Below are 57,671 nucleotides of genomic sequence, written 5' to 3' on the forward strand. Positions count from 1 at the left end.
CGTATGCTCCCGCTATGACGTGAGTTGGCTTGATCGTCATCATTTGGTGATGGAGGAAACAATGGGGCGAAAGTTCATCGACTGCCGTCAATTCCCGAGTGAAATGAACTGCACAATTGCTATCAGCGCCGACACAGAGGCGGAGCTGTTAGACGCCGCCGTACAACATGCAGTGGCCGTACACCGCCATCAGGATACACCTGAATTGCGCGATCAGATCAAGAGTGCGATCAAGGAAGGAACACCTCCCTAGGCATCTGGGCGGACCTTTGCGGATAGGTCGCAGGTTGGGTCGTGTGCCACGGCGTCTATTGAAGGAAGCATATCATGACTGCATTTAATGCGGTGCGTTTCCGAGTGAGGCCCGGACAGGATCAAAAATTTACCGACGCGCACAAGAACATCAGCTGGCCCGGCCTCAGGCACGCTTACATGATAAAGACCAGCGACCACACCTATTGCATCATCGCCGAATGGCCGGACATGGAAACGCTCGCGAACGCACGTCCGAATATGATCGCGACGCTAGACTCGTTCCGAGACACACTAGAAGACCTTGGCGGCGGTCTGGGTGACCGACCCAGTTTCAGGTCCGCTTGTCCTGACGTTTAAATAGCAGATGCGCTGTGTCCGCATAAGGCGTGATCACGGCAGTGGGGTGGCCAAGCGCGTCGCCCCATCTCCACCCGATCCTGCTTCTCGCGCCCACACAATTAGGCGTGAAGGCTTCGACACGCGCAATTGCGGGCGAAGATGGTGCTCAACCCTTTAGAAATGGCGGCGCTTGCTGGTGTTGTGGCGACTTCCGGATTTGGCACTTTTGCGACATGCCGCCCCTTACGATCAATGTCGGCTTTCGGGGTGTAAAGCGGCTAATGCGGACATTGCCAAACCATCGTTGGCGGTTACCAACGGAAATATCTGCACGTTCCCGCGACGCATCCTCAATTGACAACGATAGTCCAGATCGGATTACCTTAAAGGAGCGGCAACCAACAACGCGCAAGGGAGTACTCATGCCCCCTGTCTCGGCCTATGCTCCCCATGGTGTCATTCCTGCGGTGTTGCTGCCGTTCGATAACGACCTCTCCATTGACGAAACAAGCTTTCGCAAGCACCTGCGCGATGTCAGCGCTACGCCAGGCATTTCTGCCATCACTGTCAATGCGCATTCGACGGAGGTGGCCTCCTGCACATTCGACGAACAACGCCGCGTGCTCGACATTGCCCGAGACGAAGTTGGTGAACGCATCCGGATTGTCAACGGCATATGGGCCGATGGTAGTCTGGAAGCTGCGCGCATCGCTCGCATGGCCACGCAAGGCGGGGCGTCGGCGCTACTGGTGTTTCCTCCTGGCCCTTTCACCCTTGGCCAATCTCAGGAGATGGCGCTAGCGCACTTTAGACGCATTGCAGACGCCACCGATCTGCCGCTGATCGTGTTTCAATATCCGCTGGCGACCGGACAAGGTTATCCGAAGGACACGCTGCTGCGCCTGTGTCATGAGGTGCCGTCGATACGCGCCATCAAGGACTGGATCGGCGATGTGCCTCACCATGAATGGCACATTCGCACGTTACAGAATTTGCCGCGGCCCGTGAACGTGCTGACGACGCACAGTTCGTGGCTGTTTGCATCACTGACGCTCGGCTGCAACGGGCTGCTGTCCGGGAGCGGCAGCGTCATCCCCGATCTGCACGCGCAGTTATTCCACGCCGTCCAAACCGACAATCTTGCGGAAGCCAGGCGGCTGAACGATCGCATCGAACCGCTGGCCCGCTGTTTCTACGCAGACCCGTGGATAGACATGCACAACCGCATGAAGGAGGCGCTGGTGCTGCTTGGCAGGCTGCCGCGCGCCGTCGTGCGTCCACCGCTGGTCAAGCTTGGCAACGCTGAGATCGCGCTCGTGCGGCAGGCACTGGCGGAGTCCGGCCTGCTCGAAGAGAGGGCCAACAGCAGCGCCGCCTAGCGGGTGCCACGTCGCGTAAAATCTGGAATTCGGGACTGATACCAAAAAAGCACGATACGGGCTCGCATAGGGAGGAGCGACAATGTTGAATCGAGGAAGCTCGCTTGGGGGCGTGCTGGGGACGCTTTGGGTACTGGTTTCATTGCTTGAAGTTGCCATCCCTCCCGCACAGGCGCAGAACGCCGCTCCAGCGGCTGCGCCGGTAAAGCTCGGCATCGTTAGCTTTTTGACCGGCCCCGCCGCAGCACCGTTCGGCATTCCCGGACGTAACGGCGCGGAGATCATGATCGAGGCCATGAACGCCGGAAAGGTGCCGGCACCTTTCAACAAGGTCGGGTTCGGCGGCAGTAACATCGAAGCAAAGTATATCGATGAGGCGGGTTCCGCTGCCAACGTTGTCACTGAATTCCGCAACCTCGTGCAGCGCGACCAGGTGGATGCCGTGGTCGGCTACGTCTCTTCGGGCAGCTGCCTCGCGGTGACGCCAGTCGCCGAGGAACTAAAAGCACTCACCGTGTTCTACGATTGCGGAACGCCGCGCATCTTCGAGGAAAAGTCGCGCGCCTACGTGTTCCGCGTCAGCCCACATGCGACGATGGATAGCGTCGCCGCGGCGCGCTATCTGCTTGCCAAGAAGCAGGATGTCACGAGCTATTCCGGCATCAACCAGAACTACGCCTGGGGCCAGGACTCCTGGCGGGACTTCGCCGGCGCGATGCAAGTGCTTGCCCCGAAAGTGACCGCGGACAAGGCGCTTTTTCCAAAGCTGTTCGCGGGAGAATATGGCGCCGAGATCTCGACGCTTCTGACGTCAAAATCGCAGATACTTCACACCAGCTTCTATGACGGCGATCTCGAAGCGTTTGTCTATCAGGAACAGGCGCGCGCGCTCGACAAGCGCATGACGATCCTCGCCACCACAGGCGAAGCCGCGATGTGGCGTCTGCGCGACAAGATGCCGAACGGCACCATGATCGGCGGGCGTGGTCCGCACGGCCCGCTCGCGCCCGATAGCGACTTGAACCGCTGGTTCCAGAAGATCTACACAGATCGCTACAGCATCCCGCCGACCTATCCCGCATATCAAATGGCGATGTCGCTGCTCGGGCTGAAACTGGCCTACGAGAAGGCAAGGAAAGGCGACGCCAAGCCGACCACCGACGAAGTGGCGGCTGCGTTCAAGGGCATCGAGTTCGATGGCCCCTCAGGCAAGGTCAAGCTCGCCATCGGCGATGGCCACCAGGGCATCTCGGAGACGGCCTACGGCACCTATCGCTTCAACAAGGAAAAGAACGAGCCCGAGATCGTCGACATCATCCGCTTCCCGGCCGAGTGCGTGAATCCGCCGGCCGGCATCAATGCTGACGACTGGATCAAGGACGGCATGAAAGGTGCCAAGTGCTGAGCAAAACCCGATCAGCCTGTCGTCCGGGGCATGGCAAATTTGCGGCTTCGGCCGATTTCCTCGTCAGGAAGGTTCGGTGCTGACCGCCTTCGCCATTCTGATCGATGGGCTGGTCTACGCAGCCTACCTGTTCATCGTTGCCATCGGGCTGACGCTGATCTTCGGGGTCATGAAGATCCTGAACGTCGCGCACGGTTCGTTTTACACATTCGGCGCCTACGGTGCCGCGACCGCCGTCGCCATCTATTTCGATCGCGGCCTGCCGGATGCCGGCGGATTTCTGCTGATGGTGCTTTTCGCCATGATTCTCGGGCTCGCGCTCGGGCTCATTCTCGAGCGCGGCGTCATGCGACTGGTATATGGCAGGGATGAAGTGGTGATGGTGCTGGTGACCTACGCCGCTTTCTTGGTCCTCGAAGACATCGTCATATTGGTCTGGGGACCGGGCTCCTACGCGACCTATCAGCCGCTGCTCGCCGCCGGCAATATAGAAGTCGGCGAACTCATCCTGTCGAATTACGATCTCGGTCTGATCGTAGTCGCGGCATTACTCGCCGCGGTATCCTATTGGGCGCTGAAATTCACCCGCTACGGGATGCTGCTGACCGCCGTGATTTTTGATCGCGAAACCGCTGCAGCGTTCGGCATTAATGTCCGCGTGGTTTATACCGTAACGTTCGTGATCGGCGCGATGCTCGGAGCGCTCGGGGGGGCGATCATGGCCCCGAAGATCGCCGTGACACTCGGCATTGGCGTCGAAGTGATCGTGCTCGCGTTCGCCGTGGTAGCGATCGGCGGCATGGGGTCGATCGAAGGCGCGCTTGTCGGCGCACTGATCGTCGGGATATGCCGTGCTGCTGCGGTGCACCTCGTCCCGCAGGTCGAATTGTTCGTCATTTACGGGGTCATGGCGCTCGTGCTCATGATCCGGCCTTACGGCCTGTTCGTGCGCGCCCAACCGAGAAAAATTTGAGATGGCACATGGCGGCCGGATCGCAGCGATTTCGGCCCTGCTGGCGGCCACCGCCGCAGCCTTCGTGCTGCCGGACTGGATCATCTCGCTCGCCACCATCGCCTTTGCAAACGGCTTAGTAGTACTGGGCTTGATCGTGATGTGGCGCGCTGGGCTCGTCTCGTTTGGACAAGCAATGTATTACTGCATCGGCGCCTATGCCGTGGCGCTCATCGGCCGCTGGACCGGCGTGACCGATGCCGTCGCTCTGGTGCTGATTGGCGGCGCTTGCGCCGGACTGGTATCCTTCGTGGTCGGTTTCCTGCTGGCGCGTTACCGCGAGATATTCTTCGCGATGCTCAGCCTGGCATTTTCCATGATCCTGTACGGGGTGCTTGTGAAAACCGAGTCGCTCGGTTCGACCGACGGCTTCAGCGTGATCGTGCCGACCTTTTTAGGCTACGCACCGCACCGGGAAAAGCTCCTGGTCGCGCTTTACTGGCTGGTGCTCGCCGTCTGCGCGAGCGCCGCTGTCCTAGTCGATATTTATTTCCGCTCGCTGGCTGGCGCGCTGGCGATACCGGTGCGCGACAATGAAATACGCGTGGAATTTCTTGGCATGGCGGTGTCGCGGCTGATACATACCAAGCTGGTGATCAGCGGCCTGCTCGGCGGCATGGGTGGTGCGCTCGCCGCGCTCGCGGTCGGCCATGTCGATCCCAACATGTCCTATTGGACGACCTCAGGCGAGTTCGTATTCATCACCATCCTGGCGGGCGCCGGATCGGTCGCCCCGGCGTTTGTCGGATCGCTGGTATTCGAGTCGGTGCGCTCGTTCGCGTTCGCCGTGCTTCCGCAGCTTTGGCAAATGCTGCTCGGCTCGGTACTGCTGCTCACAATTCTTTTCCTGCCACAGGGATTGGGCTCATTGATCACGCGGCTGCGCTGGCGCCGCAATGTGGAGGCGCCATGAGCGCGCCTATCCTCTCCGTCCGGGATCTCGGCAAGCGTTTCGGCTCGATGATCGCCGCGCGCGATATCACCGTCAGCGTGCCGGCGCAGCAGACCGTCGGCGTGATCGGCTCCAACGGCGCCGGCAAGACCACCTTCATCAATATGATAACCGGTCATCTGCGGCCGACCACGGGGACGGTTCACTTTGAGGAGCGCGACATCACAGGCCTGCCCTCTCGCAGGATCACGGCAATGGGAATCTCGCGGTCGTTCCAGGTGGCGCAGATATTTCCCTCGCTCACGGTATTCGAGAACACGTGCGCGGCGGCTGCGATCGGCCGCGCTCCGAACAATTTTATGGGCCATGTGCTCACACCCCTGCGTTCGCGGGAGTCAATCGAAGAGGCTGAAACATTGCTCGAACTGTTCGAGATCGCGCGTTACCGCAATAGGCTCGCGGCCACATTGCCGCAGGGCGTGCGCAAGCTGCTTGATATCGGCATGGCTGTCGCGGGCTCCCCGCGCTTGCTACTACTCGACGAGCCGACCAGCGGCGTCTCGATCGAGGAGAAATTCAAACTGATGCAAGTCGTCATGTCGGCATTGCGTAACCGGAAGATCACCGTGCTTTTCGTGGAGCACGACATGGAGATCGTCGAGCGCTTCGCCGAGCGTGTGCTGGCATTTTACGACGGCACTGTGATAGCCGACGGCACGCCGGCCGCAACGCTGGCTGATGCCCGCGTTCAGGCGTTGATTAGCGGTCCCAAGGTGAAAGGCGCCGTTACTCATGTTTAGGGTATCCAACCTCAAGGTGTCGATCGGGTCCATCCCGGTCATCCGCGACGCCTCATTCGCGCTCGAAGAAGGCGAAATGTGCGGGCTTATCGGCCGCAACGGTTCGGGAAAAACCACGTTGTTCCGCGCCATCATGGGCGCCATTCCGGCGAGCGGCATAGCCGAACTCGGTCCAATCAACCTGTTGACGTTGCCGCCGCATCTGCGCGTCGCGCACGGCGTCGGCTATATGCCGGAAGATCGCCGACTGGTGCCCGAATTTACGGTCGAGGAAAATGTCCGCCTGCCCGCATTGTCGCTCAAGATGAGTGGCGCCGATCGGCGTCTCAACTGGATTTTCGGGCTTATACCGGAGGTTGCCCATTTCCGGGCCCGACCGTCGCTTGAATTGTCGGGCGGCCAGCAGAAGATGGTCGCACTAGCGCGAGCACTTATGGCGGGAACCCGAATGCTCCTCCTCGACGAGCCATTCGAGGGATTGGCTCCCGCGCTAGCGCGGCGGCTGGGTGAACTGCTGGCCAACCTAAAGACCGAGGGGGTTTCCATCCTCATCGCGGAATCCAACGAGGTGCATGTAGTCGATTTGCTGTCGCGCGCCTTTCGAATCGAGCGCGGATCCGTGAATCCAGCCTAACAGCTTGTTGGGAGGCGTTCGCCCCTGCGGCGCGTTACTGCTAATACCGCACTTCGATTGAGTTTGTATTTTGGTAACAGTCCGGAGTTCTGGATGAACTTACAAACCCACTACGACTTGAAGATTGCAAGACGAAATCTTGATGCGCAAAAGACATCAAGCGCATCATGGATGAACGCGCAGCCTAAGGCCGCTCGAAGAGGGCGTCTCCAACTTTGTTGAAGCCACTCTTGTGATCGATGAAGCCGCGCAAATTGCAAATGCGCCAATCTTCGAGATCTTTTGCGCGATCCTAATGGATCGATCTCTCGAAGAATTCGAAACCGGTCGGCAACGGCCTGGCTTGTCCAATGCGGGGTAGAGATTTCCTTCCGGCGAGCAGCTCACCTCTGGTGAGATGAACCTGTCGATTAATCTCAGAAACGGGCCGGCATTTTCAACAATTGTCGATAAGCCGCTTCGCATTCCTCCGGTGTCATATCGTCCCTGATCTCGGGAAGGGGAGGCGGGTCTCGGTCCGCAATGTCGCGAGCTCGCGGCGGTTTGCCATAACCGAGATTTAGCAGCATGTTGATCGCCGACACGCGCAGCCTGTCGCTTTTGCAGCTGTGTATGATCCTAACCAGTCCAGAGATAGCAACCGCGCCGTGCTGCCGTACCAATGAAGACAATGCCGCTTCTTCGACTTCCGGGTCTTCTGCCGCCCTTCCTTCGTTCATGGTCGACCTTTTCCGAGGCCCCGGTCATGTGACCGCCTCTGCGTCGTATCCAAGCCAAGCATCAGGTCCAAACTATAAGAAGTTCGCGATGACTCAAGATGCTCTCGATAAATTCGAAGCGCCGATTAGTGCGATGATTTGTGAGGTGCTCCCGGTCGGTCCCACGTTGATCCGCTTGCCTCGATAGCGGAACGCCAAGCCCTGTTGAAGGCGCGGACAGTCACCCCGAATAGTTGCTTCGCTTCCTTCTGCCATTCGAGCTTCGCTTTAATACGCCGGGTTGGATTGGCGAGCATGGCCTCCAAAAGCCAGGCCCGGCACTTGGCTTCGTCAGCAGCGGGTCGGCGACTTTTCTCGGCGGCCAGCCATCGCCGAATTGAATCAGTTCTTGCCAATGGGATCCGGCCGCGGTGTTTCTCGATGCTTTCACAGGCAGAGGCCCGGATGATGCCACCACGAATCGTTTCTTCACGAAACGCTGCGCCACGCCAATCCCCCGAATCGAGTCTGAAGAGCGCGCCGGATGCGGGGTCTTGAGCGTAAGTTTCGACATCGCCTTTGACTATCGCCGACTGAAATCCAAAGACGGCCAACTCCCGCTGCGACCAGCTGGCGCTGCCCTGCTTATTGGATTTTGCGAACGGATCACGACTGTTCTCGCTCGGCTCAGGCAAGAAAAAGCCCATGGCTTCGTATTTGTCACGCAATGACTGGCGGCCTCGCGCAAGGTCGATGTCGGCGATAGCAGCGACAACCAGCCTTAGCGCTTCTGGCAGCGTTACTAGTTCCACGGGATCGATCATCTGACTAAAACCTCAGCTGAATTGTTGAACGGCTTCCTTGCCGTTGGAAATCTGGCCCGAAAACACACTGCAAAATCGTGCTCAGGCTCGCACGGCCGCTCCCTGGAGTAAAACAAAATTAATCGAGTCAAAAACCGGAACGCTATTTTTTTTGGTGTGGGCTATTCGGTCCGATCATGCGCGCATAGAAACGCGTCGAGCCTAGCCCTGTGGTCGGTCACTTTGGACCAAATCTTGGAGCAACATCATGAAACGAAATTCCAAAACATCGGGCGACAAGCGCAATAAATGTTTGAACAGCGACAAACCCTCTTTGCCGGCGCAGGCACGGCAGCATGCTCCCGCGGCAGTTGCCGAGCTCGTCAGGATCATCGAAAACACCAAGAGCGACGGGGCTCGTCTGGCAGCGATCAGCATTTTGTTTGATCGCGGTTTGGGCAAAGCGCCTGAGTCTCTTGATATTGCGGTCAAGGACCGTGTCAAACCCGCGCCGCCACCCAGCCAAGAAGAGCGAGAGCGGTGGGCTGCGGCTTATCGGCGGTCTCGAGTGACAGGGCATTGGTCGATAGATGATCTCGACGACGCCGACTTGGAAGCCGCCGGCATCCCCCACACACCCGAAGGAGAAAGCTAATGTCTCAGTCATCGGCAGGTAGAGCACTGGAACTGATCTCCAGGCCAGGCTTAACCATCACCGAATCCGCAGGCGACTACGATAGTCTGGTTAAGTCACTTCAGCAGGAGATCAGCCCACGCGGCTTTATCGAGCACATGTATGTTGCTGACATGAGTGCAATCGTTTGGGAGAGTTTGCGTCTGCGTCGCTGTGCGGCGGCGATCATCAATATGGCCTTCCGCGCCGCATTGAAGAATCTGCTTGTTCAGTTCTGGAAGAACCCTGACGAGCCGGCTCCATACCAAGAGTCTGAAGTTCTCGCTTTTGAATGGTTTACCGATCCGAATGCCAAGCAGCGCGTCGCAGAAATTCTCAACAAATTTCATCTCGACGAAACGGCCATAGAGGCCGAAGCCATCAGGAGTGTCGCTGCGGATCTCGAGTTGCTCGACCGAATGTTGATGTCACTGGAAGCTCGCCGCAACCGAGCGCTACGCAGCATCGCGGACTATCGGGCGAGCTTTGCGGAAAAAGTGCAACAAGTTTCAGACCGGATTATCAACGCGGAACCACTCCTTCGGATTCGGCAGCCGGCAGGCGGAGCATCGGCCTGACCCATGGCGACCGAACGGCAGATCGCGGCGAATCGGCGCAACGCTGGCAAAAGCGCCGGTCCCCGTTCGCGCGCCGGAAAAAGGCGCGCGCGCAGCAACGCCTACCGACATGGCCTGACCACTGCCATCATGCCAGGTGCCACGCTTGCCCGTCAGGTCGAGAAACTCGCGCGTAAGATCGCCGGCAATGCCAGGGATGAAATCGTCCTCGAACTCGCCAGGGATGCTGCATACGCTGAGATTGAGCTTGCGCGGGTGAGGCGGGTCAAGGTCGCCCTGATTGAACGCGCTGCCGCGCTCGCAGCGCTGGGAACTCCACGCCTGTTCAACTCAGCGCAGGAGGCTATTCGGTTCTTGAACTCAGTCGTCCAGGGTAAAACACCAGCCATGCCTAACCCAGTCGATCCCTCTGCGACGATGCCAACTGAGGAGGTCGAACGAACCGCCGAGGCCATCCGGCGTGCGCTACCCGAACTAGTCAAACTTGATCGATATGAATCCCGGGCTGCCGCGCGGCGCGACAAGGCGGTTCGGCAAATTATCAAAAGTAGAATATCGAAGAAAATCAATCTTTAGATGTTGACGCCCGCCTTTTCGCCAAACGAACCCAATTTTTTGTCGCTATTACAATGCCTTGTTTGGACGGGATTTCGCGAGGGGCGTCGAGTTCATCGACGAGAACGGTAGCGGACCCGGTGTACGCCTTCGGGAGCCGCCAAAGTAGAAGCGGTGACGGGTCTCATGGCAGTCACACAAGCCCGTTCTTCTCCCCTTCGATTGATCTGGATCAAGCCGGAAGTGCTGCACAAAACCAAAGTAATCGACTCTAAATGCGCTCCGTTGCGCCTGATTTGATCTCCGGGGGAACAACGCCATGACCAACACTGCCTTTCTGCCTCAGAGGTCGAGCGTGTGGTGGATCTTTCTCCTGCAAGGTTTTGCGGGAATTATTCTCGGTCTGATGCTGGTGACGGAGCCCGCCGCGACCGTCCTCACGCTCACGACATTTCTCGGCTTCTACTGGCTCATTCTCGGCATGTTGGCGCTGGTGCAGGTCTTTGTCGATCGCGACACTCCCTGGTTCTGGTCGCTGCTCAGCGGCCTGGTCGGCATTCTGGCCGGCGTGCTGGTCTTAAGACATCCGCTGCTCGCGGCAATAACGGTCCCCACACTGATTGTCCTGATCCTTGGCATTCAGGGCTTGGCCATGGGCGTGCTCGAAATCATCGCCGCCTTCTCGGGCGGAGGCGTGGGGCCGTTCATTCTCGGTGCGATCAATGTCGTGGTCGGCATATTGCTGATCAGCTCGCCAGTAGCGGCGGCGTTGGCGGTGCCGATCGTGTTCGGCGTGCTGTTGCTGATTCAGGGCGTCGGACTGATCATCCTGGCGTTTCGGGTCCGCGCCTGAAAATCCTTCCCTGGAAGGCGCGCGTGGCGTCGTATTTATGAGATTCCTATAACTTCGCCTCTGCGGTCGCCTCGAAAACATATGGCCACGGTGGCACTTCAGGGCCACTGCTGACGGCCGGAATTGAACCACCGAGCGACGGCGCTCTCCGCCCTGCGCCCACCGTGCGCGTCAGGCAGGTGCGACTGGGAGAATTCCATGCTGGACATCGTCATGCTGGCCCTCGGCTTGGGCTTCTTCGTGGCCGCCGTCGGCTACACCTATGCGTGCGAGCGACTCTGATTTCGAACGGGTTTTCCCAAGCCGCGATCGCTCGAAAGCGTGAAGGAGCACCAGCCATGATCTTCGACTATTCACTTGCCGGCCTCGTCTCGGTGGGTCTGCTGATTTACCTCACCTACGCGCTGCTGCGGCCGGAGCGGTTCTGAGGCCGCACCTCGTCAACAATCGCCCCTCATTGCAAATTCAGGGCATACCAACATGACCTCAATCGGCTGGATTCAAATTTTCGTCTACTGCGCGATCATCGTTGCGCTGGTCAAGCCGCTGGGCTGGTACATGACGCGCGTGTTCAACGGCGAGCGCACGTTGCTCTGGCCGGCCTTGAGGCCGGTCGAGGCCGCGCTTTACTGGATGGGCGGGGTCGACGAGAAGCGCGAGCAGCATTGGGTGACCTATGCCGTTGCTATGCTGTTCTTTCATATCGGCGGCTTTTTGATCCTTTATGCGGTGATGCGCCTGCAGGCCGTGCTCCCGTTCAATCCGGCGGAGCAGTCGGCGGTGGCCGAAGACCTGTCCTTCAACACCGCGATCAGCTTCATCACCAACACCAATTGGCAGAACTACGGCGGTGAAAGCACGATGTCATACCTCGTGCAGATGCTGGGCCTGACGCACCAGAACTTCCTTTCCGCCGCCACCGGCATTGCGCTTGCGGTGGCGCTGATTCGCGGCTTTGCCCGTTCCTCGATGCGCACCATCGGCAATTTCTGGGTCGATGTGACACGCTGTACGCTTTATGTCCTGCTGCCGATCTGCATCCTCTACACGCTGTTTCTGGTCTGGCAGGGCATGCCGCAGACGCTTGGCGCCTACGTCGAGGCCACGACGCTGGAAGGCGCGAAACAGACGATCGCGGTTGGTCCGGTGGCGTCCCAGGTCGCCATCAAGATGCTCGGCACCAATGGCGGCGGCTTCTTCAACGCCAACGCCGCCCATCCCTTCGAGAATCCGACCGCGCTTTCCAATTTCGTCCAGATGCTCTCGATCTTCGCCATCGGCGCGGCGCTGACCAATGTGTTCGGCCGCATGGTCGGCAATCAGCGTCAGGGCTGGGCGATCCTTGCCGTCATGGGCGTGCTGTTCATTTCCGGTGTTGCGGTTACCTATTGGGCCGAGGCCAACGGCACCACCGCGTTCGAAGCGCTCGGGCTGACCGGTGGCAATATGGAAGGCAAGGAAGTCCGCTTCGGCATCGCTGCGTCGAGCCTTTTTGCGGTCATCACAACGGCGGCGTCTTGCGGTGCCGTCAATGCCATGCATGACAGCTTCACCGCGCTTGGCGGCATGATCCCGCTGATCAACATGCAGCTCGGCGAAATCATCGTCGGTGGCGTCGGCGCTGGCCTCTACGGCATGCTCTTGTTCGTCGTGTTGTCCATCTTTGTGGCGGGCCTGATGGTCGGCCGCACGCCGGAATACGTCGGCAAGAAGATCGAAGCGCGCGAGGTCAAGATGGCGATGCTCGCCATTCTCGTGCTGCCTTTGATGTATCTGGGCTGGACAGCGGTTGCCGTGGTATTGCCGCCGGCCGCCGCCGCGATGGGCAATGCCGGACCGCACGGCTTCACCGAGGTGCTCTATGCTTACACTTCCGCGACCGGCAATAATGGATCGGCCTTCGCAGGCCTGTCCGGCAACTCTTTCTTCTACAATCTGACGCTCGCAAGCTCGATGTTCGTCGGCCGCTTCTTCATGATCATTCCGGCCATGGCGATCGCCGGCTCGCTGGCCGGCAAGAAGTCGATTCCGCCGTCAGCCGGCACTTTCCCGACCACGGGTGGCCTGTTCGTCGGCCTCGTCGTCGGTGTGATCCTCATCATCGGCGGTCTCACCTTCTTCCCGGCGCTCGCACTTGGCCCGATCGTCGAGCATCTGGCGATGAACGCCAACACCCTGTTCTGATCGGTCATTTGGAGTTTCACCATGGAAACCGTCCAAAAAATGAACAAGCGGACACCGGCCGCCACGATGCTCGATCCGAAGATCGTGATGCCCGCGATCGGGTCGGCCTTCCGCAAGCTCGATCCGCGGATCATGGTCAAAAGTCCGGTGATGTTCGTGGTGGAGGTCGTTGCCGCGCTGACGACCGTCATCTTCATTCGCGACCTCGCGACCGGCGGCGCAAATTCCGGCTTCACCTTCCAGATCATCCTCTGGCTGTGGTTCACCGTATTGTTCGCCAATTTCGCGGAGGCCGTCGCCGAAGGCCGCGGCAAGGCGCAAGCCGAATCGTTGCGAAAAACCCGTACCGAAAGCCAGGCCAAGCTGTTGGCCGGATCGGACACGACTTACCGCCTGGTGCCTGGCGCGAGCCTGAAGGTCGGCGACATCGTGCTGGTCGAGGCCGGTGATAACATCCCATCCGACGGTGAAGTGATCGAGGGCATCGCGTCGGTGAACGAAGCCGCGATCACCGGCGAATCGGCACCCGTGATCCGGGAGTCCGGCGGCGACCGCTCGGCCGTGACCGGCGGCACGCAGGTATTGTCGGACTGGATTCGCGTTCGCATCACCGCTTCGCAGGGATCGACCTTCATCGACCGCATGATCAAGCTGGTCGAAGGCGCCGAACGCCAGAAGACCCCGAACGAGATCGCGCTCAATATCCTGCTCGCGGGCCTCACCATCATTTTCGTGTTTGCGACCGTGACTATCCCGAGCTATGCGGCTTACGCCGGCGGCCGGATCTCGGTCGTCATCCTGGTCGCGCTGTTCGTCACGCTGATTCCGACCACCATCGGCGCGCTGTTGTCGGCGATCGGTATCGCCGGCATGGACCGTCTGGTGCGCTTCAACGTGCTTGCGATGTCGGGCCGCGCGGTGGAGGCCGCCGGCGACGTCGATACGCTCTTGCTCGACAAGACTGGCACCATCACGCTCGGCAACCGCCAGGCGACGGCGTTCCGCCCGATCCGCGGCGTCACTGAACAGGACCTGGCGGATGCAGCCCAGCTCGCTTCGCTCGCCGACGAAACACCCGAGGGGCGTTCGATCGTGGTGCTTGCCAAGGAAAAATACGGCATCCGGGGCCGCGATATGGCGGAATTGAAGGCGACGTTTGTTCCCTTCACCGCACAGACGCGCATGAGCGGCGTCGATGCCGGATCCTCCTCGGTGCGCAAGGGTGCGGTCGACGCCATCCTCAACTACGTCAGCGGCGGCAGCGTGGCACTGGCGGCGGCCTCGGGCGGGACGGTGCGGGCACTTCATCCGGCCGTCAGCCAGGAAGCCGAACGCGAGATTCGATCGATCGCCGACGAGATCGCCAAGACGGGCGGAACGCCGCTGGCGGTTGCCAAGGATAACCGTCTGCTCGGCATCGTGCAGCTCAAGGACATCGTCAAGGGAGGCATCCGCGACCGCTTCGCCGAGCTGCGCCGCATGGGCATTCGTACCATCATGATCACCGGCGACAACCCGATGACGGCGGCCGCGATCGCCGCGGAAGCGGGCGTCGATGATTTTTTGGCCCAGGCTACCCCCGAAGACAAGTTGAAACTCATCCGAGACGAGCAGGCCAAGGGCAAGTTGGTTGCGATGTGCGGCGACGGCACCAATGACGCGCCGGCGCTTGCGCAAGCCGATGTCGGCGTTGCCATGAATACCGGCACGCAAGCCGCGCGCGAAGCCGGCAACATGGTCGATCTCGACTCCAATCCGACCAAGCTGATCGAGGTGGTCGAAATCGGCAAGCAGCTGCTGATGACCCGAGGCGCGCTGACGACGTTCTCGATTGCCAACGACGTCGCCAAATATTTCGCGATCATTCCGGCGATGTTCCTGGCCTTCTATCCGCAGCTTGCCGTGCTCAACGTCATGCATCTGGCAAGCCCGCAAAGCGCCATCCTGTCGGCGATCATCTTCAACGCGCTGATCATCGTCGCGCTGATTCCGCTGGCCCTGAAGGGCGTGGCCTATCGCGCCGTCGGCGCCGGTGCGCTGCTGCGGCGTAACCTCATGGTCTACGGCGTGGGCGGCATCATCATTCCCTTTATCGGCATCAAGGCGATCGACCTCGTCGTCGCCGCCTTGCATCTGGCCTAGCTGTCATTGCGAGCGGAGCGAAGCAATTCATGCCCCGGCAATCACAAACTGGATTGCTTCGTCGCTTTGCTCCTCGCAATGACGGAGTTTACGGAGACTGAAAATGCTCAGAGAAATCCGCCCCGCCATCATCATTCTGGTCATGCTGACGCTGATCACGGGCCTTGCCTATCCGCTCGCCATGACGGAGGTCGCCGGCGCGATCTTTCCGAAACAGGCGCAGGGAAGCCTGGTCGAACGCGACGGCAAGGTGATCGGCTCGGCCCTGATCGGCCAGCAATTCAAGGACGACAAATATTTCCATGGCCGCCCTTCGGCGACCACGGCGCCGGACCCCGCCGATTCCACCAAGACGGTACCTGCGCCCTACAATGCGGCGAATTCCGGCGGGTCCAACCTCGGCCCGACCAGCAAGGCGCTCAACGACCGGATGAAGGAAGACGTCGAGAAACTAAGAGCGGAAAATCCTTCCGCGCGTATTCCCGTCGATCTCGTCACCACCTCGGCAAGCGGGCTCGACCCGGACATCTCGCCGGATGCCGCGCTGTTTCAGGTGCCGCGGGTCGCCAAGGCGCGCAACATGCCAGACGACCGCGTGCGCCAATTGGTGACGGAGAATACCTCCGGACGCCTTGTGGGGCTGTTCGGCGAGCCCAGGGTTAACGTGTTGGCGCTCAATCTGGCGCTGGATGCCGCCGCCAAATGATAGGATGGTCTTAGGGCCGTCTATGCCCGACTGAGCCTAAGGAATATATTGCCCCGATGGCCCAGCAGCAGCGCCGCGATTTCGAACAACGCCCTTCGCCGGAAGCCTTGCTGGAAGCGGCACGGCGCGAGAGCAGCTCCGCCGGGCGTCTGAAGATCTTCGTCGGCGCCGCGCCCGGCGTCGGCAAGACCTACGAGATGCTTCAGAGCGCGCACGCCCGGCGCAAAGCCGGTGTCGACGTCGTGGTTGGCATGGTCGAGACCCACGGACGGGCCGAGACGGACGCGTTGCTGCAAGGGCTCGAAGTCATCCCCCGCAAACGCATCCTTTATCGCGACCAGATGCTCGAGGAGATGGACCTCGATGCGCTGATCGCGCGGCATCCGCGGCTTGCGCTGGTCGATGAACTCGCCCACACCAACGCCCCCGGCGGCCGGCATCCGAAGCGCTATCTCGACGTCGAGGAGCTGCTTTCCCGCGGCATCGACGTCTATACCGCGGTCAATATCCAGCACATCGAGAGCCTCAACGATGTGGTGGCGCAGATCACGCATGTGCGGGTGCGTGAGACCGTGCCGGATTCGGTTTTCGATCGCGCCGACGCCATCGAACTGATCGATCTTACCCCTGACGACCTCATTCAGCGGCTGAAGGAAGGCAAGGTCTACGTCCCGAAACAGGCCGAGCGCGCGCTCGAGCATTACTTCTCGCCGGGCAATCTGACGGCGCTGCGCGAACTCGCGCTGCGGCGGACCGCCGAGCGGGTCGACGAGCAGCTGCTCACCCATATGCAGGCCAATGCGATCGCCGGGCCCTGGGCCGCCGGCGAGCGCATTCTGGTTTGCATCAGCGAGGACCCGCGCGCCGCGGGACTCGTGCGTTACACCAAGCGGCTTGCGGACCGGCTGCACGCGCCGTGGACCGCGCTCAGCATCGAGACGCGGCGCTCCTTGCGTTTAAGCGACGAAGAAACTGACCGGCTGGTCGACACTTTGCGTCTCGCCGAGGCGCTCGGCGGGGAGGCGCTGACCATTCCGGCCGTCGGACGGCGTATCGCCGACGACATTGTCGGTTTCGCGCAAGCCAACAATGTGACCCAGATCATCATCGGCAAGTCGACGCGAAGCTTTTGGTTCGAGCTCACGCGCGGCTCGGTGGTCCATGATCTGGTCCGCCGCGCAGGCAATATCAGCGTCAATGTGATTGCCGGCGAGGAGCTTGCCGCAGACCCGGTTCCGAAGAAGACCGTGCGCACCGCGGAACGCCATGAGCCGTTTCATCCCTGGCCGCACCTGATGGCGCTCCTGATCGTCGCCATCGGGCTTGGCGCAGCCGAACTGATCCAGCCGCTGTTCGGAATCGAGAATGTCGACCTGGTATTCCTCACCGCCGTGGTAGCGGTCGCGGTTCGCTACGGCCTGTGGCCGTCGCTACTGGCGAGCGTCGCGGCTTCACTTTCCTATAATTTCTTCTTCCTGCCGCCGATCTACACCTTCACGATCACCGAACCGACCAATGTCGCGGCATTTTTCTTCTTCATGCTGATCGCGGTTCTGGTCTCCAACGTCGCGGCAAGGGTACGAGCGCAGGCCGACACCGCGATCGGCCGGGTGCGGACGACGGAACTGCTTTACGCTTTCAGCCGCAAGCTCGCAGGCACCGCGACTCTCGACGACGTGTTGTGGGCGACCGCCTATCAGACCGCCTTGATGCTGAAAGTTCGCGTGGTCCTGCTCTTGCCGGAAGACGGTGTCCTGACCGTGAAGGCCGGCTATCCGCCGGAGGACCAGCTCGACAAGGCGGACCTTGCCGCCGCCAACTGGGCCTGGGACAACGATCGCTCCGCCGGGCGCGGCTCCGATACGCTGCCGGGCGCCAAGCGCCTGTTCCTGCCGATGCGGACGGGACGGGGGTTAATCGGCGTCATCGGGATCGACAACGACAAGACCGGCCCGCTGCTGACGCCGGACCAGCGCCGCCTGCTCGATGCGCTGGTCGATCAGGGCGCGCTGGCGATCGAACGCGTGCTGCTCGTGGAAGACATGGATCGTGTCAAGCGCACGATCGAGTCCGACCGCCTGCGCTCGGCGCTTCTGACCTCGATCTCGCACGACCTCAAGACCCCGCTGGCGTCGGTGCTGGGCGCGGCCTCCACGATGCGCGATCTTTCAAGCGGGCTGAGCGATACCCAAAAACGCGACCTGCTCGCGACCGTGATCGACGAATCCGAGCGGCTCAACCGTTTCATCGCCAATCTGCTCGATATGACCAGGCTCGAATCCGGCGCCGTCATGCCAAAGACCGCGCCTCACGACGTTGGTGAAATCATTGGCAGCGCGTTGCACCGCGCCAGCAAGATTCTCGTGCACCACAAGGTATCGCTCGAGCTCGACGCCGATTTGCCGATGCTTCAACTCGACGCGGTGCTGTTCGAACAGGCGCTGTTCAACCTGCTCGACAACGCCGCCAAATATGCGCCGCCCGACACCATGATCTCGATCAGGGGATGGCAGGACAAGAACTTCGTCACGCTGCAGATCGTCGACGAAGGCGAGGGTATTCCCCGCGCCGAACTGGAGAATGTGTTCGACAAGTTCTACCGCGCGCAGAAGGGCGACCACGTTCGCCCTGGCACCGGCCTTGGACTGGCGATTTCCCGCGGCTTCATCGAGGCGATGCACGGCACGATTTCCGCCGGCAACCGCGCTGACCGCAGTGGCGCGGCGCTGACGATCCGACTGCCCATCCCGGCGGCGTCAAATGCACTGGATACGGCCGCATGAGCGCCGCGCCCATCAAGGTCCTCGTCATCGACGATGAGCCGCCGATCCGAAAGTTGCTGCGCATGGGGCTGACCACGCAGGGCTACGAGATACTGGAAGCTCAAAATGGCAAGGTGGCGCTCGAATTGATGAATGAAGGCCCGGCGCTGATCATCCTCGACCTCGGACTGCCGGACATTCGGGGCCACGAGTTGCTGCGCATGATCCGCGGCCGCAACGACAGCGTTCCGATCGTGGTGCTGTCAAGCCGCGGCGACGAGGCAGGCAAGGTTCAAGCGCTCGATCTCGGCGCCGATGACTACCTGACAAAACCCTTCGGCATGGACGAACTGCTCGCCCGCATGCGCGCGGCGCTGCGCCACCAACTACAGGCGCATGGCGAGCGGCCGGTGTTTCGCTCCGGCGACCTGTCTGTCGACCTGGTACGCCGCATCGTCAAGGTCGGAGAGCGCGAGGTGAAGCTTTCGCCCAAGGAGTACGATCTGCTGCGCGTGCTGGTGCAGCACGCCGGCAAGGTGCTGACCCACCGGTTTCTGCTCAGGGAGCTGTGGGACGAAATGACCGACGCACAATATTTGCGGGTTTATGTGCGGCAGCTCAGGCAGAAGATCGAGACCGATCCGGAGCGCCCGCAATTCGTATTGACCGAAACCGGGATCGGATATCGGCTCAAGGCGCAGGATTAGAGTTTGATCCCGTCAGACCGGTGAAGCCTTAATTGCGTCGGCGGCAACATCAACCCGCAAGGCCAGCTAAATGCTTTGAACTTACTTCCGCTTGACCCGAAGCGGACCTCTGTTTCGCAATCCGAAGGCACGCGATTGCGGCGCGCCCCATCAACCACTCGCTAGGCCCGCCATAACCTGCAGCAGCGGCTGAGGCCCGACCGAGACCTGCCCTATAAACGGTTCGTCATGAGCCAGTATCAGTAGGATAGATGCGGCGATGCCGGTCGCAAAGGCTCCCATGCTGATTGTCGAAGCAAGCCGGTTGTCGCTGTGAACGACCGCGATCGCGAGCAGCGCGCAAGCGGCCTGCAGGAGAAGACAAGCCCATTTCGTCAGATTAACGTGAGATCGGCTAACCAGAATGCGCTGGCGGCGCGCTTCCAATGCATTTTCAAGCGACGTGGCGATCTCGCGCTGTGCAATTTGCTGACCTGGATTGTTGGGCGATAAGGCAAGGGTTTGCTGGAGGGCTTCGGTGAGTGGTGCAGGGCTGATGCTCAGTGTAGCCGCATGCCGAACCATCATCGGCCACTCCGTGTTGGCGGTGTCTTCAATGTAACGCCGAACGAGGCTTCGCAGTTGCGCCTCTGGCTCTCCTGGAAAGGCAGCGGCAAGAATCAAAACCGATTTCAGGGCGCTGGCCTCGCGATTCACTGCAGCACTTGCATGATCGTTGTCACTCCAGACCTGCGCAGCTGTAAACGCCACAAAGAGGCCGAAAATGATGCCCAGCGGCGAGAGCATTCCCGGCGAGACAGCCTTGAACGCGCGTACACGTTCGCCGGTCGCGAGCATCCCGATAACAGTTTGTACCAGGATCGCAAAGAGATAGGTGGCGCTGAAGACAACGATTGCCATCCATATCAATGGAAGATTGTGAAGCCAGTTGCTCATAGTCTGTCTCCTGCCCGCATTGAAGGCGCCCATGGACGATCCTTGGTTTCCTCTATCATGTTAGATCAGCGCGAGAATAGATCAGAAAAAGCTCTGCTTTGCGCTTGGCCCGATTTGAAATTTTTCAGCGAACGTGTGCCGTTTCGTGGAAGGGAAACTAGTCGGCATTTGGCCCTTCGCGTCACTTCGGTGCGGTGCGGAATTTGGTCGCAATCGGGGCATAGCGGACATCATCAAACCGCGCCGATCAAACTCGGTTTATAAGTCCCGATCCAACAACCGGGACGCATTGGCGGCCTGGCGGAATAAGCGCTGCAATTCTCCGGCCACCTTTAACCAATCCATGCTTGAGTTTCAGAATATTTCCAAATGCGGCGGAACGTCGGTCCACGCCGTATGTTGCCTTGACGGCGACGGAATCTTCGCGAGGAGCGGGACAGTCACCATCGCGACCAAGGCGGCGTAACGCCCGCCTAGTCGCGGTTCAGTCTCATCCTCCATCGCGAGCGAAACACAATGAACAAGCGCAAGCCCAACTATTTTCGTAATTCGCTGGATTTGAGGGATAAAGTGCAGGTCAAGGTCCTGCGCAAGCGCCTCAAGCTATCGGAGGAACAGTTCGCCAGCGTAGTTCGGAAGTCCGGGAATTCGATTTCGGCCATCACCAAGGAGGCCACGACTTCAAGCTCTCACGAACTGCCAGCCGCTGCCGCTGTTGTTACTGTCTAGTGTCCTGATTCCGAAGCTCGCATCATTTTGCGGTGATCTTGTTTGCGAACTTCGGAATCGAAAGAAACTCGCAGTAGCAATGATGCGGACTTCTGAACCGCCACACTGGCGTGGCACAAACCTGGATTCCCTTCACCAATTGAACCGCGGTTCCTGCCGTCAGCACCTCTGGGCAGGCCCGACATTGCTCGGCGCCTATCTCGATTGCTGCTCATGTCTGGGGACCGGATCTTCGTTGTCGAGAGCTAATGACCCTGGCGCATCTCGAAAACGAATCTCGTCTCTTCGAGGTTCGAAGACGCCTTCAGCGTGCCACCATGCGCTTGAGCAATCTGTGACGCGATATAGAGGCCAAGCCCCAGGCCTTGCTGGGAAGGGCGGTCGCCGCGCGTGTATGGCTTGAACAGATTGTCCATTGCCTTGTCAGATATTGGAACGCCATAGTTTGTGACCGCTAATTCGAACACTCCATTGATCGTTCTCGCGGAGACGCGAACGGGCCTGCCTTGATCACCATACATGATGGCATTGCCCAGGAGATTGGAGAACAGTTGCCCTATCTTGCCTCGATCGCAGTTGACCGGTTCTTGGATGTCGATTTCGGCTTCAACTGTGACGCCGGGCCACGCGGATTTGAGCTCAGCAATCACTTGCTCAAGAACGGGCGCCAAGGGCTCCTTGGCTTCGCGCTTGACGGTCAGGCCGCCGCCCAGGCGTCCCCTGGCAAAGTCCATGATGTTATCGACAAGGCCTGCCATGCGCAGGACGGACTTCCGAATCGCTAAAATGATCTCTTGTGCTTTCTGAGTGTCTGGATTCTTGAGTAGGACACGCATTCCGGCCTCGACGGATGCAAGGGGGTTGCGAAGATCGTGCCCTAGAACGCCAATGAATTGTTCTCGAAGCTCGGATGTCCTTCTTTCATCGAGTAAGTCGGCTTGACTCATCCGCAGGTCGGCCTGACTTTGCTCCAAGCGTTGGTTGAGCTCCAGTTGCGCCGCAATGAGTTCGCTCAATAACTGAAACGGGCCGAGAATTTCGGGCTTGCCGAGTTCTCGCGGCTTCGGGTCAATGGCACAGAGCGTCCCCCATATCGTTCCGTCGCTGAGAATGATTGGGGCAGAAATATAGCTTCTAAAGCCATACCTAGCCGGCGTTGGGTGATTGCAGAAGGCGCCGTCGGTCTGTGCGTCATTTATGACGACGGTCTTGCCATGCTGTTGTATTTCATTGCAGATCGTAGTTTCGACTTGCAGTTCGCCGCCTTCTCTCAAGCCAAAGTTTATCTTGTCACGAACGGCGCAGCACACCCATTGCCGGGAAGTTACGCGGGCGATGGCAACGAAGCCCATGCCTGTCATCCTGCCGACAACGTCGAGGATTTTCGGAACAGCGCCAATTTGCTGGACGGCGTCTACTTCCGCTTCAATGTCAATCGCCATCATAAATCGCACTGCCCCTGGGCCTTCACGTCAACGCATAGGAACAACGAATGTTCTTGGAACGAATGGGCTGCCGATAAGTTACCCACTGTTATGCCGGAGCAAAAGTGGCCCAATTTGCAAAACCCAGGGATCTGGTCTTGGTAGTTGAGGACGAAGCCCTGGTCCGCATGAATTCGGCCGACGTGATCCGCAATCTGGGCTTCGATGTTATGAGGCGGAAGATGCCGATCACGCGGTTTCTCTTCTCGAATCGGTTCCGGGGATAACGGTTTTGTTCACAGACGTTCAGATGCCCGGATCAATGGACGGCCTCTTGCTTGCCGCTGTCGTGAGAGACCGTTGGCCGCCGATTGGCCTCCTGATCACCTCCGGTAAGCTAGACCATCCAACGGCTGACGTGCCGACGGGAGCGGGGTTTATTTCCAAACCGTATTCACCGTTGGAGCTCAAGGATCAGCTTTATTCGCTCACGGGACGGTGCTGACCTTCGAGGAAGCTCGCAGCCGGTCGTTTGCCACGGATCAGCTATTACCGCGATCTCGACACCCCGCGCTCAAGAGCTGTAGGATGTCTGGTCCGCTTCGGGGACGGCGTATACGGGAGGCTCCGGCTCCCGCTTCCAAATCACTTAAGCGATTGAACATAGACGACTTTTGGTCGTGATGCTCGCTGGTGGACGAAGCAGTCAAAGATGAAAGAGCAATCGGTCCGGTCAAACGCGACTTCGGCACGCCCGGAGCCCATGACAGATTTGCTTGCACTGTCCTACGAGCCAATCCTGACGTGGCGGCTTGACGGAGGCATCGAGAGCTGGAACGCGGGAGCTGAACGACTTTATGGATTTAGTCCAGAAGAGGCGTTGGGTCGCGTCAGCCACGCGCTTCTACAAACCAAGTTTCCAATAGAACTCGCAGACCTGATTTCCCAGCTTGTGAATGGCCGTTACTGGTCGGGCGAGCTGCGTCACACTTGCAAAGATGGTCGCGAAGTCGTCGTCGACAGCCGGATGCAATTGCTGGACGATGGCGCCGTGCTTGAGGTCAATCGCGACGCTACAGAGATCAAGGCGCTGGCGGCCCGACAAGCCACACTAATGCGGGAGCTTTCGGCCGCCGCAGCCAAATTCGAGGCGCTATTCAACCAATCGGGCATTTTTGCCGGGATCATGGACTTGCAGGGTTACTTGCGTGAAGCGAACAATTTGTCGCTCGAATGGTGCGGTTACACGCGAGAGCAAGTTCTGGACAAGCCTTTCTGGGAAACGCCATGGTGGAGGGGCTCGGAGGGGGTTAAAGCGAGGATTCGCTTTGCCACGGATCAGGCGGCAGCTGGCCTCGTCTTTCGCGAAGAGCTTGCATACTGGTTGGGCGATGGCCGCGAGCGGATCGTGGATTTTGCCATGCACCCCATTCGCGATCAGTCGGGGTCGGTGATGTTCCTGCATCCGTCCGGAATCGACATCACCGAACGCAAGCAAGCCGACACGGCGCTTCGCGAAGGTGAACAACGATTGCGTTGGATCGGCTCCGTCGTGGAGTCGAGTGATGATGCGATTGTAAGCAAGAACCTGGACGGCATCATCACCAGCTGGAATAGGGGTGCGGAACGCCTCTTCGACTACACGGCGGAAGAAGCGATTGGCCAGCCCATCACCTTGATTATTCCACAAGACCGACTTGACGAAGAACGCTTGATTCTGACTCGTATCAGGCGAGGAGAGCGGATCGATCATTATGAGACAATTCGGCAGCGCAAGCATGGCGACCTTGTCAGCATTTCGTTGTCCGTTTCTCCCGTGAAAGATGCTGATGGAAAAATTGTTGGCGCATCAAAGATTGCAAGAGATATTACCGAGCAGAAACGAAATCAGGAGCACATCAGCGTTCTGGCTCACGAAGCGGAGCATCGAAGCAAGAACATCCTCTCGAACGTACAGGCAATCATCAATCTTTCTCGGTCTGACACTTCCGATGGCCTAAAGGACGTGATCAGCGGGCGGATCCAGGCGATGGCAAATGTTCACTCGCTGTTTGTTGAAACGCGGTGGATAGGCGCGGAAGTCTCGGCGATCGCCAAGCATGAACTTGCTCCGTATCTCGACGAGCACGACGTGCGGGTTCGCATGGAGGGTCCGGAAACCGTGTTGAAGCCGAGCGCTGCACAGGCGGTTGCCGTGAGCCTGCATGAGTTAGCAACCAACGCTTCCAAGTATGGAGCGCTGTCTGATGCGAAAGGTCAGATTAGACTGACGTGGTCGTGCAACGAGGATGGACAGCTGGCGCTTCGCTGGACCGAATTGGGTGGGCCGAAGGTAAAAGCGCCGGAACGCCTGGGCTTTGGTAGTCGTCTCATCGAGGGAACGATCAGAGCACTAGGCGGCAAAACACACTTTGACTGGCGCCTGGAAGGGCTTGTTTGCGAAATCACCGTTCAGGCGTGAAATCCCGCGCGTTGTTTCCAGCCATCAATCTCAAGTCCGTGGTGGCTCGCGCCGCGCGCTTAATTTTGCTTCTCATCCCGGTCAATTTGCGACCTCTCCTGCAAGACCGCATTCAACAGCGAACGGTGGACCTCTATGTTGCCGTTGTAACTGATGAAGCCCAATTTCCGGAATTTGTTCATGAAGGAACTGACGCGAGATCGCGTCGTGCCGATCATTTCCGCCAGCGTACCCTGATCGAAACTCGCATCGATGGGTTCCGGGCTGCCCTCCTTGCCGAAATTGGCGAGCAGTAGAAGCAAGCGCGCAAGTCGCTTCTCGCTGGAATTGAACAGCTGATCGATCAAATCCGCTTCAACCCGGTTGTTCCGAGTTAATAGATGCGCCACGAACATCTCGGAAAACTTCGGCTCACTGTGAAGGACCGCCAGCATGGCTTTTTTCGTTATCGAAGTGATCAGGCATTCTTCCATCGTCGAAGCCGTCGCGATGCGCACCGATTGGCCGTTGAGACAACCTTCGCCGAAAAACTGATCGGGTCCGATAACTCCGACAACCGCTTCCTTGCCCTGATCGGAGGTGACGACGATTTTGACCTTGCCTTCTTGAAGGTAGAAGATCGTATCCGCGCTATCGCCTTGGGCGAAAATGATTTGATCCTTGCGGAATTTCGATATGTTTTTCCCGGTCCCTACCTTGCCGAGAAACACTTTGGGATTGAACCCGTTCTTGGCTGCTTTTCCCATAAGACCCCTCCTTCGGTCCGACGGAAATTGTGAAATAAAAAATTGATCGGTGTGTTCAATAGGGAACAGCACCCGCAATTTTATTGTGGAAGAGTGATTTTTTTCGGTCGGCGGTGGCTGTTCCCGGAGTGTGCAGTGCACCACCCGCCTGAGGCGGTAAGGCGTGCCATGCCGGAGATTCAAGCTTCAAAATCTGGTGATCCGCTCAGCTCCATTGAGTGCCCGCGCTGTCCGCGCTGCCAGGCCCGAATGACGCTGACGACCATTTCACCTGCTCCATCGGGTTACGATCTGCGCATATTCGAATGCGCCAAGTGTAGCCGTTTTTCGTCACGACTGGCACCCCGCGACCCGATGATGACCGGCGCCGCGCTGCGATGGCTCAATGGAGAGCTTAAGCCCCCAAAATCAGCTCATGACAGACGCATGGGAGATTAAGCAGTTGGTTGATGCACACGATGCCCTTCGACAGGTTGGTATTCTGCTTGATGGCGAAGCGACCAGCGTACCGTCCGACGAGCCACGAACCTTCCGGCGCAAATCTCTGGGAACCTCCCTCAAGGTGGTCGCTGTCGCCTTGGGTTTGCGTGACGAGGAACAGGCCTTCGAGCTGCCCGCGCGGCTGTTCGAACAAGTGCCATTTGCCGTTTATGTTTGCGACCGGGACGGTCTCGTTCTTCGATACAACCAGCGGGCTGCCGAACCTATGGGGCCGGTCGCCTAAACTCGGCGATCCTGATGAACGGTTTTGCGGATCGTATCGAATGTTCCGTCCCGACGGCAGTCGGCTCCTGCCCCATGAATGCCCCATGGCCGACGTGCTGCGCACCGGTGTTTCCGTGCGCGAACAGGAAGTCCACATTGAGCGACCGGACGGCTCGTGTGGCATCGCGCTCGTCGACATCGAAGCAGTCAAGGATGGCGATGGGAACATTGTCGGCGCGGTCAACTGCTTCCAGGATATAACGGAACGCAAACGGATCGAAGCGCAAATCGTCAACCTCGCGCGCGAGGCAGAGCATCGGACAAAGAACATCTTGTCCACTGTGCTTGCGACGGTGCGTCTTTCTCATTCCGATACGGTTGATGATCTCAAGCAACTGATCGAAGGGCGCATCGATGCCCTCGCAAAGGTGCATGCGCTGTTCGTGCAATCGCGCTGGGCGGGAGCCGAGCTTCGCAATCTGGTCTCGCAGGAGCTTTCAGCTTACAGCGACGAGACGGAGGCGCGTGTACGAATTGACGGCCCAGCCGTAATGCTGGAACCGTATTCGGCTCAGGCAATTGCAATCACGTTGCATGAGCTCGCGACCAACGCGGCAAAATACGGATCGCTGTCGGCGGCGGCAGGTCGTGTTGAAATCGCCTGGTCGCACACGGCAGACGGACGGCTGAGTTTGCGCTGGATCGAGTTGGGCGGGCCGACAGTCACGCCGCCCACGCACCGCGGATTCGGCACGCGCATTATGGAGAACATACTCGCAGGCCAACTCAAGGGCGAGGTGCGTTGATTGGCGCGACCAAGGGCTCACCTGCGAGATCATTCTGCTTGCGTAAGGCCTTGCCGCCACTTGCGGCGCGACGGCAGAGGTGCTCGGAGCCAACGGTTCCACGGCTAGCCGAGGCGACCAGCAATCCGGGAAATAATCCGCTGCGTTGCATAGCCGCAATTGGCACTTTTCAGACATGGCGTCCGTGACGAACGATGTCCGTTCACAGGGGCAAAGCAGACATCTTGAAGCGCCAGCATTTCCGCTTATGACTCCTTAGGCGACTGGCGGCCGCTCGGCGCTCAAGGTCGATCGGGTGCTATAAAAAAAGCTCAATCCTTCAAGTCTGAGCTTGTTCCCAAGCGCCGCAAGAGTCTTCTTCTGGGATCAGCGCTGGACGGTCGCAGCAATTTCACGAATTATCCCATGAGCCATCGCCCACTGTGGATATCGAACTTCACCAAGCCTTCGTCTCGCATTTTCAACAGGAGGGATTGGCAAGCTTCTTCATTCACGACATTGGCGCGTTTCATGACCTCGCGCACTTTTAGCGGTTTCTCGCGGAGCGCACTCAGGATATTTTCTCGATCATTCAGCAATACTGGAATCCTATCGTCATCAAGTGTGATAAATCACTGAGAATACGAAAGCTGATCTTCCGTAACGACTCGCTCGATATTTTCAGACTTGCTCCTGATGCGGTATCTGAGACGTCCATCTGCCTCGATCGGCATAAGTTGAACGATGGTGTAAATCGTTGGTGGATCAATTGCGGCACGCCCTTGTGGGCCTTGGGGCCGGTGGCGAACGTCTTCATTCACCTTGTAGGCATATGACATGTGTCCACCTCTTAAGCTGCCGCTGCACTAGCGCAGACCGTCAAGTGATGCAATGCGTTCCATTGCCCTTCTTGATTGCTGCGACGGATCAGCTCGGCTGTTGCATTTCGGTGACTCCCATTCTCGCGCGCCGAGGTATGCTCGTGCGGGGCTTTGGAGGGGCGGATGTTCGATGTTTATTTGAATGATAACCGAGCTCAACTATTGGTAGTTGCGAAGGGGCAATCGATCCCCATCTGCGGGAGATTAGGGCGGTGGCGAAGGAAGAAAGCGGCGGTCACAGTAAGCGACGAAATCAAGATGGCCATACAGAGAGACGGCTACTATTCGCGCAGACTACGAAAGCCTGAAAGAAGTAACCAGTAGCATCGTTTTGCTCGCTGGAGCTGGGCGAACAATGTCGCCGTTCGGCCCATCGCGTCATTTCGCTGCAAGCAGCGCCTCGGTCGCTTTTGGAGCGAAGCCGACATCAATTGGCAGGCAAGATCGGCCGGTTCGGTCGCGAATGACCCTCGGGCGACCTTGGAGAGGCCGTTGCTTTGTTGCAACACGGCCAGTTTTTTTCGGTAATTGCCGTGTCCGTAAATTGAACGTCAAATTCCCGCTGTTGTTGTGGCGCGAGCGTATTGTGCAGCGAAATAGGGCATTTTCTCATGAAACGGCTTCTCAAATATCTGGCGAGTGCCGTAGTGCTGCTTAGCCCGTTGACTGCGCACTCGGCTGATATCGCCGGTCCACCACCGCTACTGGTCCCCATGTTCAGTTGGACTGGATTCTACGCCGGCGCAAACATTGGCGCAGCCTGGACCAACAGCAGCTGGACCGACACGCTCACATTGACGAATTTCAACAACAACAACAGCGGCAACGGCGTGTTCATTGGCGGCGGGCAGATCGGTGGCAATTACCAGATCGGCAGCTTCGTCATCGGCGGCGAATGGGACTTCGACTGGGCCGCCAACAACAATCACACCAACGGGGTCGTCATTCCGGCCGGAAATATCGTTGTCACCAACAACAATCGCTGGATCACGACAGTGGCTGCCCGCTTCGGTTGGGCATTTGAACGCTGGCTGTGGTACGGCAAGGCCGGCGGCGGTTGGGTCGGTAACAACACGACCGTTACTAACACCACGACGGGCGTGTCGGTCAGCACCTGCGGTAACCTCACCACCAACTGCGGCAACAACAACAATGGCGGCTGGCTGTTAGGCGCTGGCCTCGAATACGCGGTCACGAACAACTGGACGGTGAAGCTCGAGTACGACTTTCTCGGGGTGGGCAGCCGGACCTTCGTCATTCCGGTCACGTCCCCGTTCCTCGCCGGCGATACGTTCCACTCCAACAACCGCAATGTCCAGGAGATCAAAGTCGGGTTCAACTACCTGTTCAACTGGGGCGCACCAGTTGGAGGCAGATACTAGTTCCGCAAACGACGTTGGGGCGGACCGGAAGTCGTCGGCGTCATATCGAAACGACGCTTTTGACCCGGAGCCGACGTGTGCGAAGCTTCAAGGCCTCTTTACCAACATTGGCGCGACGGCAGATGATGGATAGATTGGTGCCTGACTGAAACCGAGCATGAGTGCGCCATGCGCATTCTCAAGTTCGCAGGTATTGCTTCGGTTGGAATTCTTATTGCACTGGGGCTGACAGCCTATCTGCTTCTCCCTGGTGAGGTTCCGATTGAGAAGATCGACTCGTCGGTAGTGCGCACACCGAACCTTATCGAACGCGCCTGGCATCTGCCCGTGGCAGCGACTTTCGGTCAACACGTAGCCGGACAGTCAAACTTATCCAAATGCGGCCCTTCCAGTCTTGCCAACGTCTTCAGATCGCTTGCGGAGCGCCCGGTGACTGAAGATGCCGTTCTCGCGGGAACCGGGATGTGCTGGTCGGGCTATTGCATCCCGGGGCTGACCTTGGACGAACTTGCCGGCGTGGCCATCGCAAATACAAGTCCTAAGGTCACGGTACTGCGCGACCTAACTCCCGAACAATTTCTGAACCATATTCGGCGGTCGAACGATCCGAGTCGGCGCTACGTCGTGAATTTTCGACGCAAGGAGATCTTCGACGCTGGCGGCGGTCACTTCTCACCGATTGCCGGATATCTCGAAGACTTGGATCTGGTTTTTGTCTTGGATGTGAACGACCACTTCCAGCCTTGGCTGGTCGAGCGCTCACGACTCTACTCTGCGGTCAACACGCTGGATGGGAATAAGAAGCGAGGGCTGCTGTTGATTGAGTGAGACGCTCCACGGCCTCATTAGCGGCAATTGACGCCAAACCGAAAGCCGTCCAATAGGACGTTCTCGACTACCGCGACTTGCTGGCCGAGCGAACCGGCAATGCTGCGCGAATCTCCCACCACGCGTGAAGCAGGTCACACTCGCAATCTCACACTGGGTGTAGACACGTGCTCGCCGGAGCTTCAACCGGCGCATTAAACGCTGAACGAGGGAGAAATCCCATGAAGCGCATCGCATTTCCGACATTCATGAAACGCATTGTATTTCCAGCACTCGCCGTAGTGGCTGTGGCGATAATTGTGATGAGGTCTCATGCGGTCCAGACTTACGGAGCAAAGCAGTCCGCGATGTCCATCCAGGAGGTGCACGAAAAAACTGACCTGAAAAAGCTTTCTGTAGAGGAATTCGAGGATCAGTCCCTCGTCTTCCCGAGAGTCGCAGGGCATTAGAATCAGGACCGGCCGCGTCATCCTCTTCCGGTATCGGAAGAGGGCGGGTCCGCGCCCGACGGGTCTTCCAAATTCGAGCTTGTCAGGAGGAGCCGCAAGGGTGCACGAACTTCGGAAAGCGAGCACCAGCCGGCTCGACGCTGGCGTCAAGTTGGCGACGATGCTTCGCATCGCGCCGACGACGGTGACAAGAAAGCCCGATCGCCGGGAAGAGCGCGAAGGAAACCGTTAAAACCATTCGCGTGCGGGAATGCCGGGTGAATCCGGCTGTGACCGTGGTGACTATGCTCGTGTCGTTACCATCTTTCCCACGCGAGGTTGCGGGTGCGGCAGGCACCCGGCATTCCCCACGCCCTCTGAGGGCGGATGGTTCATGCATCGCGCCGCGAGAATGCGGGGCCATACAAGGAGCCTGCGATGGCGACGGTCCAAAATGGGAACCATCTCCGTCCGCGCCGATTGGTTCTGCGCCAGAGGGAGAAAAATCATGGCACGAAAATATTCGAAAAAGGCATCCGCCAAGGTCGAACGCGCGATGAAGGAACGCAACGCCGGGACCTTGAGGAGCGGCCGCTCCGGGCGGAAGGTTACAAGCCGCAAGCAGGCGATCGCGATCGGCCTTTCAGAAGCGAGGGCCGCAGGGGCGAAGGTCCCGAAAAAAACCGCGGGCAGGAAACGCAGGGCCAGCCAAAAACGGAAGTCGAAGAGGTAAGGAACGCTTTTCCCGTCATGCCGTCATCGCCGGGCATAGCCACCTTTCCGCTATGTCCGGCCACGACGCTTTGGCCGATGCAAAGCTGCTTTCATGGTTTCCAATAGGCGCGCGCGGCCATTACAATCCCCCTATTCGCGATTGGTTCGGAAATTGGCGGAACTTCAACGGCCGTCGCAGGTTTCGGTTCCGAAAGACGTGTTTCTGCGGGCTTTTTGTATTCCAGGATTTTGCCGTGTCGCTGAGAGAACTCACCACCTACCGGAAAAAGCGGGATTTCGAAAAGACCGCTGAGCCGAGCGGCGACACCCCGGTCAGGCCGTCGAAGCAGCGCCGCTTCGTGATTCAAAAGCACGCCGCCACGCGCTTGCACTACGATCTCAGGCTGGAGCTTGATGGCGTCTTCAAATCCTGGGCGGTGACCAAGGGGCCCTCGCTCGATCCGCATGACAAGCGGCTGGCGGTGGAAGTCGAGGACCATCCGCTCGACTATGGCGATTTCGAAGGCACCATCCCGAAAGACCAATATGGCGGCGGCACCGTGCAACTCTGGGATCGCGGCTATTGGGAATCGGACGATCCCGAAAAGGGATTCAGAAAGGGCGACCTGAAGTTCACGCTGCATGGCGACAAGCTGCATGGCAGCTGGGTGCTGGTGCGCATGCGCCACAACCGCGACGGCGACAAGCGCACCAACTGGCTCCTGATCAAGCACCGGGATGAATATGCGCGCGAAGGCGAGGCCAATAACATCCTGGAGGAAGATCGCTCCGTCGCCTCGGGCCGGTCGATGGAGCAGATCGCCGGCGGCAAGGGCAAGGCGCCAAAACCGTTCATGACGGCAAGGTCCGGTCGCGGGAAGGCCGATGCGGTATGGCATTCGAACCGCGGCGAGGCCGTTGAGGCGCGGGCCGGGCGCAAGCAGGCGGCAGCACGGGCGACACCTGCGAAGGCTCTCCATCCTCGCAAGGTCGCGAAGATGCCGGATTTCGTCGCCCCCGAACTCTGCACGCCGGTCGATCGGCCGCCGGACGCGGAAGGCTGGGGCCATGAGATCAAGTTCGACGGCTATCGTGTGCAGTTGCGCGTAGAGGACGGCGAGGCCAGGTTGAAGACGCGCAAGGGCCTGGATTGGACGGACAAGTTTGCCGCAATCGCCGGGGAGGGAAGCGAACTTCCCGATGGGCTCATCGACGGTGAAATCGTAGCCCTTGACCAGGACGGCGCGCCGGACTTCTCGACGCTGCAGGCGGCCATTTCCGACGGCAAGACCGGCGATCTGATCTTTTATGCCTTCGATTTGCTGTTTGCCGACGGTGAGGACCTTCGCCACCTGCCGCTGCGCGAGCGAAAAGCGCGCCTGAAGCAGTTGCTCGAAACGCGGCCCAAATCCAGGTCAAAGTCCAAAGCGAAATCGATCCGCTATGTCGAGCATTTCGAAAGCGGGGGCGATGCGATCCTGCGCTCGGCATGCAAGCTGTCGCTCGAGGGCATCGTCTCCAAGAAGCTCACCTCCCCTTACCGCTCCGGCCGTTCCGAGAACTGGACCAAGGCCAAATGCCGCGCCGGGCAGGAGGTCGTGCTGGGCGGATGGAAGACCACCAACGGCAAGTTCCGCTCGCTGATGGCCGGCGTCTATCGCGGCGACCATCTGGTCTTTGTCGGAATGGTCGGCACCGGCTTTGGACAGGACACGGTCAGGCGCATCATGCCTGCGCTGAAGGCGGCGGAGACGGACGACAATCCGTTCGGCGGAAAGGACGCGCCCCGCAAGACCCGGGATGTGCATTGGTTGAGGCCCGAACTTGTCGCCGAAATCGAATTCGCGGGCTTTACCGACGCCGGCAATATCCGTCAGGCGTCGTTCAAGGGATTGCGCCAGGACAAACCGGCTTCCGAAATCGTCGCGGAAAAGCCCGCCAGAACCGAAGTCAAGAAGCCCGCCGCAAAAGCCGCCGCGAAATCCGGAAAGTCGAAACCGGAAAAGCCTGTTGCGACAGTTGCGGGGAATCGCTCCGCCGAGGTGATGGGTGTCGTCATTTCAAAGCCGGAGAAGGAACTGTGGCCGGATGGGGGTGACGGCGAGGGCGTGACCAAGCTCGATCTCGCCCGCTATTTCGAGGCGATCGGCGAATGGATGATCGGATATCTGAAGGGCCGGCCGTGTTCGGTCGTGCGCGCACCCGACGGCATCAAGGGTGAGAGATTCTTCCAGCGCCACGCGATGCCGAGCACGTCCAGCCTTCTGGAACTCGTCAAGGTTTCCGGCGACCGCAAGCCCTATTTGCAGATCGACCGTGTCGAGGGTCTTGCGGCCGTGGCCCAGTCTGGCGGTCTCGAATTGCATCCCTGGAATTGCGCGCCCTATGCGACGGACACGCCCGGACGACTGGTGTTCGATCTCGATCCCGCCCCTGAGGTCGAATTTTCGGAAGTGGTCGAAGCGACGTTGGAAATGAAGCAGCGCCTCGACGAACTCGGCCTCGAAAACTTCTGCAAGACCACCGGCGGCAAAGGTCTTCACGTGGTGGTTCCCCTGGCGCATGGCGCCAAGGAAAAGGTGAGCTGGAAGGAAGCCAAGGCATTCGCCCAGGGCGTCTGCCAATGGATGGCGCAGGAAAGTCCCGATCAGTACCTGCTCAACATGTCGAAGAAGCTGCGCCGTGGAAAGATCTTTCTCGACTACCTTCGCAACGATCGGATGGCGACCGCGGTAGCGGTGCTTTCACCGCGCGCACGCGAAGGCGCGACGGTCTCGATGCCGTTGACCTGGGCGCAGGTGCGCGGTGACCTCGACCCGAAGCGCTACACGATCCGCACCGTTCCGGCGCTGCTTGCTAAAAGCAAGGCGTGGGAAGGGTACGATGAGACGCAATCGTCGATCAAAGGTGCAATGAAGAAACTGGCGGGGAGATTGTAAGCCTGCACGAGAGAAGCGCGAACCGGTGATGGGTTGCGAATAGGGATTCCGGGTCGGCGCCTCCAGCGCAACCCGGAATCAAGGGAGTGGCGGGATCAAATCCGCCCGAGCAAAACCAATATCAATAGGATGACGACGATAAGCCCTAGGCCGCCGCCGCCGTAATACCCCGTTCCGTAAAACGGCCCGCCGCCGATGCCGCTAAAACCGCCGAGAAGCGCGATAATCAAAATGATCAGAAGGATCGTTCCGATAGTCATCTAGATTTCCTCCAGCCTGTGTTCAGTTGCTGACACTCCCCGACTCTCAGGCGAGCAACAAACCCGGACCTGGAAAGTTCCGGCGTTCCATTTTGGCGATGGGCTCTTTTTTATCGATCAAGCGGAACTACATGCCATAACGTTGAAAGAGGTTTCCGATGGCTGCGCCTCTCATCGTTTCGATTCCGCATAGTCTCGGCCGCGAAGAAGCAACCCGCCGCCTCAAAAACGGTTTGACGCGGGCGGCTGCGAGCGTTCCTGTGCTTGCGGTCGACGAAGAGCGATGGGAGGACAATCGCATGATCTTCCGCGTCCGCGCGCTCGGACAGGTGGCCTCAGGCCATCTCGATGTCGCCGACGATCACGTGCGCCTGGAAGTGACGTTGCCGTGGTTGTTGCAGCGCTTTGCCGAAGTGGCGCAGGCCGCGATCAAGAAACGGGGAAATCTGCTCCTGACCAAGCGCTGAACCACTACGCCATGCCCGCGAAGACGCGCTGAGCCTGTCATCGGGTCGCGCCCTGCGCGGACCCGTTGGCGCTTTTGCCCGGTCGTGACGGGTCCTGCGAGGGTCGAGCTCGTTTCACGTGGCCCTAGGCGAACTGCTTGCTTCTCCTGGTCGCCGGCCTCGCCGAGCCGGTGAACCTTGCCTTCAGCACCGCCGCCGGAACATGCTGGAACAAGGCCGGGAGGGGGATCTCGGTGACGCCGTCCATGTCGGCAAAACCCTCCACCGAATAGCCGTTGACACGAAGCGTGCCCTCAAAGGCCGCAAAGCCGGGCCAGTGGCGGCCGCCATCCGAAAACGGCGCGAAATGCCTGCCCACGGCGGCGACCACGGCGTGATGATCGTGGCGGCGCGCAAAGGCGATGACATGGTCGCGGTGCGGACCGCTCACCTCGATCGGTTCGTAACTGCCCTGTGCAAACACGTCGGGGATTTCGTTGCGGAGTTTCAGGAGATGCCGGGTCCAGGCGAGCTTGATATGCCCGTCCTGCCAGTGCCGCGCGAGAGCCTGCCAGTCGGGCTGCCCGAGCGTCTCCAGAATCGAAGCCCGCGCGGCGAAGTTTACCTGCCTGCGGTTGTCGGGATCAACCAGGGACAAATCCCAGAACTCGCTCCCCTGATAGAAGTCGGGCAGGCCGGGCATCGTGGCCTTCAACGTGATCTGGCTGAGCGAATTCAGCGCTCCCGATAGCGCCACGCGCCGCGCAAGATTTTCCAGCGACTCGAGAAATTCGCCGGCGACCGATCGATCCAGGATTTTTGCGACGAAGTTATTCACGCCCTGCTCGTAAGGTCCGTTCGGATTGAGCCAGCTCGTTTCCTGCTTGCCCTCGCGCGCGGCCTTCAGCGCGTAGGCCTGAATGCGTTCGGTGAAGGTGTCGTCGATTGGGTCGAGTGGCCAGGCGCCGAGCAGGGCCTGATAAAGCATGTATTCGAACGCCGTCGATGGCGCGCGCATGGAGCCCTCGGTGACGACGAGCGAGGCATTGAGCAGTTTCCACCGCGCGACCGCACTGGTCCATTCGCCGGGAATTTCGCTCAACGCGATCAGACGCGCGCGCGCATCCTCACCGCGCTTGGTATCGTGCGTTGCGGTCGCCGTCATGGCCTGTGGCCAATCGCGCGAGCGAAGCTTCATGGCTTCATGAAATTCGTCGAGTGAGAGCGCCGCGGCAGTCGGCTCGCCGCCGACCTCGTTGAGCGCCAGCAGGCGGGGCATGCGATAGAACGCCGTGTCTTCGAGCGATTTTGCCATCAGCGGTCCGGTGAACTGCTGCACCTTCAGGCCAAAGCGGCGCACGCGCGGCTTGCTGTGCAATGCGCGGCCGGGCCTGATCAGATCCATGGTGAGGGCGTCGCGCAGGAAATCGAAAATACCGTCATCGGCAGCAAACCATTGGCCGCGCGCCTGTTCGATCGTGCGACAGATCAAGGCGCGGTCGCTATTCGCTGCGCCGGCCGGCGTCAGATAGGTTCGGTAGATCGGAAAATGCAGCACGTAAAGTTCAAGCGCTTGCCGCAGACTGTCGGCGGAGAAATCGCGTGTCGAGTAGTGGCCGGCGGCGATCCGCGCCAGAAGCCGGGCGAGCACCGTGAATTCGCTGGTCAGCAAGGTCTCGAGCACCCGCCGCTTGGCCTGCTTGAGAACGGGCGCCAGCGCCGGCGAGATGTTGGTGGCTTGCCGCAGGGTCTCGTCGAGCGGCTCGAGGCCGCGGCCATCGATCAGCACGCGCGTGATCACGTTCAGCGCGTCGTAACCGGTGGTGCCCTGCACGCCGATGAAAGGACGCAAGGTCTCGTGTTCGCCGAGAATCTTCTCGACCACGATATAGAGCGATTTGCCCGCCTTGCCCCTTCCCTGGGCTTCCCGGATCAGGCGGTGCAGGCGCTGGAAATATTGCATGGGGTCGCGCAGGCCGTCGATATGATCGAGCCGCAAGCCCTGGAGCTTTCCCTCCGCGATCAGCTTTCCGACCAGGAGATGGACGGCCCTGAACGTGGTCGCGTCTTCCACCCGCAGTCCCGCCAGCGAATTGACGTCGAAGAAGCGGCGATAGTTGATGTCGCTCGAGGCGAGCCGCCAGTGGCCGAGTTTGTAGTGCTGGCGCTCGAGAAGGCGATGCAGCGCAAGCGTCTGCGAGGGATGATCGGGATCTGCGCGATAGGCTTTAAGCCCACGGGCCACGAGACCGGCGGCGCCTTCGATATCCCTTAGTTTCGCCTTGAAGGTGGGCGCCTCGTTACGGTTCGGGTGACGCAGCCCGGCGTATTGTGAGGCAAGCTCGACGATGCGCTTTCCGGCTGCGCTGTTCTCTGCGGCGGCCTCCGTGACGACCGTGTTTAGGATTTCGCCGTAACGCTCAGGCGCGATCGGCAGGCGGTGTTCGAAATACCAGGCCGAGAAGCTGCCTTCGTCGGCGTCGTAACGCAGCTCGATCTCGCCTTTCTCGAGTGCTTCGCCGTAAGGTGCGCCGAGGATCGGCAGCAGAACGCCGCCACGCGCACGGTACGGCAATAGTTCCCAGTCGATGTCGAAAGATGCCGCGTGCGGCGAAGCCTCGCCCCATTCGAGTACGTCGAGCCACCAGGGATTATCCGCAAAATGCACGCCGACGTGATTGGGTACGAAATCGAGAATGAGGCCAAGGCCGTGCTTTCGCAGCGCTTCGCTCAATCGCTCAAAACCGGCCTCGCCGCCGAGCTCCGGATTGATGGCGGTATGGTCGACGACGTCGTAGCCATGGGTCGAGCCCTTGCGCGCCTTCATGAAAGGTGAGGCATACACATGCGAGACGCCGAGCGCCCCAAGATAGGGAACGATCGCCGCGGCCGCGTCGAAGCCGAACTTCGCCGTCAATTGCAGGCGATAGGTAGCGATCGGAACGGTGGCTCGCATCAGCGTGGTTCCAGGCACCAGTACACCGACCATGGCCGCAACACCTCGCCCGGCGGGTTGCCGCATATGCCGACCCCGGTTGCATCGCACGCCTGATCGGTGATCTCGCTGGTCGACAGGTTGGCGCGCAACACGAGCCTGGTGCCGTCGCCCAGGCGCCAGCGCGCGGTCAGCAATCCATTGTCAGCGGCGTGCGCCTCGTCAAAGGCGGCATTGGCGAGCCGGGGCACGACTTCCCGCCGGCGCACCGCGAGAAGATCGCGGACCAACGCAAGACGGTGATGCGCGGCCCCTTCGTTTGCGGCGTCCCAATCCAGTATCGCGGATTGAAAGGTGGAGATGTCCAGAGGGTCTGGCACTTCGTCGCCGTATTTTTCGTAAGCCCAGCCATATTCCCTTCGCCGTCCCTGGCGGACCGCGTCAGCGAGGTCGCCCCTGAAATCGCAGAAGAAGGGAAACGGCTGCTTCGATCCCCACTCTTCGCCCATGAACAGCATGGGAATCCCCGGCGCGAGCAGGGTGATCGCCAGCGCCGCCTCGATCGCATCCGCACCGACGAGGCCTTCGAGCCGCTCGCCGAAAGCGCGATTGCCGATCTGGTCGTGGTTTTGGAGAAAATTGACGAAGGCGGTCGGGGCAAGACCAAAGCTCGGCTGGCCGCGCGGTTTGCCGCCGCGGTGTTCGGAAGGCTCGCCCTGATAGACAAAGCCCGAGCCAAGGGCGCGGGCGATGTTACGAAGCGGGGAGCGTTGATAGTCGCGGTAGTAGCCTTGCGTTTCGCCGGTCAGCCATACGTGCCAGGCGTGGTGATAATCGTCGTTCCACTGCGCTCGATAATTGCCGCCTGGCGGGTCCTGTCCGGGGTCGAGCATGTTGACGCAGTTGGCATCGTTTTCGAGCACCAGATGGATGTGGCGTCCGCTGCGAGCGGCAAATTCACCGACCGCGACGCTGAGGTCGCCGAGCATGGAGATTTCGCCGGGCTCCACGATGCTGTGCACGGCATCAAGGCGCAGCCCGTCGAAACGGTATTCATCGAGCCAGTAAAGCGCATTCTCGATGGCGAAGGCGCGAACCTGCGGCAGGCGATAATCGATCGCGCTGCCCCACGGCGTCTGAGCGTCGGCGAAGAAATTCGGCGCATAGCGGGCAAGGTAATTTCCCTCTGGCCCGAGATGATTGTAGACCACATCGAGAAAGACCATCAGCCCGCGCAGATGCGCCTGGTCGATCAGCTCCTTAAGATCGTCTGGCCGGCCATAGGCGCTGTCGGGCGCGTACCAGAGAACGCCGTCATAGCCCCAATTGCGCGAGCCGGCGAAATCCGCCAGCGGCAGCAATTCCAGCGCTGTTATTCCTGTCGCAACCAGATGGTCGAGCCTGTCGATCATGGCGCGGTAGGTGCCTTCCCGCGTGAAGGCACCGACATGTGCTTCCAGCAGCACGGTCTCGTGCCAGGGACGCCCGCGCCAGTGCGAAGCGCGCCAGCGATAGGCCGCGTGATCGATCACCTCGCTCGGTCCGGACACGTCGTCGGGCTGAAACGCCGACGCGGGATCGGGCACGTCGATCTCGTCGTCGATGCGGAATTTGTAGCGCGTGCCCGCTTTCGCACCAGGAATGTCGGCGGCAAACCAGCCGTCTTCGCCGCACCTGAGCGGGCAGGGTTGGTCGAGCAAGACATCGACGCGCCTGGCCGCGGGCGCCCACAGGCGAAACAGGGTGCCTTGCGCCGTCAGCTTCGCGCCGAAATGCCGTCCACTCATGCCGAACCCGAGAACGCCAGCACCGAGCGTGGAGGCGCGGTGGCCTCAGCTGCCGATGCGAAATCTGCGACGGTCTGTTTAACGTCGGCGGTGTTCAATAGTTGCTGCCAGCGACTGTATTCCGGTAGCTTCGGCAGCTTGAAGGGTATCGCCTCGGGCGCCGCGTTGAGCACGATGAAGATCGCCGCCGCTCCTTTTTCGGAAGGACCCAGCACATAGGCGAGGAAGCGGCCTTCCGGAAATTTCCAATCCGCTTCCTTCATCTCCTCCGCGGCCGGCGTCAGCCAGAGCACGCCGAAGGTTCCGTCCACCCGCCGTCCCTCGAGCCAGCGGCGCGTGCGCAGCTGAGGGAAACGCCGGCGGATCTCGGTCATGTGGCCGACGAAATCGATGAGGTCGTCACCTTCTCGGCCGATGCCGTCCCAGCCGACCCATCCGGTCTCGTTGTCCTGACAATAGGCATTGTTGTTGCCGTTCTGGGTATTGCCGACTTCGTCACCGGCGAGAAGCAGCGGCACGCCTTGCGCGAGCAGAAGGCAGGCGATCTGGTTCCTGCGCAACTGATTGCGCAGCGCGTTGATCGCCGGATCGTCGGTCGGTCCTTCATGGCCGCAATTGTTGCTGTGGTTGTCGTTGGCGCCATCGCGGTTTTCTTCGCCATTGGCCTCGTTGTGTTTGGTGTTGTAGCTGAACAGATCCTTCAGCGTGAAACCGTCATGCACGGTGATATGGTTGATACTGGCGCGTGGGATTCGGCCCTCATGGTTGAACAGGTCGGAGGAGCCGGTCATGCGGCTGGAGATCTCGCCGATCAGGCTGCCTTCGCCGCTCCAGTAACGGCGCATCGCGGTTCGATAACGGTCGTTCCATTCCGACCATTGCGATGGAAAGGCGCCGACCTGGTATCCGCCCATGCCGAGGTCCCATGGCTCGGCCACGAGCTTCGCCGAGGCGAGTACCGGGTCCTGCCGGATTGCGGTGAGAAAGCCGCTTTTGCGGTCAAAACCGTTTCCCGCGCGCGACAGCGTGGTTGCCAGGTCGAACCGGAAACCGTCGACGTGACAGACCTCGACCCAGTATCGCAGCGAGTCCATCACCATCTGCAGGACGCGCGGATGGGTGAGATTGACCGAGCTGCCGCAGCCGGTGAAATCGTCATAATAGCGTGGGTTTTCGGGCTTCAGCCAATAATAGGAGGCGTTGTCGATGCCGCGGAACGACAGCGTCGGGCCCAGATGATTGCCCTCGGCGGTGTGGTTGTAGACGACATCGAGTAGCACCTCTATCCCGGCATCATGAAGCCGCGCCACGGTGGTGCGGAACGAGTCGAGCGGATTGTCCTGGGCGTAGCGTGCTTCGGGCGCGAAAAACGAGATCGTATTGTAACCCCAGTAGTTCGACAGTTTTCGTTCGACCAGCGTGCGGTCGTCGATGAGGCCATGCATCGGCAGCAATTCGATCGTCGTGACGCCGAGCCGCCTGAGGTGTTCGATCATTGCCGGCGAGGAAAGGCCGCCATAGGTGCCTCGCAGATTGGGAGCGACGTCCTCACGCGTCTGCGTCAGACCCTTGACATGAGCCTCGTAGATGATGGTGTCTTCCCAGGAAATATTGGGACGCATTTCGCGTCGGCCCCAGTTGAAGGCCTCGTCGACCACCACCGCTTTCGGCATGCCGCGGGCATTGTCGCGCCGGTCGAATGAGAGATCTTCGCGCGCGCTCCCGGTGCGATAGCCGAAATGCGCGTCGCTCCATACCAGCCGCCCGGCAAGCCGTCGCGCATAGGGATCGAGCAACAGCTTGTTGGGGTTGAAGCGATGGCCCTGCTCGGGCGCGTAAGGACCGTGCACGCGATAGCCGTAAAGCTGGCCGGGCGAAACGTCGTTCAGATAGCCGTGCCAGACGTCCTCGCTGCGCTCCGGCAATTCGATGCGTTCGAGTTCGCGCCGGCCCTGGGAGTCGAACAGGCAGAGCTCGACCTTTTGAGCGTTGGCGGAGAACAGCGCGAAATTGGTGCCCCGGCCGTCCCAGCTTGCACCAAGGCGAGAGGACGAGCCGGCGGAAAGTCGCATGACGAGTGCCCTCTTTCCGAAGTTCGTGAACCCCCGGAGCACCCTGTTGCGCGAACTTCGGAAGGCAATGGGCACTCGCAAATCTTTCGTTCCAGTGGTCTGATTTTAACGTTCGCTTCCGGTTGCCGATCAGGAACCGAACGACAAATCCGCTTCACCAGTACCCGCTTTCCGAAGTTCGTGGTCCGGCTCCGCATCTTCGCAAACGAACTTCGGAAAGCAAAGGGTACTGGCAGGTCTATGATGCCGGTGGAGTGGATTTGACATTCGCGACCGTCCAGCCGCAACTTCGTAATGCGAATGTCAAATCCAAGACTCCACTAAAATCTTATAATTGCTAGTGGTCCTTTGATTCTAACATTCGCAACGGTGCCTGCCGAGATGGGATGCGAATGTTAGAATCGGACCACTAGTGCCGCTTTTCGATTTGAAGTGCCTGTCGGAGTTTGCCGCGGATGATGCAGGAACTTCAAATCGGCGGCACTAGCCTTCGGGTACGAGAAAGATGGTGGCAAGAGGTGGGATGCTGAGCTTGAGTTCCGGCCGCGCGGCGTCGACGGTGCGGACTTCGCCGATATTGCCGACGTTGCTGCCGCCATAATGGGCGGAATCCGAATTGAAAACCTCGCGCCACGCACCGGAAAATGGCACGCCGATGCGATAGTCGTAATACACGTTGGGTGAAAAATTCACCACGACGAGGCAGCGCGCCCGCCAATTCCTGCCTTTGCGCATCCAGGCGAACACGTTGTTGCCGGCGTCGTCGGTCACGAGCCATTCAAAACCGGAATGATCACAATCCAGTTCATGCAGCGCGGGATATCTGCGATAGACGCCGTTGAGGTCGCGGATCAGGGATTGGACGCCGGCGTGGCTTTGCTGTTCGAGCAGATCCCAGTCGAGCGAATGATCGTGATTCCATTCGCGCGCTTGCGCAAATTCGCAGCCCATGAACATCAGCTTCTTGCCGGGATGACCGAACATGAAGCCGTAGTAGGCGCGCAAATTCGCAAATCGCTGCCAGTCGTCGCCGGGCATCCGCCCCAGGATCGATCGCTTGCCGTGAACGACCTCGTCATGGGAGAGCGGCAGGATGAAATTTTCCGAGAACGCGTAATGCAGGCCGAACAGGATGTCGCCGTGGTGATACTGGCGGTGGATCGGATCCTTGCCGATATATTGCAGCGTATCGTGCATCCATCCCATGTTCCACTTGTAGCCGAAGCCGAGCCCCCCATGTTCGATTGGCTGCGACACCTGCGGCCAGGCGGTCGATTCTTCCGCCGCGGTCGTTGCTTCCGGAAAACGGGCGAACACCTCGGTATTGAAGCGGCGCAGGAATGCGATGGCGTCGAGATTTTCCCGGCCGCCGAACCGGTTCGGCACCCATTCGCCGGCGGGCCGGCTGTAGTCGAGATAGAGCATGGAGGCCACCGCGTCGACGCGCAAGCCGTCGATGCCGTAACGCTCCAGCCAGAACAGCGCGTTCGAGACCAGGAAATTGACGATCTCCGTGCGGCCGAAGTTGTAGATCAGCGTGCCCCAGTCGAGATGCCGGCCCTGCAGCGGGTTGGCATGCTCGTAGAGCGCGGTGCCGTCGAAATTGCCGAGGCCATGCGGGTCGTCGGGAAAATGCCCGGGCACCCAGTCAAGCACGACGCCGAGCCCTTCGCGATGACAGGCATCGACGAGGGCGGCAAAATCCTGTGGTGGACCGAAGCGGCTGGTCGGCGCGAACAGGCCGGTCGGCTGGTAGCCCCAGGAGCCATCGAAGGGGTGTTCGCTCACGGGGAGAAATTCGACATGGGTGAAGCCGAGATCGCGGGCGTAACGCGGCAGCTGCTCGGCGAGCTCGCGGTAGGTCAGCCATTCGTTGTTGCCCTTTCGCCGCCATGAGCCCAGGTGCACCTCATAGATCGAAATCGGGGCGTCACGCGCGTTGACGTGCGGCGGAGCGGGGCAGGACCGCGGCAGATGCTCTTCGTCGAATACGATCGATGCGGTGCTCGGGCGCATTTCGGTGGCGAAGGCCAGCGGGTCCGATTTCAACGGCAAGTGCTGGCCCTGCCGGCTGACGATATCGAACTTGTAGCGATCGCCGGGGATCGCATGGGGAATGAACAGCTCCCAATAACCGAGGCCGCGCACGCGCATCGGATGCCGCCTCGGATTCCAGTAGTTGAAATCGCCGACGACGCTCACTCTCTGCGCATTTGGCGCCAGCACGACGAACGCCACCCCTTCGACGCCTTCCAGCACCAGCGGGTGTGCCCCCAGCTTGTCGTAAAGTCGCAGATGGTTGCCCTCGCCGAGCAGATACAGATCGTAGTCCGTCAGCACCGGGGGGAAGCGGTAGGGGTCATCGAGATCGACGACGGTGTCGCCGAAGCGCGCGCGCAACTGATAGGATTTTGAGTGGTTCGGCAGCACGCCTGCAAACAATCCGTCCTCATGAATGCGCGTCAGCGCCGCCGCTTCGCCATCGTCGACCACGGCGTCGACTCTGGAGGCCTCCGGCAGGAATGCGCGCACGACGGTCTTGCCGCCCTCTTGATGCGGTCCGAGATAGTGAAACGGATCGGAGTGGCGGCCTTCCAGGATGGCATAGGCCTCGGCGGAAAGCTCGCTCATGTGGCCTCGTAGATACGCGATGACAAGATACGAAGCGCTCCCGCCAATGAGGTTCGTACCCGCTCGGGCCGCTGCGCCAAATCGGATTCGAGCTCGTCAAAAATCTTTTCGAGCAGGAAGAAGTCGAGCATCCGTGCCGCGGCCGCATGATCCTCCGGCCAGAGAGACAAGTTTGTCATGAATTCGCGATAGGTGGCAAGGAAGGCCTCGCTGGCGCGGTTGACCCATTCGGCGAGTGCCGCGGCAAGCCTGCCGTGTTCATCAGGTGCAAAGTTGAGTGCGCGCTCGAGCGCGGCATTTGCCGAATGTTCGATCGATCTGATCAAGCTGGCGACGTCGCGCGCCGCCGGCGCCTTGCGCCGCCTTTCCTCGATTCCCAAACGAAGGTCGCCCTTGAAACCGGTAATGAAGATATCGTCCTTCACGATCAGCGAGCGGGCGAGATTGAAGTCACCGTGATGCCGGATGTTCAGGCTGTCGGGATGCTGCGGCAGGAGAGCTTCGAGGCGTTCACACAGAACCGCCTGCTGCGTCAGCATCCGATCGACCAGCGGGCGATCGGCCTCGCTGAAGGAATCCCGACGCTGCCTCAAATTCTCGAAAACGCGCTCGGCGCGCATAGCGATCTTATCGGTCCAGCGCTTCACTTCGGAGGGCCGGATCGGCTCCGGCACAAAGTCGGTCAAGCCGCTCGCGGTCGCAAAGGCGAGATGCATTTCGGCAGTCCGCCTTCCGATCTGCGACATGTGACGCAAGAGGGGCAAGCGCTCATCGCTCTCGCCGGGAATTCCGCGCGTCGTCAACAGCCGCTGTTCCTCGACAAAACGGTCGAGATGGGCCGCCGCCACCGTCCAGGCATCGCCCTGATTTCCAACGAAGGCGTGAACGATGGCGACCGCGGATCTGGTCTCGCCATCGGCGAGTTCGACGCCGCCGAGCATGGCAGGCGTGTTGGCGAAGCCGACGACCTCGGTCAGGAACCGGCCGATCTCCATCTCCGGATTGATGCCCGGCTCGAGCTTTCGGTAGAGCTTGACGCAGTAATTGTCGTCGAGCAGGGCCATGCTGCTCAGTGGACCGACATCGACCACGGTCACTCGTTCCGGCTGTTTGATCGGTCTTGGCGAAAATCTGCTTGTCGGCCGGAATTCGAGGCCCATGCCATTTTCTTCGATGGTCAGCGACTGGCGAAGGTTGCGAAGCAGAAGGCCGTGGAAGATCGGGTCAAAAGCGACATCCAGCAGCGTTCCTTCGCGCGCACCCTGGCGCACCGCGGCGAGCGCATGGGGATTGAATCGCTCGCGATCGAACCGGACCCATTCGATCTGCAAGGGCATCGTGTAGCGCACGCTCCCCTCGTTCTGCTTCGGCTCGAAGAAGGTGAGCCACGGCCGGTTGTCGCCGATGTCGCAGAACGGGATCGCCGAGGTGAGCGTCGGACGAATCTGTGAAGGATCGTGTTCGGGGTACCAGCGGCTTCGCGCCAGATGTCCTGGCATGACGTCGCGCTCGAATACCCCGCGCGTGCGGGCGAGCGACACCCAGGTCGCGCCCACGGGCACGACGAGAGTTTCGAATTCGGGCACCACGGATCGCGTGACGAATTCCGAATTGGCGTGCTCCTGCAGCTGGAACCAGTAGAAGCCATACGGCGCGAGCGTGATCATGTAGGGGCGTTCGCCGATCGCGGGGAAATGCGTGCGGCCCAGCATTTCCAGGGGAACGCGATCCTTGAAGGCCGACAGATCGAGTTCGGTCGCCTGCGCCGATCGCGACAGGTTGGCGACGCAAAGAATGACCTCGTCGCCAAGCTGCCTGACATAAGCCAACACCGCGCGATTGACGGGGCGGATGAAGGTCATGCTGCCGCGGCCGAACGCCAGCGTCGACTTGCGCACCGCGATCAGCCGCTTGGTGGCGTTCAACAGCGACGACAGGCTGCGCGACTGCGCCTCGACGTTGACGGCCTCATAGCCATAGACCGGGTCCATGATCATCGGCGCGTAGAGCCGCGCAGGGTCGGCGCGGGAGAATCCGCCGTTGCGGTCCGGGGTCCATTGCATCGGCGTGCGCACGCCGTTGCGGTCGCCGAGATAGATGTTGTCGCCCATGCCGATCTCGTCGCCGTAATAGATGATCGGCGTCCCCGGGAACGACAGCAGCAGCGAGTTCATCAGCTCGATCTTGCGCCGGTCGTTGTCCATCAGCGGCGCAAGCCGCCGGCGGATGCCGAGATTGATGCGGGCGCGCGGATCATGGGCATAGGTCGACCACAGATAGTCGCGCTCGACGTCGGTGACCATCTCGAGCGTCAGCTCGTCATGGTTGCGCAGGAACAGCGCCCACTGGCAGGTCGACGGTATATCCGGCGTCTGGCGCAGGATGTCGGTGATCGGAAAGCGGTCTTCCTGGGCGATCGCCATGTAGATGCGCGGCATCAGCGGGAAGTGGTAGGCCATGTGGCATTCGTCGCTGTCGCCGAAATAATACTGCACGTCTTCCGGCCATTGATTGGCCTCGGCCAGCAGGACCTTGCCCTTGGCGTAGCTGTCGAGCTCAACGCGCAGCTTTTTGATGATGGCGTGGGTCTCGGGCAGGTTCTCGTTGTTGGTGCCGTCGCGCTCGCAGAGATAAGGGATCGCATCGAGCCGGAAGCCGTCGACCCCGGTGTCGAGCCAGCGCTTCATCACCTTGATGAGGGCGCTGACGACGCGCGGATTGTCGAAATTCAGGTCCGGCTGGTGCGAGAAGAAGCGGTGCCAGTAGAACTGGCCGGCTTCGTGATCCCAGGTCCAGTTGGATTTCTCCGTATCCGTGAAGATGATCCGCGTGCCCTGGTATTTCTGGTCGGTATCGCTCCAGACATACCAGCCGCGCATGTTCGAGTTCTTGGCGCTCCGCCTGGCGCGCTTGAACCAGTCGTGCTGGTCGGAGGTGTGGTTGATCACGAGCTCGGTGATGACGCGCAAGCCGCGCTTCTTCGCCTCCTGGATGAAGCGCAGGAAGTCCTTCATGGTCCCGAAATCGGGATTGATGGTGCCGTAGTCGGAAATGTCATAGCCGTCGTCGCGGCCGGGCGAGGGATAGAACGGCAAGAGCCACAACGCCGTGACGCCGAGTTCCTGCAAATAGTCGAGCTTCTCGGTCAGGCCGGCGAAATCGCCGATGCCGTCATTGTTGCTGTCAGCGAACGCCTTGACGTGAAGCTGGTAGATAATGGCGTCCTTGTACCAGAGCTCGTCCCTGTCGAGGGCGGCGACCGGCAGGTCTTTGGCGTCGATCGAGGACATCAGGTTCATGATGCACCTCGCAATCCGCAACGCAAGGCGCCATCGATAATGTTGCCGGAACCTGCTTTCGCGGGCCGGGGATCACGGGGCAAGGCGACGCTGGCGGCGGCTGCGCGCGCGACGGTTTCAGCCATATCATTCACGATAGTGCCATCACTTAGAAAAAAGAATGCCCCCCGCTTCGCGCGTGGAGCGGATGGTCCAACATTCGGTGCCCGGCTCAACGAGACGCGAATGCTGGAGGATCACGAGCGCGAAGACAGAGATTGCAGAACTCTCTACAATGCCGTTTGGTTGCGATTGGTTCCCGCCGGGAACCGGCGCTGCCATCAGAGAGTTAGGTATGGCTATCGCCCGACGCAACCTCAGGAATCTGGCGGCATCCTGACGCCGTTACCTGCAAACCGTGTGCCGAATGAATCTTTCCGCCCAAGCCCGCGATCTCGGAATCCTCACCGAATTCTTCGACGGCCAGGGTCACCGTCACGTGACCGACGAAATCGCGCTGAAAATCATCGTCGATGCCTTTCCCGTCAGGATTCCTTACCGGTTTGTCGAAGGCCCTGTCGTCATCCGGTCGGGTCGTGCGACCCGCACGCGGCTGAGCGAAGCGGTCAGGCTGCCGTTGCGCTGGGAGATCAGCAGCGGTCCCAAGGTCGCTGCCCGGGGCGAGTCGGACCAGAACATCATCGTCTGGCCGCAGGATCTTCCGGTCGGGTCCTATCGTCTGAAATTCACGGACGCAACCTCCGTCGATGAAGAGGTGCCGCTGCTGGTCGCGCCGGCGCGTGCCTTCGGCGGCGACTTCGACCGCGGCTGGCTGCTGGCGGTGCAGCTCTACGGCGTTCGCTCGGCGCGCAATTGGGGCATCGGCGATTTCACCGACCTTGCGGCGCTGATCGAGTTCGCAGGCGAGCTCGGTGCCGAGGGCGTCGGCCTCAATCCGTTGCACGCATTGTTCGACGACCGCCCGACCGATTGCAGTCCCTATGCGCCCAACAGCCGGCTGTTTCTGAACCCGCTCTACATCGATGTCGAGCAGATCGCCGAGTACCGGCCAGGTCCGGCCACGGATGATCTCGCGCGGCTGAGGAGCGGCACGGTGGTGGATTATGCCGGCGTCGCCGCGCTCAAATGGCGTGCGCTGCGCGCAGCATTCGAGGTGTTCCGTGCCGAGCGCGACCCGGCGCGTCAGCGGGATTTCGCTCATTTTCGCATCGAGAGCGGGACACTGCTGCAGCGCTTTGCCTGTTTCGAGGTGCTGCGGCACCGCTTCAACACGCCCTGGTGGGAGTGGCCGGAAGAGTGGCGGCGGCTCGACCAGGCGGCGTGCGATCGCTTGCGCGCGGGGCCGGAGGCGAACCAGATCGAGTTCGTCGAATATGTGCAGTGGACGGCCGACCGCCAGTTGCGGTCGTGCAAGGCGCTCGCGGACCGGCTCGGCATGAAGGTCGGTCTTTACCTCGACGTGGCCGTCGGCGTGCAGTCCGACGGTTTTGATGCCTGGAACGAGCAGGCGGCGATCTCGCGCTTGCTCGCCGTCGGCGCGCCGCCGGATCCGCTGAACACGCTGGGCCAGAACTGGGGCCTTGCCGGCTTCAATGCCGCCGGTCTCGAACTCCGCGCGTTCAAACCGTTCCGCGACATGCTGCAGGCGTCGATGCGTTACGCCGGCGCGATCCGTCTCGACCACGTGCTGGGCTTGAAGCGGCTCTATCTCATTCCCCACGGCTTCCCGGCCCGGAAGGGCGCCTATGTGCAGATGCCCCAGGAGGCGCTTCTGGCGGTCATCGCGCAGGAGAGTGTGGCGCATGATTGCGTCGTCATCGGCGAGGATCTCGGCACCGTGCCGCCGGGCTTTCGCGATGACATGGCCGATTGGAACATCTGGTCCTACAAGGTGATGATGTTCGAGCGCGACGACGATGGCCGGTTTTTCGGCCTCGACCACTATGCATCCAACGCGCTGATCACCTTCAACACCCACGACCTGTCGACCTATGCCGGCTGGCGCTCCTTCGCCGATCTGAAGCTGAAGCGCTCGCTCGGCATCGATCCCGGCGAAAGCGACGAGGCGCGCTGGCGTGCGCTTGGCATGCTGGACGAGGTTTTGCGCCATCACGGCATCGACCAGCACGATCTCTATTCGGTCGTCGGCTTCCTCGCGCGCACGCCATCGCGTCTGCTTGCGGTCTCGCTGGAGGACTTGCTTGGCGTGATCGACCAGCCCAACATTCCCGGCACCGTCGACGAACACCCGAACTGGCGGCAGCGTCTGCCGGTCGCGCGCGAGAACATCGGCTCCGCCGTCGATGTCGCCGCGTTGCGGGCTGCGACGGCCGCGCGAGCCGAGGGATGATCGCGACCTGTCCCAGCAAGGGGGCAAGAGCATGCCGTTACGGATCGAAGATTATGGCCTGATCGGCGACTGCGAGACCGCGGCCCTGGTCGGGCGTGACGGGTCGGTCGACTGGCTGTGCTGGCCGGCTTTCGACTCCGAGGCCTGTTTTGCCGCGATCCTCGGCAGCAGCCGGAATGGCCGCTGGCTGATTGCCCCGACGGACGAAACCGCCAGGGTTTCGCGCCGCTATTGGGACGACACGCTGATCCTGGAAACCCGCTTCGAGTCCGCTGAAGGCACGGTCGCATTGATCGACTTCATGCCGCCGCGCGGCGAGGCTTCCGACGTCGTTCGCCTGGTGCGCGGCGTGGAAGGACGGGTGGCGATGCGGATGGAACTCGTGATCCGATTCGGCTTCGGCTGCGATGTCCCCTGGGTCAAGAAAACCGAAGATCGCTGCGCACTGCTCGCGATCTGCGGGCAGGACATGACGGTGCTGCGCACCCCTATCGAGACCCGGGGGGAAAACATGACCACGGTCGCCGCGTTCGAGGTCGGTGCCGGCGAGACCATCCCGTTCGTGTTGACCTACGGCCCGTCGCATCTGCCGGTGCCGACGCCGATCAATCCCGAGCGTGCGCTCGAGGAGACCGTGCAGTTCTGGACGGACTGGAGCAGCCGTTGCAATTACGAGGGCGAGTATCGCGACCTGGTGATGCGCTCGCTGATTACCCTGAAGGCGCTGACCTATGCGCCGACCGGCGGCATCGTCGCGGCTCCAACGACGTCACTGCCGGAAAAGCTCGGCGGCGCGCGCAACTGGGATTATCGCTTCTGCTGGCTGCGCGACGCCACCTTCACGCTGCTTGCCCTGATGAACTCGGGCTACACCGAGGAGGCCTCGGCCTGGCACAACTGGCTGTTGCGGTCGGTCGCGGGATCGCCCGCGAACATGCAGATCATGTACGGCATCATGGGGCAGCGTCGCCTGCTCGAATGGGAAGCAAACTGGCTCCCTGGCTACGAAGGCGCAAAGCCGGTCCGGGTCGGCAACGCCGCACACGCGCAGGTGCAACTCGACGTCTATGGCGAGCTGCTCGACGTGTTCCACCAGTCACGAATGACCAAGCTGAAGCTCGATGATGGGACCTGGGACCTCGAATGCACGGTGCTCGATCACCTGGCCGAAGTCTGGCAGGAGGCGGATCACGGCATCTGGGAAAGGCGGGGCGCGGGAAGGCACTACGTGTTCTCCAAGGTCATGGCCTGGGTGGCATTCGACCGCGCGCTAAAGAGCGCCGACATGTTCGGCTTCAAGGCGCCACGCGAGCGCTGGCAGGTGTTGTGCGACACCATCCATCGCGATGTCTGCGAGAAGGGCTTTGATCCCGCGCAGAACGCTTTCGTCGAGTCCTATGGCTCGAAGGTGCTCGACGCCAGCGTGCTGCTGTTGCCGGCCGTCGGCTTCCTGCCGGCCCGCGACCCTCGCATGCGCGGCACTGTTGCGGCGATCGAGCAGCACCTGATGCGCGACGGTTTCGTGCTGCGCCATGATCCGCGCGAGGTGACCAGGGAGGTCCCGCCGATCGAGGGCGCGTTTCTGGCCTGCAGCCTCTGGCTCGCCGACGCCTATGTGCTGGGCGGAGATACCGAAAAAGCGCAGGCGCTGTTCGACCGCGTGGTCGCCATCGCCAATGAACTCGGCCTGGTCGCGGAGGAGTACGATCCCGGCGCGCGGCGCCAGACCGGAAATTTTCCTCAGGCGCTGACGCATATCGCGCTGATCAATACGGCGCACAATCTGAGCGACGCCAAGCGGGCGAGCGAGAAGCCGGCGGTGCAGCGCTCGACATAGCGTTCGATGAGTTTTGCGCTGATCAGTCTTGCCACGCACGCTATTTCACCTTTCCCCGCAAGCGGGGAGGGGGAGCACACCTCGCACGCGGCGACAACTTGCTCGACCACAACGCGTGACCGCTACTTGTGCTCCATCGCCCATGCGCCGTCCCAGTCGGCGGGCGGAGGCTTGCGTTCGAAGCCGCCGATGCGCTTGAGCAGCGTGAGCGATGGGCCATCGTCTGCTGCGACCTCGAGCGCAGCTTCGAAAGCCTTGCGCGCATCCTCCCAGCGCTGCGACCGATAGGCCGCCAACCCCTGGGCATAGCGCTCGCGCAGCGCCATCTGTGCCGGCGTCAGCGCGCCCGGTCGTCCCAGAATTTCGAACACGGCCTGCGGATGGGTCTGGCCGAACACGATCAGGCGATCGATCTCGCGCACCTCGACGGCGGTGCCTGCCGCGGTGATCGCACTTGCCGAGACCAGCGAGCGGGTGCCGTACTCCTTGTTCGCGGCCTCCAGTCGCGACGCGAGATTCACTGCATCGCCCATCACCGTGTAGCTCATCATGAATTCCGACCCGATGCTGCCGGCCAGGACGTCGCCGGTGGCGACCCCGATCCGGACGTCGCATTCCATCGGGATCGAACGGACGTCGAGCAGCTCGGGCAGGTCCCTGCGCAGGGTTGCGACCGCATCGATCATGTCGGCCGCGGCGCGACAGGCGAGCTCGGCCTGTTCGCCAGGCTCGACGAAGGGCGGGCCCCAATAGGCCATGATGGCGTCGCCGATATATTTGTCGAGGATGCCCCGATGAACCCGGATCGGCGAGGACATCGTGGTCAGGTAATGATTGATGATCTTGACCAGGCCCTGCGGCGTGACGCCCTCGCTGAGTGCGGAAAATCCCCTGAGGTCGCAGAACAACACCGTCATCACGCAGCGTTGTCCTTGGGTTGCGGACAAGGCTGGATTGTCGATCATGCCCTCGACGATTTTCGGATCGAAATAACGGCCAAACGTTTCCCTGATGCGCTCGTTGCGCCGCAGCCGCTCGACCATCCGGTTGAAGGCGAGCGACAGCTGGCCGATCTCGTCCCCGGTCGAGACGCTGATCGGCCGGTCGAGGTTGCCCGCTTCGATATGACGCGTGCCTTCCAGAAGCTGCCGCACCGGCCGGGTGATTCCGCTCGACACGATCAGGGCGAAGCCCAAGCCGAACGTCGCGGCGAGCGCGGTCACGATGATCGAGATCAGCATGGCCTGGCGCTGATTGCGGATCACGACGGAGCTCGAGGCATAGACCTGCTTGAGCATGTCGGCGCGGATCGCGTCGATCTTCTGGGTAAACTCGTCACGCAGCGCATCCACGCGCTCCATCGACGACCTGGCTGCGGCATAATCCTTTGCGTCCAGCCGGCGAAGCAACAGTTGAGATTCCTCGCCCAACTGCTTGCGGGTTTCCTGGGTGGCGTTCTCGATCCGGTCATCGATTCTCGCCAGCGCGGCGTTGTCGGATGGCGTCGTCACGTCGTCGATGATGGAATTGATGAGCTTGCGCGCCGCTTGCGCTTCCTGATCGACGTCGGCGTCCGCGTCCTGGTAGGCCTTCAGGCGTGCGGCATAACCCGCCTCATCGGGCGGGTCCTGCATTTTCGCGATCATCATCCGGCGGATCGCGATTGCGCGCTCGAGCGACTTGATGTTGGCTCGCGCCAAATGGTCGTAAGCCGGGAAGTATTTATCGTTGAGTTCGTCGAGGAGGTGGCCGACCGTGCCCGCCATGAATGCCGAGATAGCTGAGGTGAGCACCATCAGCACGATCAGCCCGACGGCGATGCCGACGATCTTTCGCCTGATCGATGGACGGAACATCCAGTGCATGGGCCGGAAGCGTATGGTTGCGGGAGACTGCATGTCGGGAGAATGCATCAATCCCAGCCGTTTCGCCAATAAATCAGCTTCGGAAAGAACAGAAAGGGACTTGCCCAGAGCGAGGCTATTCACCTCTCCCCGCTTGCGGGGAGAGATCGGATCGCATCTTCAGATGCGATCCGGGTGAGGGGGCTCAAAACAAGCTCACTCACTTGAGACTCCCCCTCACCCCAACCCTCACAGCGCGAGCTTTGCTCGCGCGGCCCCGCAAGCGGGGAGAGGAAGCCGACTGCCGATGCTGCGGCCGCTCACTAACCCGCCGCGTTGTGCTGCAGGATCATGTCGATGGCCTTGGCAAATCCGTCCGCCTCGTTCGAGGCCGTGACCAGCTTGGCCTGTGCCTTGATCCCGTCATGGGCGTTGCCCATCGCGATCGACAGGCCGCTCATCGCGAACATCGCGACGTCGTTTTCCATGTCCCCGATCGTGGCGACCGCATCGGTGGAAATGCCAAGCCGCCGCGCCATCGCGGCGACGAAGGTGCCCTTGTCGCAGCCCGGGGGGGTGATATCGAGATAGTAGTTCTGCGAGCGCACGGCGGTGGCCTGCGCCCCCAGAACGTGCCGCAATTCGGCCTCGCAACGTTTCAGCAGCTCGAAATCCGAACTGGCGCCGACGATCTTGCAGGCCCGCGCCACATGCGGCGCGAAGTCGTCCAGGATGGTCGGCTCGGTCCGGATCGCCCGCACCTCGTGCGGCACATATTCGCCATGGCCATTGCGCGTGAACCAGGTGTCGTGCGTGAACAGCCAGATGTCGACGCCGAACCGGTCCAGCAGGTCGATGCTGCGCTCGGCGGCGGTGACCGGAATCAAATGCTGCTCGATCGGATTCATCTGCGGATCGACGATCGCGCTGCCGTTGAACGCGCCGATCGGCAAGGCGATCGCCAGAGGCTCGATCAGGAAGCGCATGCCGATGGTCGGGCGGCTCGAGGTGATGGTGAAACCGATGCCGGCCTCGCGGAGCCGGCCCGCCGCGCGCTTTGCCGCGTCGGTGAGGGTCTTGTCCTTGGTCAGAAGTGTGCCGTCGACATCGGAGATGACGAGCGCGATGCGGGTCATGCGGGATTTCCGTTTGGAGAGGCCCTGTCGGCAGGCGCAGACTGCAATTGACGCACGATCTCGTCCACGATGCCGTCGATCGGCGCATCGATCGACACGGCTACGGCACCTTCGTCGTCGCCGGGCGGCTCAAGGGTCTGGAACTGGCTGGCCAGGAGTTCGGGCGGCATGAAATGGTGTTTCCGCAGCGCGAGCCGGTGCGCGATCAAGGGTTGGTCGCCCCTGAGATAGACGATTCGGACGTCATGTCGCGCGTGGACGAGGACCTCGCGATACGCGCGCTTGAGCGCGGAGCAGGCGATGACAGCGGGTGAGCTCGCCTCGCAGCCGCGGTCGATCTCGTCCGCAATGGCTTTAAGCCACGGCCAGCGATCGTCATCGGTCAAGGGGATGCCCGCGTGCATCTTGGCGACATTGCTTGCGGGATGGAATTTGTCGCCGTCCTCGAACCGCCAGCCGAGGCGCTGGGCCAATGCTTGCCCGATCGTGCTCTTGCCCGAACCTGACACGCCCATCACGATCAGCGCGCAGGGCGTCATGGCTCAGGCGTCCGCCATTTGCGGCCATCTCGTTTCATCAGGTCGAACGCCCCTTCGGGTCCCTCGCTGCCCGCCGGATAGAACTGGAGGCCATCGGCGCCGGCCTTTTTCCAGGCATCGAGGAAGGGCTGCACCGCCCGCCAGCCGGCTTCGACGCCGTCGGCGCGCTGGAACAGGATATTGTCGCCGATCATGCAGTCATAGATCAGCGTCTCATAGCCGGTCGAGGGCTCAGCCTTGAAGTAGTCCTTGTAGCGAAACTTCATCTCGACCCCGCTGGCCATCACGGCCGGGCCGGGGACTTTTGTGTTGAACTGCAGCTCGATGCCCTCGGTGGGCGCGATGCCGACGACGAGATAGTTTTCCGCGAGCTTCTCTACCGGCGTACAGGCAAACATCGACAGCGGCGCCTGGCGGAACTTGATCGCCACCTCGGTGCGCTTGCGCCCGAGCGCCTTGCCGGTCCGCAAATAGAAGGGAACGCCGGCCCAGCGCCAATTGTCGATGGTCAGTTTTAGCGCGGCAAAGGTTTCCGTGAAGCTGTCCGGCCCGACATCGTTGATCCGGCGGTAGTCGACGATCTCGCTGCCATTGACCCCGCCGGCGATATACTGGCCGCGCACGGAGTTCTTCAGCGCCTCGGTCTCGCTCGGGACCTGGATTGCCGCGAGCACTTCGGCCTTTTCCGTCCGCACGGTGTGGGCGTCGAACCGCGCCGGCGGCTCCATCGCGACCAGCGACATGAGCTGAAACAGATGGTTCGGCACCATGTCGCGCAGCGCGCCGGTCTGGTCGTAGAAGTTGCCGCGATGGCCGACGCCGAGATTCTCGTCCACCATGATCTGCACGTGATCGATGTGATGCCGGTTCCAGATCGGCTCGAACATGCCGTTGGCAAAGCGCAGCACCAAAATGTTCTGCACCGTCTCCTTGCCGAGATAATGGTCGATCCGGTAGATCTGGTGCTCGTCCAGAATCTGCAGCAGCTTGGCGTTCAGCGCTTTCGCGGATGCAAGGTCGGTCCCGAACGGCTTTTCGATCACCAGCCGGCGCCACGCACCGCCATCTTCCTTGACGAGGCCGGTGCGGCCGAGCTCGCGCGCGGTCGGCGCAAACGCATTGGGCGGCGTGGCGAGATAGAACAGGCGGTTGCCGCCGGTGGCCCGCGCGGCTTCGAGCTTCTCCAGCTGCTGCTTGAGCTGATCGAACGAGTCCGGCTCAGCGGGATCGGCTGCGACGGAAGTAACGCAGGAGAACAGCCGCTCGGCGATGCGATCGTCCACGCGGCGGGTCGCGAACTCACGCAAGCCCTTCATCAGGCTGTCGCGCAGCGCGCTGCTTTGCATCGGCCGGCGGGCCACGCCGACCACGCAGAACGGCTCCGGCAGGAGGCCGTTTGCGGCGAGATTATAGAGCGAGGGGATGACCAGGCGGTGCGTAAGGTCGCCGGTGGCGCCGAAGATGACGAAGGCACAAGGCTCCGGCTTGCGTTGTGCTGGCTGACCGTCCGGCATCGACCTCAGGCCTTCCTGGTGCTGGCTGCCGCATCATGCGGCGGTTCCTTGTGGCCGCCAAAACCCTCGCGCATCGCGGAGAGAATTTTTTCGGCAAACGTGTGGTCCTGGCGCGAGCGGAAACGCGCAAACAGCGCGGCGGTCAGCACTTCGGCCGGCACCGCCTCGTCGATCGCGGCATTGACGGTCCAGCGGCCCTCGCCGGAATCCTCGACAAAGCCGGAATAGGTTTCGAGCGTTGGTTGTTTGGCCAGCGCCGAGGCGGTCAGGTCGAGCAGCCAGGACGGGATCACGCTGCCGCGCCGCCACACCTCGGCGATATCGGCAAGGTCGAAGTCGAAGCGATGGTCAGCCGGCAGGGTGTCGCTATTCGCATGCTTCAGGATGTCAAAACCTTCGGCATAGGCCTGCATCAGGCCATACTCGATGCCATTGTGGATCATCTTGACGAAATGCCCTGCGCCAACGGGGCCGGCATGGATGTAACCTTGCTCAACGCGGGGATCGCGCCCCTCGCGCGCTTCGGTGCGCGGAATGTCGCCGCGGCCGGGCGAGAGCGCCGCGAAGATCGGATCGAGGCGGTCGACCACCGCCTCCTCGCCGCCGATCATCATGCAGTAGCCGCGCTCGAGGCCCCAGACGCCGCCTGAGGTGCCGACGTCGAGATAATGGAGGCCGCGCGCCTT

At 60.8% G+C, this 57,671-nt stretch carries 45 protein-coding genes and 2 pseudogenes (1 of these 47 running past the window's edge); 31 read left to right on the forward strand and 16 right to left on the reverse strand.

Going from position 1 to position 57,671, the window contains the following annotated elements; all coding sequences use genetic code 11:
• Nucleotides 1-61: 61 nt before the first annotated feature.
• The 8 genes from VNX23_RS06425 (at nucleotide 62) to VNX23_RS06460 (ending at nucleotide 6,938) form a co-directional block, all read left to right on the forward strand.
• The gene (locus tag VNX23_RS06425; RefSeq protein WP_349256119.1) at nucleotides 62-253 is read left to right on the forward strand and encodes a DUF1059 domain-containing protein; all 192 of its coding nucleotides are present in this window, start codon (nucleotides 62-64) and stop codon (nucleotides 251-253) included.
• Nucleotides 254-1,016: 763 nt separating this feature from the next.
• Nucleotides 1,017-1,973: a dihydrodipicolinate synthase family protein gene (locus VNX23_RS06430; RefSeq protein ID WP_325628347.1), complete on the forward strand. Its 957-nt coding sequence runs from the start codon at nucleotides 1,017-1,019 to the stop codon at nucleotides 1,971-1,973.
• 82 nt (nucleotides 1,974-2,055) lie between these two features.
• A complete protein-coding gene (locus VNX23_RS06435; protein ID WP_325628348.1) occupies nucleotides 2,056-3,378 on the forward strand; it encodes an ABC transporter substrate-binding protein in 1,323 nt (440 codons plus the stop codon).
• 76 nt (nucleotides 3,379-3,454) lie between these two features.
• Nucleotides 3,455-4,351 (forward strand): branched-chain amino acid ABC transporter permease, encoded by an 897-nt coding sequence (locus tag VNX23_RS06440; protein ID WP_325628349.1) that lies wholly within the window; start codon nucleotides 3,455-3,457, stop codon nucleotides 4,349-4,351.
• 1 nt (nucleotide 4,352) lies between these two features.
• Nucleotides 4,353-5,303: a branched-chain amino acid ABC transporter permease gene (locus VNX23_RS06445; RefSeq protein ID WP_325628350.1), complete on the forward strand. Its 951-nt coding sequence runs from the start codon at nucleotides 4,353-4,355 to the stop codon at nucleotides 5,301-5,303.
• Nucleotides 5,300-6,082: an ABC transporter ATP-binding protein gene (locus VNX23_RS06450; RefSeq protein WP_325628351.1), complete on the forward strand. Its 783-nt coding sequence runs from the start codon at nucleotides 5,300-5,302 to the stop codon at nucleotides 6,080-6,082. The genes VNX23_RS06445 and VNX23_RS06450 overlap by 4 nt, the downstream gene beginning before the upstream one ends.
• Entirely contained in the window at nucleotides 6,075-6,716 is a 642-nt protein-coding gene (locus VNX23_RS06455) for an ABC transporter ATP-binding protein (protein ID WP_325628352.1), read from the forward strand. The genes VNX23_RS06450 and VNX23_RS06455 overlap by 8 nt, the downstream gene beginning before the upstream one ends.
• A 24-nt stretch (nucleotides 6,717-6,740) precedes the next feature.
• Nucleotides 6,741-6,938, forward strand: a complete 198-nt coding sequence (locus VNX23_RS06460; RefSeq protein ID WP_414642954.1) for a HigA family addiction module antitoxin — start codon at nucleotides 6,741-6,743, stop codon at nucleotides 6,936-6,938.
• Nucleotides 6,939-7,132: 194 nt separating this feature from the next.
• Here the strand turns inward: VNX23_RS06460 and VNX23_RS06465 are convergent, their stop codons facing one another.
• Together VNX23_RS06465 and VNX23_RS06470 are read right to left on the reverse strand one after the other, a co-directional pair.
• Entirely contained in the window at nucleotides 7,133-7,435 is a 303-nt protein-coding gene (locus tag VNX23_RS06465; RefSeq protein ID WP_325628353.1) for a hypothetical protein, read from the reverse strand.
• A 125-nt stretch (nucleotides 7,436-7,560) separates the two neighbouring features.
• The gene (locus tag VNX23_RS06470) at nucleotides 7,561-8,238 is read right to left on the reverse strand and encodes a hypothetical protein (protein ID WP_325628354.1); all 678 of its coding nucleotides are present in this window, start codon (nucleotides 8,236-8,238) and stop codon (nucleotides 7,561-7,563) included.
• Between the two features lie 247 nt (nucleotides 8,239-8,485).
• Between VNX23_RS06470 and VNX23_RS06475 the strand changes: the two genes are divergently transcribed.
• From VNX23_RS06475 to VNX23_RS06520, 10 genes are all read left to right on the forward strand, one after another.
• Complete coding sequence (locus tag VNX23_RS06475; RefSeq protein ID WP_325628355.1) at nucleotides 8,486-8,872, forward strand: hypothetical protein; 387 nt, start codon at nucleotides 8,486-8,488, stop codon at nucleotides 8,870-8,872.
• Nucleotides 8,872-9,468: a hypothetical protein gene (locus VNX23_RS06480; RefSeq protein WP_325628356.1), complete on the forward strand. Its 597-nt coding sequence runs from the start codon at nucleotides 8,872-8,874 to the stop codon at nucleotides 9,466-9,468. Before VNX23_RS06475 ends, VNX23_RS06480 begins: the two co-directional genes overlap by 1 nt.
• Nucleotides 9,469-9,597: 129 nt before the next feature.
• Nucleotides 9,598-10,044, forward strand: a complete 447-nt coding sequence (locus tag VNX23_RS06485) for a hypothetical protein (RefSeq protein ID WP_325628357.1) — start codon at nucleotides 9,598-9,600, stop codon at nucleotides 10,042-10,044.
• Nucleotides 10,045-10,342: 298 nt separating this feature from the next.
• A complete protein-coding gene (locus VNX23_RS06490; RefSeq protein WP_325628358.1) occupies nucleotides 10,343-10,876 on the forward strand; it encodes an HdeD family acid-resistance protein in 534 nt (177 codons plus the stop codon).
• Nucleotides 10,877-11,214: 338 nt separating this feature from the next.
• A complete protein-coding gene (locus VNX23_RS06495; protein WP_291566380.1) occupies nucleotides 11,215-11,304 on the forward strand; it encodes a K(+)-transporting ATPase subunit F in 90 nt (29 codons plus the stop codon).
• A 52-nt stretch (nucleotides 11,305-11,356) separates the two neighbouring features.
• Nucleotides 11,357-13,060: a potassium-transporting ATPase subunit KdpA gene (gene kdpA / locus VNX23_RS06500; protein WP_325628359.1), complete on the forward strand. Its 1,704-nt coding sequence runs from the start codon at nucleotides 11,357-11,359 to the stop codon at nucleotides 13,058-13,060.
• A 21-nt stretch (nucleotides 13,061-13,081) separates the two neighbouring features.
• The gene (kdpB, locus tag VNX23_RS06505; RefSeq protein ID WP_325628360.1) at nucleotides 13,082-15,202 is read left to right on the forward strand and encodes a potassium-transporting ATPase subunit KdpB; all 2,121 of its coding nucleotides are present in this window, start codon (nucleotides 13,082-13,084) and stop codon (nucleotides 15,200-15,202) included.
• A gap of 103 nt (nucleotides 15,203-15,305) precedes the next feature.
• Nucleotides 15,306-15,908, forward strand: coding sequence for a K(+)-transporting ATPase subunit C (locus VNX23_RS06510; RefSeq protein WP_325628361.1), 603 nt, complete (start codon nucleotides 15,306-15,308; stop codon nucleotides 15,906-15,908).
• Nucleotides 15,909-15,964: 56 nt separating this feature from the next.
• Nucleotides 15,965-18,691, forward strand: coding sequence for a sensor histidine kinase KdpD (locus VNX23_RS06515; RefSeq protein WP_325628362.1), 2,727 nt, complete (start codon nucleotides 15,965-15,967; stop codon nucleotides 18,689-18,691).
• Nucleotides 18,688-19,377, forward strand: coding sequence for a response regulator transcription factor (locus tag VNX23_RS06520; RefSeq protein WP_325628363.1), 690 nt, complete (start codon nucleotides 18,688-18,690; stop codon nucleotides 19,375-19,377). The genes VNX23_RS06515 and VNX23_RS06520 overlap by 4 nt, the downstream gene beginning before the upstream one ends.
• Nucleotides 19,378-19,527: 150 nt before the next feature.
• Here the strand turns inward: VNX23_RS06520 and VNX23_RS06525 are convergent, their stop codons facing one another.
• On the reverse strand, nucleotides 19,528-20,313 hold the full coding sequence (locus tag VNX23_RS06525; RefSeq protein ID WP_325628364.1) for a hypothetical protein: 786 nt from the start codon (nucleotides 20,311-20,313) through the stop codon (nucleotides 19,528-19,530).
• A 516-nt stretch (nucleotides 20,314-20,829) separates the two neighbouring features.
• Between VNX23_RS06525 and VNX23_RS06530 the strand changes: the two genes are divergently transcribed.
• A complete protein-coding gene (locus tag VNX23_RS06530) occupies nucleotides 20,830-21,042 on the forward strand; it encodes a DUF3606 domain-containing protein (RefSeq protein WP_325628365.1) in 213 nt (70 codons plus the stop codon).
• A 245-nt stretch (nucleotides 21,043-21,287) separates the two neighbouring features.
• On the opposite strand, the gene VNX23_RS06535 is transcribed toward VNX23_RS06530, so the two are convergent.
• A complete protein-coding gene (locus VNX23_RS06535) occupies nucleotides 21,288-22,487 on the reverse strand; it encodes a GAF domain-containing sensor histidine kinase (protein WP_325628366.1) in 1,200 nt (399 codons plus the stop codon).
• Between the two features lie 250 nt (nucleotides 22,488-22,737).
• On the opposite strand from VNX23_RS06535, the pseudogene VNX23_RS06540 reads away from it, so the two are divergent.
• A pseudogene (locus VNX23_RS06540) lies at nucleotides 22,738-22,971 on the forward strand (response regulator); the annotation flags it as partial.
• Between the two features lie 258 nt (nucleotides 22,972-23,229).
• Nucleotides 23,230-24,927 carry a PAS domain S-box protein gene (locus tag VNX23_RS06545; RefSeq protein ID WP_325628367.1) on the forward strand — a complete coding sequence of 566 codons (1,698 nt, stop codon included), beginning with the start codon at nucleotides 23,230-23,232 and terminating at the stop codon, nucleotides 24,925-24,927.
• 59 nt (nucleotides 24,928-24,986) lie between these two features.
• Here the strand turns inward: VNX23_RS06545 and VNX23_RS06550 are convergent, their stop codons facing one another.
• Entirely contained in the window at nucleotides 24,987-25,673 is a 687-nt protein-coding gene (locus VNX23_RS06550; protein ID WP_325628386.1) for a Crp/Fnr family transcriptional regulator, read from the reverse strand.
• Between the two features lie 415 nt (nucleotides 25,674-26,088).
• Between VNX23_RS06550 and VNX23_RS06555 the strand changes: the two genes are divergently transcribed.
• The 7 genes and pseudogenes from VNX23_RS06555 (at nucleotide 26,089) to ligD (ending at nucleotide 34,335) form a co-directional block, all read left to right on the forward strand.
• On the forward strand, nucleotides 26,089-26,397 hold the full coding sequence (locus VNX23_RS06555; RefSeq protein WP_325628368.1) for a hypothetical protein: 309 nt from the start codon (nucleotides 26,089-26,091) through the stop codon (nucleotides 26,395-26,397).
• 85 nt (nucleotides 26,398-26,482) lie between these two features.
• Entirely contained in the window at nucleotides 26,483-27,184 is a 702-nt protein-coding gene (locus tag VNX23_RS06560) for an HWE histidine kinase domain-containing protein (RefSeq protein WP_325628369.1), read from the forward strand.
• Nucleotides 27,185-28,655: 1,471 nt separating this feature from the next.
• Entirely contained in the window at nucleotides 28,656-29,426 is a 771-nt protein-coding gene (locus VNX23_RS06565) for an outer membrane protein (protein ID WP_325628370.1), read from the forward strand.
• Between the two features lie 168 nt (nucleotides 29,427-29,594).
• Complete coding sequence (locus VNX23_RS06570) at nucleotides 29,595-30,254, forward strand: phytochelatin synthase family protein (protein ID WP_325628371.1); 660 nt, start codon at nucleotides 29,595-29,597, stop codon at nucleotides 30,252-30,254.
• A gap of 221 nt (nucleotides 30,255-30,475) precedes the next feature.
• Complete coding sequence (locus tag VNX23_RS06575; RefSeq protein WP_325628372.1) at nucleotides 30,476-30,703, forward strand: hypothetical protein; 228 nt, start codon at nucleotides 30,476-30,478, stop codon at nucleotides 30,701-30,703.
• 487 nt (nucleotides 30,704-31,190) lie between these two features.
• Nucleotides 31,191-31,409: pseudogene (locus VNX23_RS06580) on the forward strand (DUF6496 domain-containing protein); the annotation flags it as partial.
• A 241-nt stretch (nucleotides 31,410-31,650) separates the two neighbouring features.
• On the forward strand, nucleotides 31,651-34,335 hold the full coding sequence (gene ligD, locus VNX23_RS06585; protein ID WP_325628373.1) for a DNA ligase D: 2,685 nt from the start codon (nucleotides 31,651-31,653) through the stop codon (nucleotides 34,333-34,335).
• 95 nt (nucleotides 34,336-34,430) lie between these two features.
• Here the strand turns inward: ligD and VNX23_RS06590 are convergent, their stop codons facing one another.
• Nucleotides 34,431-34,595 carry a DUF3309 family protein gene (locus VNX23_RS06590; RefSeq protein ID WP_325628374.1) on the reverse strand — a complete coding sequence of 55 codons (165 nt, stop codon included), beginning with the start codon at nucleotides 34,593-34,595 and terminating at the stop codon, nucleotides 34,431-34,433.
• A 158-nt stretch (nucleotides 34,596-34,753) separates the two neighbouring features.
• Here VNX23_RS06590 and VNX23_RS06595 point away from each other — a divergent pair, with 158 nt between their 5' ends.
• Nucleotides 34,754-35,062, forward strand: coding sequence for a polyhydroxyalkanoic acid system family protein (locus tag VNX23_RS06595; RefSeq protein ID WP_325628375.1), 309 nt, complete (start codon nucleotides 34,754-34,756; stop codon nucleotides 35,060-35,062).
• 124 nt (nucleotides 35,063-35,186) lie between these two features.
• Here VNX23_RS06595 and treY read toward each other — a convergent pair whose 3' ends face one another.
• From treY to treS, 5 genes are all read right to left on the reverse strand, one after another.
• A complete protein-coding gene (gene treY / locus VNX23_RS06600; protein WP_325628387.1) occupies nucleotides 35,187-37,997 on the reverse strand; it encodes a malto-oligosyltrehalose synthase in 2,811 nt (936 codons plus the stop codon).
• Nucleotides 37,997-39,763, reverse strand: coding sequence for a malto-oligosyltrehalose trehalohydrolase (gene treZ / locus VNX23_RS06605; protein ID WP_325628376.1), 1,767 nt, complete (start codon nucleotides 39,761-39,763; stop codon nucleotides 37,997-37,999). Before treZ ends, treY begins: the two co-directional genes overlap by 1 nt.
• On the reverse strand, nucleotides 39,760-41,835 hold the full coding sequence (gene glgX, locus VNX23_RS06610; RefSeq protein WP_325628377.1) for a glycogen debranching protein GlgX: 2,076 nt from the start codon (nucleotides 41,833-41,835) through the stop codon (nucleotides 39,760-39,762). Before glgX ends, treZ begins: the two co-directional genes overlap by 4 nt.
• A 483-nt stretch (nucleotides 41,836-42,318) precedes the next feature.
• The gene (gene glgB, locus VNX23_RS06615) at nucleotides 42,319-44,466 is read right to left on the reverse strand and encodes a 1,4-alpha-glucan branching protein GlgB (protein WP_325628378.1); all 2,148 of its coding nucleotides are present in this window, start codon (nucleotides 44,464-44,466) and stop codon (nucleotides 42,319-42,321) included.
• Entirely contained in the window at nucleotides 44,463-47,765 is a 3,303-nt protein-coding gene (gene treS / locus VNX23_RS06620; RefSeq protein ID WP_325628379.1) for a maltose alpha-D-glucosyltransferase, read from the reverse strand. The genes glgB and treS overlap by 4 nt, the downstream gene beginning before the upstream one ends.
• 406 nt (nucleotides 47,766-48,171) lie before the next feature.
• Here treS and malQ point away from each other — a divergent pair, with 406 nt between their 5' ends.
• On the forward strand, nucleotides 48,172-50,115 hold the full coding sequence (malQ, locus tag VNX23_RS06625) for a 4-alpha-glucanotransferase (RefSeq protein ID WP_325628380.1): 1,944 nt from the start codon (nucleotides 48,172-48,174) through the stop codon (nucleotides 50,113-50,115).
• A gap of 31 nt (nucleotides 50,116-50,146) precedes the next feature.
• Nucleotides 50,147-51,952: a glycoside hydrolase family 15 protein gene (locus VNX23_RS06630; RefSeq protein WP_325628381.1), complete on the forward strand. Its 1,806-nt coding sequence runs from the start codon at nucleotides 50,147-50,149 to the stop codon at nucleotides 51,950-51,952.
• A 122-nt stretch (nucleotides 51,953-52,074) separates the two neighbouring features.
• On the opposite strand, the gene VNX23_RS06635 is transcribed toward VNX23_RS06630, so the two are convergent.
• From VNX23_RS06635 to gnd, 5 genes are all read right to left on the reverse strand, one after another.
• The gene (locus tag VNX23_RS06635) at nucleotides 52,075-53,808 is read right to left on the reverse strand and encodes an adenylate/guanylate cyclase domain-containing protein (RefSeq protein WP_325628388.1); all 1,734 of its coding nucleotides are present in this window, start codon (nucleotides 53,806-53,808) and stop codon (nucleotides 52,075-52,077) included.
• Between the two features lie 311 nt (nucleotides 53,809-54,119).
• Nucleotides 54,120-54,932: an HAD family hydrolase gene (locus tag VNX23_RS06640; protein WP_325628382.1), complete on the reverse strand. Its 813-nt coding sequence runs from the start codon at nucleotides 54,930-54,932 to the stop codon at nucleotides 54,120-54,122.
• On the reverse strand, nucleotides 54,929-55,471 hold the full coding sequence (locus VNX23_RS06645; protein WP_325628383.1) for a gluconokinase: 543 nt from the start codon (nucleotides 55,469-55,471) through the stop codon (nucleotides 54,929-54,931). The genes VNX23_RS06640 and VNX23_RS06645 overlap by 4 nt, the downstream gene beginning before the upstream one ends.
• The gene (zwf, locus tag VNX23_RS06650; RefSeq protein ID WP_325628384.1) at nucleotides 55,468-56,985 is read right to left on the reverse strand and encodes a glucose-6-phosphate dehydrogenase; all 1,518 of its coding nucleotides are present in this window, start codon (nucleotides 56,983-56,985) and stop codon (nucleotides 55,468-55,470) included. Before zwf ends, VNX23_RS06645 begins: the two co-directional genes overlap by 4 nt.
• Before the next feature lie 5 nt (nucleotides 56,986-56,990).
• Nucleotides 56,991-57,671, reverse strand: part of the annotated coding region (gnd, locus tag VNX23_RS06655; RefSeq protein ID WP_325628385.1) for a phosphogluconate dehydrogenase (NAD(+)-dependent, decarboxylating) (this coding region is incomplete at its 5' end). Its footprint extends 187 nt past the window's final position; 681 of its 868 annotated nt are in view.

Source organism: Bradyrhizobium sp., assembly GCF_035570375.1.
GTDB lineage: Bacteria > Pseudomonadota > Alphaproteobacteria > Rhizobiales > Xanthobacteraceae > Bradyrhizobium.

Bases quoted from the DNA above. Each gene is read 5' to 3' on its own strand.
- VNX23_RS06425 (WP_349256119.1), top strand. From the start codon at position 62: ATGGGGCGAAAGTTCATCGACTGCCGTCAATTCCCGAGTGAAATGAAC.
- VNX23_RS06430 (WP_325628347.1), top strand. From the start codon at position 1,017: ATGCCCCCTGTCTCGGCCTATGCTCCCCATGGTGTCATTCCTGCGGTG.
- VNX23_RS06435 (WP_325628348.1), top strand. From the start codon at position 2,056: ATGTTGAATCGAGGAAGCTCGCTTGGGGGCGTGCTGGGGACGCTTTGG.
- VNX23_RS06445 (WP_325628350.1), top strand. From the start codon at position 4,353: ATGGCACATGGCGGCCGGATCGCAGCGATTTCGGCCCTGCTGGCGGCC.
- VNX23_RS06450 (WP_325628351.1), top strand. From the start codon at position 5,300: ATGAGCGCGCCTATCCTCTCCGTCCGGGATCTCGGCAAGCGTTTCGGC.
- VNX23_RS06455 (WP_325628352.1), top strand. From the start codon at position 6,075: ATGTTTAGGGTATCCAACCTCAAGGTGTCGATCGGGTCCATCCCGGTC.
- VNX23_RS06465 (WP_325628353.1), bottom strand. From the start codon at position 7,435: ATGAACGAAGGAAGGGCGGCAGAAGACCCGGAAGTCGAAGAAGCGGCA.
- VNX23_RS06470 (WP_325628354.1), bottom strand. From the start codon at position 8,238: ATGATCGATCCCGTGGAACTAGTAACGCTGCCAGAAGCGCTAAGGCTG.
- VNX23_RS06475 (WP_325628355.1), top strand. From the start codon at position 8,486: ATGAAACGAAATTCCAAAACATCGGGCGACAAGCGCAATAAATGTTTG.
- VNX23_RS06480 (WP_325628356.1), top strand. From the start codon at position 8,872: ATGTCTCAGTCATCGGCAGGTAGAGCACTGGAACTGATCTCCAGGCCA.
- VNX23_RS06485 (WP_325628357.1), top strand. From the start codon at position 9,598: ATGCCAGGTGCCACGCTTGCCCGTCAGGTCGAGAAACTCGCGCGTAAG.
- VNX23_RS06490 (WP_325628358.1), top strand. From the start codon at position 10,343: ATGACCAACACTGCCTTTCTGCCTCAGAGGTCGAGCGTGTGGTGGATC.
- VNX23_RS06495 (WP_291566380.1), top strand. From the start codon at position 11,215: ATGATCTTCGACTATTCACTTGCCGGCCTCGTCTCGGTGGGTCTGCTG.
- kdpA (WP_325628359.1), top strand. From the start codon at position 11,357: ATGACCTCAATCGGCTGGATTCAAATTTTCGTCTACTGCGCGATCATC.
- kdpB (WP_325628360.1), top strand. From the start codon at position 13,082: ATGGAAACCGTCCAAAAAATGAACAAGCGGACACCGGCCGCCACGATG.
- VNX23_RS06510 (WP_325628361.1), top strand. From the start codon at position 15,306: ATGCTCAGAGAAATCCGCCCCGCCATCATCATTCTGGTCATGCTGACG.
- VNX23_RS06515 (WP_325628362.1), top strand. From the start codon at position 15,965: ATGGCCCAGCAGCAGCGCCGCGATTTCGAACAACGCCCTTCGCCGGAA.
- VNX23_RS06520 (WP_325628363.1), top strand. From the start codon at position 18,688: ATGAGCGCCGCGCCCATCAAGGTCCTCGTCATCGACGATGAGCCGCCG.
- VNX23_RS06525 (WP_325628364.1), bottom strand. From the start codon at position 20,313: ATGAGCAACTGGCTTCACAATCTTCCATTGATATGGATGGCAATCGTT.
- VNX23_RS06530 (WP_325628365.1), top strand. From the start codon at position 20,830: ATGAACAAGCGCAAGCCCAACTATTTTCGTAATTCGCTGGATTTGAGG.
- VNX23_RS06535 (WP_325628366.1), bottom strand. From the start codon at position 22,487: ATGATGGCGATTGACATTGAAGCGGAAGTAGACGCCGTCCAGCAAATT.
- VNX23_RS06545 (WP_325628367.1), top strand. From the start codon at position 23,230: ATGACAGATTTGCTTGCACTGTCCTACGAGCCAATCCTGACGTGGCGG.
- VNX23_RS06550 (WP_325628386.1), bottom strand. From the start codon at position 25,673: ATGGGAAAAGCAGCCAAGAACGGGTTCAATCCCAAAGTGTTTCTCGGC.
- VNX23_RS06555 (WP_325628368.1), top strand. From the start codon at position 26,089: ATGACAGACGCATGGGAGATTAAGCAGTTGGTTGATGCACACGATGCC.
- VNX23_RS06560 (WP_325628369.1), top strand. From the start codon at position 26,483: ATGGCCGACGTGCTGCGCACCGGTGTTTCCGTGCGCGAACAGGAAGTC.
- VNX23_RS06565 (WP_325628370.1), top strand. From the start codon at position 28,656: ATGAAACGGCTTCTCAAATATCTGGCGAGTGCCGTAGTGCTGCTTAGC.
- VNX23_RS06570 (WP_325628371.1), top strand. From the start codon at position 29,595: ATGCGCATTCTCAAGTTCGCAGGTATTGCTTCGGTTGGAATTCTTATT.
- VNX23_RS06575 (WP_325628372.1), top strand. From the start codon at position 30,476: ATGAAGCGCATCGCATTTCCGACATTCATGAAACGCATTGTATTTCCA.
- VNX23_RS06590 (WP_325628374.1), bottom strand. From the start codon at position 34,595: ATGACTATCGGAACGATCCTTCTGATCATTTTGATTATCGCGCTTCTC.
- VNX23_RS06595 (WP_325628375.1), top strand. From the start codon at position 34,754: ATGGCTGCGCCTCTCATCGTTTCGATTCCGCATAGTCTCGGCCGCGAA.
- treY (WP_325628387.1), bottom strand. From the start codon at position 37,997: ATGCGAGCCACCGTTCCGATCGCTACCTATCGCCTGCAATTGACGGCG.
- treZ (WP_325628376.1), bottom strand. From the start codon at position 39,763: ATGAGTGGACGGCATTTCGGCGCGAAGCTGACGGCGCAAGGCACCCTG.
- glgX (WP_325628377.1), bottom strand. From the start codon at position 41,835: ATGCGACTTTCCGCCGGCTCGTCCTCTCGCCTTGGTGCAAGCTGGGAC.
- glgB (WP_325628378.1), bottom strand. From the start codon at position 44,466: ATGAGCGAGCTTTCCGCCGAGGCCTATGCCATCCTGGAAGGCCGCCAC.
- treS (WP_325628379.1), bottom strand. From the start codon at position 47,765: ATGAACCTGATGTCCTCGATCGACGCCAAAGACCTGCCGGTCGCCGCC.
- malQ (WP_325628380.1), top strand. From the start codon at position 48,172: ATGAATCTTTCCGCCCAAGCCCGCGATCTCGGAATCCTCACCGAATTC.
- VNX23_RS06630 (WP_325628381.1), top strand. From the start codon at position 50,147: ATGCCGTTACGGATCGAAGATTATGGCCTGATCGGCGACTGCGAGACC.
- VNX23_RS06635 (WP_325628388.1), bottom strand. From the start codon at position 53,808: ATGTTCCGTCCATCGATCAGGCGAAAGATCGTCGGCATCGCCGTCGGG.
- VNX23_RS06640 (WP_325628382.1), bottom strand. From the start codon at position 54,932: ATGACCCGCATCGCGCTCGTCATCTCCGATGTCGACGGCACACTTCTG.
- VNX23_RS06645 (WP_325628383.1), bottom strand. From the start codon at position 55,471: ATGACGCCCTGCGCGCTGATCGTGATGGGCGTGTCAGGTTCGGGCAAG.
- zwf (WP_325628384.1), bottom strand. From the start codon at position 56,985: ATGCCGGACGGTCAGCCAGCACAACGCAAGCCGGAGCCTTGTGCCTTC.